General features: G+C 67.5%; 53 protein-coding genes (2 of these 53 only partly in view). 14 read left to right on the top strand and 39 right to left on the bottom strand.

From position 1 onward, the window contains the following. Both treY and treZ read left to right on the top strand, forming a co-directional pair. Positions 1-828 carry the 3' end of a malto-oligosyltrehalose synthase gene (gene treY / locus BEMPMBAN_RS03995; protein ID WP_159229089.1) on the top strand. The gene continues 1,467 nt to the left of window position 1, outside the view, so only the last 828 of its 2,295 coding nucleotides appear in the window; the start codon falls outside the window, past its left edge; its stop codon occupies positions 826-828. Next, positions 821-2,554 carry a malto-oligosyltrehalose trehalohydrolase gene (gene treZ / locus BEMPMBAN_RS03990; RefSeq protein ID WP_159229088.1) on the top strand — a complete coding sequence of 578 codons (1,734 nt, stop codon included), beginning with the start codon at positions 821-823 and terminating at the stop codon, positions 2,552-2,554. The genes treY and treZ overlap by 8 nt, the downstream gene beginning before the upstream one ends. Here the strand turns inward: treZ and BEMPMBAN_RS03985 are convergent. Together BEMPMBAN_RS03985 and ilvA are read right to left on the bottom strand one after the other, a co-directional pair. Beyond that, positions 2,551-2,973, bottom strand: coding sequence for a DUF5946 family protein (locus tag BEMPMBAN_RS03985; protein ID WP_159229087.1), 423 nt, complete (start codon positions 2,971-2,973; stop codon positions 2,551-2,553). The two genes, treZ and BEMPMBAN_RS03985, sit on opposite strands and share 4 nt — an antisense overlap. A gap of 7 nt (positions 2,974-2,980) precedes the next feature. After that, the gene (gene ilvA, locus BEMPMBAN_RS03980) at positions 2,981-4,270 is read right to left on the bottom strand and encodes a threonine ammonia-lyase IlvA (RefSeq protein WP_159229086.1); all 1,290 of its coding nucleotides are present in this window, start codon (positions 4,268-4,270) and stop codon (positions 2,981-2,983) included. A gap of 145 nt (positions 4,271-4,415) precedes the next feature. Between ilvA and BEMPMBAN_RS03975 the strand changes: the two genes are divergently transcribed. After that, the gene (locus BEMPMBAN_RS03975) at positions 4,416-4,643 is read left to right on the top strand and encodes a hypothetical protein (protein WP_159229085.1); all 228 of its coding nucleotides are present in this window, start codon (positions 4,416-4,418) and stop codon (positions 4,641-4,643) included. An 82-nt stretch (positions 4,644-4,725) separates the two neighbouring features. Here the strand turns inward: BEMPMBAN_RS03975 and dnaE are convergent, their stop codons facing one another. The 5 genes from dnaE to lspA form a co-directional block, all read right to left on the bottom strand. Further along, entirely contained in the window at positions 4,726-8,280 is a 3,555-nt protein-coding gene (gene dnaE, locus BEMPMBAN_RS03970; RefSeq protein WP_159229084.1) for a DNA polymerase III subunit alpha, read from the bottom strand. A gap of 71 nt (positions 8,281-8,351) precedes the next feature. Next, complete coding sequence (locus BEMPMBAN_RS03965) at positions 8,352-9,014, bottom strand: TetR/AcrR family transcriptional regulator (RefSeq protein WP_159229083.1); 663 nt, start codon at positions 9,012-9,014, stop codon at positions 8,352-8,354. A 53-nt stretch (positions 9,015-9,067) separates the two neighbouring features. Beyond that, entirely contained in the window at positions 9,068-9,958 is an 891-nt protein-coding gene (gene rarD, locus BEMPMBAN_RS03960; protein ID WP_159229082.1) for an EamA family transporter RarD, read from the bottom strand. Next, positions 9,955-10,884 carry an RluA family pseudouridine synthase gene (locus BEMPMBAN_RS03955; protein WP_159229081.1) on the bottom strand — a complete coding sequence of 310 codons (930 nt, stop codon included), beginning with the start codon at positions 10,882-10,884 and terminating at the stop codon, positions 9,955-9,957. Before BEMPMBAN_RS03955 ends, rarD begins: the two co-directional genes overlap by 4 nt. After that, positions 10,884-11,525 (bottom strand): signal peptidase II, encoded by a 642-nt coding sequence (lspA, locus tag BEMPMBAN_RS03950; protein ID WP_159229080.1) that lies wholly within the window; start codon positions 11,523-11,525, stop codon positions 10,884-10,886. The genes BEMPMBAN_RS03955 and lspA overlap by 1 nt, the downstream gene beginning before the upstream one ends. A gap of 43 nt (positions 11,526-11,568) precedes the next feature. Here lspA and BEMPMBAN_RS03945 point away from each other — a divergent pair, with 43 nt between their 5' ends. Continuing rightward, complete coding sequence (locus BEMPMBAN_RS03945; protein WP_159229079.1) at positions 11,569-12,471, top strand: asparaginase; 903 nt, start codon at positions 11,569-11,571, stop codon at positions 12,469-12,471. Between the two features lie 15 nt (positions 12,472-12,486). Here the strand turns inward: BEMPMBAN_RS03945 and BEMPMBAN_RS03940 are convergent, their stop codons facing one another. Next, on the bottom strand, positions 12,487-13,824 hold the full coding sequence (locus tag BEMPMBAN_RS03940; RefSeq protein ID WP_425294926.1) for a DNA polymerase IV: 1,338 nt from the start codon (positions 13,822-13,824) through the stop codon (positions 12,487-12,489). 69 nt (positions 13,825-13,893) lie between these two features. On the opposite strand from BEMPMBAN_RS03940, the gene BEMPMBAN_RS03935 reads away from it, so the two are divergent. Further along, positions 13,894-14,127, top strand: a complete 234-nt coding sequence (locus tag BEMPMBAN_RS03935) for an RNA-binding S4 domain-containing protein (protein WP_159229077.1) — start codon at positions 13,894-13,896, stop codon at positions 14,125-14,127. Between the two features lie 82 nt (positions 14,128-14,209). On the opposite strand, the gene ileS is transcribed toward BEMPMBAN_RS03935, so the two are convergent. Continuing rightward, positions 14,210-17,371, bottom strand: coding sequence for an isoleucine--tRNA ligase (gene ileS / locus BEMPMBAN_RS03930; RefSeq protein WP_159229076.1), 3,162 nt, complete (start codon positions 17,369-17,371; stop codon positions 14,210-14,212). A 238-nt stretch (positions 17,372-17,609) separates the two neighbouring features. Next, complete coding sequence (locus BEMPMBAN_RS03925) at positions 17,610-18,212, bottom strand: hypothetical protein (protein ID WP_159229075.1); 603 nt, start codon at positions 18,210-18,212, stop codon at positions 17,610-17,612. Positions 18,213-18,348: 136 nt separating this feature from the next. Between BEMPMBAN_RS03925 and BEMPMBAN_RS03920 the strand changes: the two genes are divergently transcribed. Together BEMPMBAN_RS03920 and BEMPMBAN_RS03915 are read left to right on the top strand one after the other, a co-directional pair. Beyond that, positions 18,349-18,723: an XRE family transcriptional regulator gene (locus BEMPMBAN_RS03920; protein ID WP_159229074.1), complete on the top strand. Its 375-nt coding sequence runs from the start codon at positions 18,349-18,351 to the stop codon at positions 18,721-18,723. Positions 18,724-18,734: 11 nt separating this feature from the next. Next, a complete protein-coding gene (locus BEMPMBAN_RS03915; protein WP_159229073.1) occupies positions 18,735-19,469 on the top strand; it encodes a hypothetical protein in 735 nt (244 codons plus the stop codon). Position 19,470: 1 nt separating this feature from the next. On the opposite strand, the gene lipL is transcribed toward BEMPMBAN_RS03915, so the two are convergent. From lipL to mutA, 4 genes are read right to left on the bottom strand one after another with little or no spacing between them, the layout of a single operon-like run. Beyond that, entirely contained in the window at positions 19,471-20,766 is a 1,296-nt protein-coding gene (gene lipL, locus BEMPMBAN_RS03910; protein WP_159229072.1) for an esterase/beta-lactamase LipL, read from the bottom strand. 52 nt (positions 20,767-20,818) lie between these two features. Continuing rightward, positions 20,819-21,814, bottom strand: a complete 996-nt coding sequence (gene meaB / locus BEMPMBAN_RS03905) for a methylmalonyl Co-A mutase-associated GTPase MeaB (protein WP_159229071.1) — start codon at positions 21,812-21,814, stop codon at positions 20,819-20,821. Next, positions 21,815-24,067, bottom strand: coding sequence for a methylmalonyl-CoA mutase (gene scpA, locus BEMPMBAN_RS03900; RefSeq protein ID WP_159229070.1), 2,253 nt, complete (start codon positions 24,065-24,067; stop codon positions 21,815-21,817). 1 nt (position 24,068) lies between these two features. Continuing rightward, positions 24,069-25,949 carry a methylmalonyl-CoA mutase small subunit gene (gene mutA / locus BEMPMBAN_RS03895; RefSeq protein WP_159229069.1) on the bottom strand — a complete coding sequence of 627 codons (1,881 nt, stop codon included), beginning with the start codon at positions 25,947-25,949 and terminating at the stop codon, positions 24,069-24,071. Between the two features lie 110 nt (positions 25,950-26,059). On the opposite strand from mutA, the gene BEMPMBAN_RS03890 reads away from it, so the two are divergent. Next, a complete protein-coding gene (locus BEMPMBAN_RS03890) occupies positions 26,060-26,803 on the top strand; it encodes a TVP38/TMEM64 family protein (RefSeq protein WP_200845864.1) in 744 nt (247 codons plus the stop codon). Here the strand turns inward: BEMPMBAN_RS03890 and BEMPMBAN_RS03885 are convergent. From BEMPMBAN_RS03885 to BEMPMBAN_RS03875, 3 genes are read right to left on the bottom strand one after another with little or no spacing between them, the layout of a single operon-like run. Next, positions 26,790-27,152 (bottom strand): DoxX family protein, encoded by a 363-nt coding sequence (locus BEMPMBAN_RS03885; RefSeq protein ID WP_159229067.1) that lies wholly within the window; start codon positions 27,150-27,152, stop codon positions 26,790-26,792. The genes BEMPMBAN_RS03890 and BEMPMBAN_RS03885 overlap by 14 nt on opposite strands. Next, positions 27,149-28,369, bottom strand: coding sequence for an SPFH domain-containing protein (locus BEMPMBAN_RS03880; RefSeq protein ID WP_159229066.1), 1,221 nt, complete (start codon positions 28,367-28,369; stop codon positions 27,149-27,151). Before BEMPMBAN_RS03880 ends, BEMPMBAN_RS03885 begins: the two co-directional genes overlap by 4 nt. Positions 28,370-28,383: 14 nt before the next feature. Then, entirely contained in the window at positions 28,384-28,818 is a 435-nt protein-coding gene (locus BEMPMBAN_RS03875; protein WP_159229065.1) for an NfeD family protein, read from the bottom strand. Positions 28,819-28,891: 73 nt separating this feature from the next. On the opposite strand from BEMPMBAN_RS03875, the gene BEMPMBAN_RS03870 reads away from it, so the two are divergent. After that, a complete protein-coding gene (locus BEMPMBAN_RS03870; protein ID WP_159229064.1) occupies positions 28,892-29,746 on the top strand; it encodes an Rv1486c family protein in 855 nt (284 codons plus the stop codon). Here the strand turns inward: BEMPMBAN_RS03870 and BEMPMBAN_RS03865 are convergent. The 9 genes from BEMPMBAN_RS03865 to BEMPMBAN_RS03825 form a co-directional block, all read right to left on the bottom strand. Then, positions 29,743-30,768 carry a ferrochelatase gene (locus tag BEMPMBAN_RS03865; RefSeq protein WP_159229063.1) on the bottom strand — a complete coding sequence of 342 codons (1,026 nt, stop codon included), beginning with the start codon at positions 30,766-30,768 and terminating at the stop codon, positions 29,743-29,745. The two genes, BEMPMBAN_RS03870 and BEMPMBAN_RS03865, sit on opposite strands and share 4 nt — an antisense overlap. Next, a complete protein-coding gene (gene inhA, locus BEMPMBAN_RS03860; RefSeq protein ID WP_159229062.1) occupies positions 30,768-31,574 on the bottom strand; it encodes an NADH-dependent enoyl-ACP reductase InhA in 807 nt (268 codons plus the stop codon). The genes BEMPMBAN_RS03865 and inhA overlap by 1 nt, the downstream gene beginning before the upstream one ends. Positions 31,575-31,599: 25 nt before the next feature. Further along, positions 31,600-32,376, bottom strand: coding sequence for a 3-oxoacyl-ACP reductase FabG1 (fabG1, locus tag BEMPMBAN_RS03855; protein WP_159229061.1), 777 nt, complete (start codon positions 32,374-32,376; stop codon positions 31,600-31,602). 79 nt (positions 32,377-32,455) lie between these two features. Next, complete coding sequence (locus BEMPMBAN_RS03850; RefSeq protein ID WP_159229060.1) at positions 32,456-33,463, bottom strand: VWA domain-containing protein; 1,008 nt, start codon at positions 33,461-33,463, stop codon at positions 32,456-32,458. A 52-nt stretch (positions 33,464-33,515) separates the two neighbouring features. Then, complete coding sequence (locus BEMPMBAN_RS03845) at positions 33,516-34,424, bottom strand: DUF58 domain-containing protein (protein WP_159229149.1); 909 nt, start codon at positions 34,422-34,424, stop codon at positions 33,516-33,518. 83 nt (positions 34,425-34,507) lie between these two features. Continuing rightward, complete coding sequence (gene moxR1 / locus BEMPMBAN_RS03840) at positions 34,508-35,647, bottom strand: chaperone MoxR1 (protein WP_159229059.1); 1,140 nt, start codon at positions 35,645-35,647, stop codon at positions 34,508-34,510. Positions 35,648-35,825: 178 nt separating this feature from the next. Then, positions 35,826-36,515, bottom strand: coding sequence for an NlpC/P60 family peptidoglycan endopeptidase RipB (ripB, locus tag BEMPMBAN_RS03835; RefSeq protein ID WP_425294925.1), 690 nt, complete (start codon positions 36,513-36,515; stop codon positions 35,826-35,828). Next, on the bottom strand, positions 36,515-37,927 hold the full coding sequence (gene ripA, locus BEMPMBAN_RS03830) for an NlpC/P60 family peptidoglycan endopeptidase RipA (RefSeq protein ID WP_159229058.1): 1,413 nt from the start codon (positions 37,925-37,927) through the stop codon (positions 36,515-36,517). The genes ripB and ripA overlap by 1 nt, the downstream gene beginning before the upstream one ends. Before the next feature lie 218 nt (positions 37,928-38,145). After that, entirely contained in the window at positions 38,146-38,697 is a 552-nt protein-coding gene (locus tag BEMPMBAN_RS03825) for an Rv1476 family membrane protein (protein ID WP_200845863.1), read from the bottom strand. Between the two features lie 215 nt (positions 38,698-38,912). On the opposite strand from BEMPMBAN_RS03825, the gene acnA reads away from it, so the two are divergent. Both acnA and BEMPMBAN_RS03815 read left to right on the top strand, forming a co-directional pair. Then, positions 38,913-41,726 (top strand): aconitate hydratase AcnA, encoded by a 2,814-nt coding sequence (gene acnA / locus BEMPMBAN_RS03820; RefSeq protein WP_159229057.1) that lies wholly within the window; start codon positions 38,913-38,915, stop codon positions 41,724-41,726. A gap of 3 nt (positions 41,727-41,729) precedes the next feature. Continuing rightward, entirely contained in the window at positions 41,730-42,293 is a 564-nt protein-coding gene (locus BEMPMBAN_RS03815) for a TetR/AcrR family transcriptional regulator (RefSeq protein WP_159229056.1), read from the top strand. 4 nt (positions 42,294-42,297) lie between these two features. On the opposite strand, the gene BEMPMBAN_RS03810 is transcribed toward BEMPMBAN_RS03815, so the two are convergent. The 12 genes from BEMPMBAN_RS03810 to BEMPMBAN_RS03755 form a co-directional block, all read right to left on the bottom strand. Next, complete coding sequence (locus tag BEMPMBAN_RS03810) at positions 42,298-42,486, bottom strand: helix-turn-helix domain-containing protein (RefSeq protein ID WP_159229055.1); 189 nt, start codon at positions 42,484-42,486, stop codon at positions 42,298-42,300. A gap of 63 nt (positions 42,487-42,549) precedes the next feature. Beyond that, the gene (locus tag BEMPMBAN_RS03805) at positions 42,550-44,178 is read right to left on the bottom strand and encodes an ABC-F family ATP-binding cassette domain-containing protein (protein ID WP_159229054.1); all 1,629 of its coding nucleotides are present in this window, start codon (positions 44,176-44,178) and stop codon (positions 42,550-42,552) included. A gap of 14 nt (positions 44,179-44,192) precedes the next feature. Next, the gene (locus BEMPMBAN_RS03800) at positions 44,193-45,020 is read right to left on the bottom strand and encodes an enoyl-CoA hydratase (protein WP_159229053.1); all 828 of its coding nucleotides are present in this window, start codon (positions 45,018-45,020) and stop codon (positions 44,193-44,195) included. A gap of 31 nt (positions 45,021-45,051) precedes the next feature. Continuing rightward, a complete protein-coding gene (gene trxA, locus BEMPMBAN_RS03795) occupies positions 45,052-45,426 on the bottom strand; it encodes a thioredoxin (protein WP_159229052.1) in 375 nt (124 codons plus the stop codon). A gap of 56 nt (positions 45,427-45,482) precedes the next feature. After that, a complete protein-coding gene (locus BEMPMBAN_RS32455) occupies positions 45,483-47,069 on the bottom strand; it encodes a glycoside hydrolase family 16 protein (RefSeq protein ID WP_234897280.1) in 1,587 nt (528 codons plus the stop codon). 551 nt (positions 47,070-47,620) lie between these two features. Further along, a complete protein-coding gene (locus tag BEMPMBAN_RS03785) occupies positions 47,621-47,968 on the bottom strand; it encodes a metal-sulfur cluster assembly factor (protein ID WP_159229051.1) in 348 nt (115 codons plus the stop codon). Beyond that, positions 47,968-48,519, bottom strand: coding sequence for a Fe-S cluster assembly sulfur transfer protein SufU (gene sufU / locus BEMPMBAN_RS03780; RefSeq protein ID WP_234897279.1), 552 nt, complete (start codon positions 48,517-48,519; stop codon positions 47,968-47,970). Before sufU ends, BEMPMBAN_RS03785 begins: the two co-directional genes overlap by 1 nt. Positions 48,520-48,521: 2 nt before the next feature. Then, on the bottom strand, positions 48,522-49,796 hold the full coding sequence (locus BEMPMBAN_RS03775; protein WP_159229050.1) for a cysteine desulfurase: 1,275 nt from the start codon (positions 49,794-49,796) through the stop codon (positions 48,522-48,524). Between the two features lie 12 nt (positions 49,797-49,808). Next, a complete protein-coding gene (sufC, locus tag BEMPMBAN_RS03770) occupies positions 49,809-50,576 on the bottom strand; it encodes a Fe-S cluster assembly ATPase SufC (RefSeq protein ID WP_159229049.1) in 768 nt (255 codons plus the stop codon). Between the two features lie 2 nt (positions 50,577-50,578). Further along, positions 50,579-51,781 (bottom strand): Fe-S cluster assembly protein SufD, encoded by a 1,203-nt coding sequence (gene sufD / locus BEMPMBAN_RS03765; protein WP_159229048.1) that lies wholly within the window; start codon positions 51,779-51,781, stop codon positions 50,579-50,581. Further along, complete coding sequence (sufB, locus tag BEMPMBAN_RS03760) at positions 51,778-53,229, bottom strand: Fe-S cluster assembly protein SufB (RefSeq protein WP_159229047.1); 1,452 nt, start codon at positions 53,227-53,229, stop codon at positions 51,778-51,780. Before sufB ends, sufD begins: the two co-directional genes overlap by 4 nt. Positions 53,230-53,311: 82 nt before the next feature. Next, positions 53,312-54,094: a helix-turn-helix transcriptional regulator gene (locus tag BEMPMBAN_RS03755; RefSeq protein ID WP_200845868.1), complete on the bottom strand. Its 783-nt coding sequence runs from the start codon at positions 54,092-54,094 to the stop codon at positions 53,312-53,314. A 68-nt stretch (positions 54,095-54,162) separates the two neighbouring features. Between BEMPMBAN_RS03755 and mptB the strand changes: the two genes are divergently transcribed. From mptB to BEMPMBAN_RS03740, 3 genes are read left to right on the top strand one after another with little or no spacing between them, the layout of a single operon-like run. Beyond that, entirely contained in the window at positions 54,163-55,836 is a 1,674-nt protein-coding gene (gene mptB / locus BEMPMBAN_RS03750) for a polyprenol phosphomannose-dependent alpha 1,6 mannosyltransferase MptB (protein WP_200845862.1), read from the top strand. Further along, on the top strand, positions 55,833-56,768 hold the full coding sequence (locus BEMPMBAN_RS03745; protein ID WP_159229046.1) for an ABC transporter ATP-binding protein: 936 nt from the start codon (positions 55,833-55,835) through the stop codon (positions 56,766-56,768). Before mptB ends, BEMPMBAN_RS03745 begins: the two co-directional genes overlap by 4 nt. Next, positions 56,765-57,547: an ABC transporter permease gene (locus BEMPMBAN_RS03740; RefSeq protein WP_159229045.1), complete on the top strand. Its 783-nt coding sequence runs from the start codon at positions 56,765-56,767 to the stop codon at positions 57,545-57,547. The genes BEMPMBAN_RS03745 and BEMPMBAN_RS03740 overlap by 4 nt, the downstream gene beginning before the upstream one ends. Here the strand turns inward: BEMPMBAN_RS03740 and BEMPMBAN_RS03735 are convergent. Further along, positions 57,461-57,671: the final stretch of a hypothetical protein gene (locus BEMPMBAN_RS03735; RefSeq protein WP_159229044.1), read on the bottom strand. Its footprint extends 476 nt past the window's final position; the window shows 211 of its 687 coding nt (coding positions 477-687); its start codon lies off the right edge, out of view; its stop codon occupies positions 57,461-57,463. The two genes, BEMPMBAN_RS03740 and BEMPMBAN_RS03735, sit on opposite strands and share 87 nt — an antisense overlap.

The following is a 57,671-nucleotide window of genomic DNA, read 5'->3' as shown; positions in this document are numbered from 1 at the left end:
GTACGCGCCCGCATCGGGGTGTTGTCACAGGTTTCCTCGCTGTGGAGCGAGCTGGTCCGGGGCTGGGAGAGCACCACCCCGTCCCCCGACCCGCTCACCGGACTGTTCCTGTGGCAGAACATCTTCGGCGTATGGCCCGCCGACGGCGTGGTGAGCACCGAACTGCGGCAACGCCTGCACGGATACACGGAGAAGGCCATCCGCGAGGCCGCGCTGCACACCACGTGGAACGACCCTGACGCGGAGTTCGAGGCCGCGGTGCACGACTGGCTGGACGCGGTGCTGGACGGGCCGGTCGCCATGGAGTTGACCGCGACTCTGGCCAGACTGGACGAGCACGCCCGCGCGGACGCTCTGGGCCAGAAGCTGGTCGCGCTCACCGCCCCCGGGGTCCCGGACGTCTACCAGGGCACCGAGCTCTGGGAGGACAGCCTGGTCGATCCGGACAACCGACGTCCGGTCGACTACGCGCTGCGCCGCGAGGAACTGGCCGCCGACTCGCATCCCAAGATGCGGGTGGTACGCGCGGCGCTGCGGTTGCGACAGCAACGGCCCCACACTTTCCTGTCCGGTGGATACCACCCGGCGCCGGCCGAAGGCGAATCCGCCGAGCACATCGTGGCGTTCCTGCGTGGTGACGACGTGCTGGTCGCCGTCAGCCGGTGGCGGGTCCGGTTGGCCGACAGCGGTTGGGGTGACACCACTCTGCCGCTTCCCGACGGACACTGGAACGACGTGCTGAGCGGCTCGACACACATTGGCGAGGTTCCGGCGGGCGAGCTGTTCGGGGCGCTGCCGGTGGCATTGTTGGTGCGCAGCGATGGCTGAGCACAAGTTCTCCGTCTGGGCGCCGCGCCCCGACCGGGTCCGCCTCGATGTGGGCGGTGCGCTGTACCCGATGACCCGCACCGATGACGGGTGGTGGCACGCGGTTGTCGACGCCGCCCCGGACGCCCGCTACGGGTTCGTCGTCGACGACGATCCCAAGGTGTTGCCCGATCCCCGCTCTCCGCGCCAGCCCGACGGCGTGCACGAACGCTCCCAGCTGTGGCGGCCCACGCCTGAGGCCTGGAGCGACGGCGGCTGGAAGGGCCGCTCCATCGAGGGCGCGGTGATCTACGAGCTGCACGTCGGGACGTTCACCACCGACGGCACCTTCGATTCGGCGATCGAGAAGCTCGAGCATCTGGTTGATCTCGGCGTCGACTTCGTCGAGCTGATGCCCGTCAACGCGTTCGGCGGTACACACGGCTGGGGTTACGACGGCGTGCTCTGGTACGCGGTGCACGAGCCCTACGGCGGCCCCGACGCGCTGATCCGGTTGATCGACGCCTGCCATGCCCGCGGACTCGGTCTGCTGATTGACGCGGTGTTCAACCATCTCGGCCCTTCGGGCAACTACCTGCCCAAGTTCGGGCCCTATCTGTCGACGGGCAGCAACCCCTGGGGTGAGTCGATAAACATCGCCGACGCCGACGCCGACCCGGTGCGCCGCTACATCCTCGACTGTGCCCTGCGATGGATGCGTGACTTCCACGCCGACGGCCTCCGGCTGGACGCCGTGCACGCCTTGGTGGACACCACTGCCATCCACATCCTCGAGGAGCTGTCGGCCGAAACCGACGCCCTGGCAGCCGAAGTCGGGCGGCCGTTGTCGTTGATCGCCGAGAGCGACATGAACGACCCGAGGCTGATCACGCCGCGCGGTCAGGGCGGTCTCGGCATGACAGCACAGTGGGACGACGACATCCACCACGCGATCCACGCCGCGGTCTCCGGTGAACGGCAGGGCTACTACGGCGATTTCGGCACACTCGAGGCCCTGGCGCAGACGCTGCGGCACGGCTACTTCCACGCCGGCACGTACTCGTCGTTCCGGCATCGTCGGCACGGGCGGCCCCTGGACACCTCGGTGATCCCGGCGACTCGCCTGCTGGCCTACACGCTGACCCACGACCAGGTCGGCAATCGGGCGATCGGCGACCGTCCCTCGGCCAACCTCACCCCCGGCCAGCTCGCGATCAAAGCCGCGCTGGCGCTCGGATCTCCCTACACGGCAATGCTTTTCATGGGGGAAGAGTGGGCGTCTTCGTCGCCGTTTCAGTTCTTCAGCTCGCACCCCGAGCCTGAACTGGCGCGGGCGACCGCCGAAGGCCGGAAGCGGGAGTTCGCCGAGCACGGCTGGGACGCCGACGAGATCCCGGATCCGCAGGACCCCGCGACTTTCCTGCGTTCGAAGCTCGATTGGGATGAGGTCGGCACCGGCGACCACGCGCGGCTACTCGCTTTCTACCGCAACCTGATCGCGCTGCGCCGCGACGAATCCGACCTCGCTGATCCGTGGCTCGATCACCTGGGGGTGGACTACGACGAGGATCGTCGCTGGTTCGTGATGCACCGCGGCGCACTGTCGATCGTGTGCAACCTCGGTGAACAGCCGGTGGACGTCCCGGTCGGCGGGGACGTGGTGCTGGCCTGGGGCGAACCGGCCATCGCCGCGGACTCCACCGGCCTGCCAGGACACTCGGTCGCGGTGGTCCGTAGGCGCGGTTAGAAGGACCTCGGTGAATTGCGTCGCGCGGTCCGGGCAACCGCCTCGGCCCACCTCCGGACGCAGGTGCGATAGCGATCGGCCGTCGTCAGGTCGATGTCACCGATCGACAAAGGCCACAAAACATCTGCGGTGTCGCGCGCGGATTCCCCGGCACGCCGGATGACACGATATGGGCCGTCCGCCCACCGGCGAATCTCGCGCTTGGTGGCCTCGCTTGGGGGTTCATCGAGGTGGCGCAGCAGGAAATCGGCCGTGCCCTGGACGTTTTCATCCGTGTAGCGACCATGTTGCATCATGTACGCACCGACCATCAGATGGTGCACCACGCCGTACTCCGGATCGGAGAAGTCCCTGTCGAGGCAGGCGTCGAACTTCGCCTCGCAGTCGTCGACACCGCAGTGCGGGCAGCAGGCACCCATTTCAGAGTCAGGTCAGGTAGCGGTAGGTCGGCGAACCGGGCTCGAGCAGTTCGACGTGGCACTCCGAGGTCTGCATCCGCGCGATCAGCCCCTCCAGATCCGACGCCGAACCCATCTCGATACCCACGAGCGCCTCACCGGTCTCACGGTTGTTGCGCTTGACGTACTCGAACAACGTGATGTCGTCGTTCGGGCCGAGCACCTCGTCGAGGAACCGGCGCAGCGCACCGGGCTCCTGCGGGAAATCGACCAGGAAGTAGTGCTTGAGTCCCAGGTGCACCAACGAGCGCTCGAGCACCTCGCCGTAGCGCGAGACGTCGTTGTTGCCGCCGGAGATCAGGCAGACCACGGTCGACCCCGGCTGGATGTCGGCGTCGAGCAGCGCGGCCACCGACAGCGCGCCCGCAGGCTCGGCAATGATGCCTTCGTTCTGGTAGAGGTCGAGCATCGCGGTGCACACTGCACCCTCGTCGACGGTGGTGATGGACACCATGTCCCCGGCCGCCGACAGTGCGGCGAACGGCAGCGTCCCCACCCGGGCGACCGCGGCCCCGTCGACGAACTGGTCGACGTGCTCGAGTGTCACCGGCGCCCCATTGGCCAGCGCGGCCACCAGCGCCGCCGCTCCGGCGGGCTCCACGCCGAGCACCGACGTCGTGGTGGTCCGCTCTGCCAGGTAGGTGGTGATCCCGCTGATGCATCCACCTCCGCCGACCGGCACGATCATCAGATCCGGTTCGCCGCCGAGCTGATCGAGCACCTCCACCGCGATGGTGCCCTGTCCGGCCATCGTGCGGAGGTCGTCGTACGGCGGCACCAGGGTGGCGCCGGTACGTGCGACGTCATCGTGGGCGGCCTCGGCCGCCATGTCGTAGGTCTTGCCGCCGACGATCAGCTCGATGTAGTCGCCGCCGTGATAGCGGATCCGGTTGCGCTTCTGCTTCGGCGTCTTGGCCGGAACGTAGACCCGTCCGTGGACGCCCATCGACCGGCAGGCCAGGGCGAAGCCCTGTGCGTGGTTGCCGGCGGACGAACACACCACACCGGCAGCCTTCTCGTCCGGACTCAGCTGCATCAACAAGTTGTAGGCACCCCGCAACTTGTACGAGCGCACTTCCTGCAGGTCCTCACGCTTCAGATAGACCTGCGCACCGGTCAGCGCCGACAGCCGATCGCTCAACTGCAACGGGGTGCGGGACACCACGCCGGAAATTCGCCGAGCGGCCTCGTCGACATCCGAGGCACGCAACGGCGCCTCGGGATCGATGCGAAGGCTTTGGCTCAGCTCAGCGGACACCGCACAATGGTGCCACCGCAGGCCACCGCGGCAAAAACGGGTTGACGGCTGGCACGTGCGGAAGGTAGCCGGACTAGGGAAATCGCCACGCCATAATCGGCATTTCGGGTGGCCGAAACCTTTCCTACGAGCTATCGTCACTTGTATGACCACCGCCGAACAGTTCCGCGAAGCCGTGAGGCATCCGGCCTCGACGGTATCGGTCGCCGGTGTGCCCTGGCCGGCCTACAAGGTGGTGGCACTGCTGGTCGGTCTGCTGGTGTTCGTGGTGGTCTCTGTCGCCACCACCACCGCCGCCACAGCGGTTCTCAGCGGCGCGGCTGTCGGTGCGCTGGTCTGGCTCGGTCTGGGGCTGGCCAGCTCCTCGAGCTGAGCATCAGGTCTCAATCGACCGGGGGTGGGTGGACCCCGCACGTGCAGGAATCGATCGAGGGACTCGCCGATGATCTCCTCGGTCAGCCGCCGAGACAGCCGGGCCCCAACAGCGCCTTGAGGTCACCCATCAATGCCGAGGACGGGGTGACCCGAAGCGACTGATCCAGCTCCAGCGTCGTGGTCCTCTCCCCACTGATCAATCGCAGATGCACCTGAGCGGTGCCGGGATGACGTGCCAGCACCTGTTTGAGAGCGCTGACCTTGTCGACCGTGCATTGCCGGGTGGGCAGGCTCACCGCGACCGGACGGTTCGCCTGGGCGGTCGAAAAGTCCGGAACGACAAGCTCGTTGGCGATCAGTGAGATGCGGTCGTCACGGATCGCCACCTTGGCGCCGACCAGCACCACGACGTCGTCGGCGATCTCGGCACCGAACATCGAGTAGGTCTGCGGGAAGAACAGCACCTCGATACCGCCGGTGAGGTCCTCGAGTTGAGCCGAGGCCCACGGCAATCCGTTCTTGTTGACCCGGCGATTCACCGAGGCGAGGATTCCACCGATCCGGACCTGGGTGTCGTTGGCGACGTCCCCGTCCAGGATGGCCGGGATGGCGGTGTCGACCTGAGCGGCCAGCAGATGAGCGATCCCGTTGAGCGGGTGACCGGACACGTACAGGCCCAGCATCTCTCGTTCGAGCGCCAGCTTGTGCTTGTCCTCCCACTCCTCGTCGGGCACCTTGATGGTGAACACCGAGTCCCCGGCGCCGGAGTCGGCCCCGCCGAACAGGTCGAACTGCCCCATCGCCTCGGCCTTCTTGGTGCCGAGCACCGAGTCGACGGCGTCGGTGTGCACCAGGAACAAACCCTTGCGTGGGTGGCCGAGCGAATCGAACGCCCCGGCCTTGACCAGCGACTCGGTGACTTTCTTGTTGCACGGCCCGATGTCGATCTTGTTGAGGTAGTCGGAGAAGTCGGTGAACTTGCCCTTCTCGTTGCGCGTGTTGATCAGCGACGCCACCACGTTCGCGCCGACGTTGCGGACCGCACCCAGTCCGAAACGGATGTCGGTACCCACCGAGGCGAAGTTCTGCGCCGACTCGTTGACGTCAGGCGGTAGCACGGTGATGCCCAGCCGCCGACAGTCGGCCAGGTAGACCGCGGCCTTGTCCTTGTCGTCACCGACCGACGTGAGCAGCCCCGCCATGTACTCGGCGGGGTAGTTGGCCTTGAGGTAGGCCGTCCAGTACGACACCAGCCCGTAGCCGGCGGCGTGCGACTTGTTGAAGGCGTAGTCGGCGAACGGAAGCACCGTGTCCCACAGGGCCTTGACCGCCGCGGTGGAGAAGCCGTTGGCCTTCATCCCGTCGGAGAAGCCCTCGAACTCCTTCTCCAGGACATCGCGCTTCTTCTTGCCCATCGCCTTGCGCAGAATGTCGGCTCGGGCCAGAGAGAAACCGGCCACCTTCTGCGCGATGCGCATGATCTGCTCTTGGTAGACGATCAGGCCGTAGGTCTCGGACAGGATCTCGCGCAGCGGCTCTTCGAGCTCCGGGTGGATCGGTTTGATCGCCTGCCGCCCGTTCTTGCGGTCGGCGTAGTCGTTGTGCGCGTTCATGCCCATCGGCCCCGGGCGGTACAACGCGATGACGGCGACGACATCCTCGAAACCGGTGGGCTGCATACGACGCAGCAGGTCGCGCATCGGCCCGCCGTCGAGCTGGAACACCCCCAGGGTGTCACCGCGCCCGAGCAATTCGTAGGCCGCCGGATCGTCCAGCGGGACCGTGTCCAGGTCCAGATCGATGCCGCGGTTTGCTGTGATGTTCTCGATCGCGTCGCCGATGATCGTCAGGTTCCGCAGGCCGAGGAAGTCCATCTTGAGCAGGCCGATGGCCTCACACGACGGGTAGTCCCAGCCGGTGATCACCGCGCCGTCCTGCGGGCGGCGCCACAGCGGGATCGCGTCGATCAGCGGTTCGGAGCTCATGATCACCGCACAGGCGTGCACGCCCGCATTGCGAACCAGCCCCTCGAGACCTCGAGCGGTCTCGTAGATGGTCCGCACATCCGGATCGGTGTCGATCAGCGCCCGGACCTCGGCGGCCTCTTTGTACCGCTCGTGGGCCGGGTCGGTGATCCCCGACAGCGGGATGTCCTTGGCCATGATGGGCGGCGGCAGCGCCTTGGTGATCCGGTCGGCGATGGCGAAGCCGGGTTGGCCGTAGTGCACCCTCGCCGAATCCTTCAGCGCCGCCTTGGTTTTGATGGTTCCGAACGTGATGACCTGGGCCACCCGGTCGCTGCCCCATCTGTTGGCGGCATACCTCAGCATCTCGCCGCGGCGGCGGTCGTCGAAGTCGATGTCGATGTCGGGCATCGACACCCGCTCGGGATTGAGGAACCGCTCGAACAGCAACCCGTACGGGATCGGATCGATGTTCGTGATGCCCATCGCGTACGCGACCAGCGAGCCCGCCGCCGACCCGCGGCCCGGGCCCACCCGGATGTCCACCGAGCGGGCATAGCCGATCAGGTCGGCGACGATCAGGAAGTAGGACGGGTAGCCCTTCTCGCAGATGACCTTGATCTCGTAGTCGGCGCGGTCGGTGTACTCCTGCGGCACCCCCGCCGGGAACCGCCGCTCCAGCCCGGCAGCGACCTCGTGGCGTAGCCAGGTCTCCTGGGTGTGCCCCTCGGGCACCGGGAACACCGGCATCCGGTCGAGCGGCTGCCACACCTCTGTATAGGGCTGCACCCGCTCGGCGATCAGCAGGGTCGAGTCGCAGGCACCGGGCACCTGGTCATCCCACAGCGCGCGCATCTCGGCGGCGGACTTGAGGAAGTATCCGTCACCGTCGAACTTGAAGCGGGCCGGATCCGACAGCGTCTTGCCGGTCTGGATGCACAGCAGCGCCTCGTGGTTGTGCGACGCGTCGCGGGTCACGTAATGGCAGTCGTTGGTGGCCAGCGGCGGGATGGACAACTTCTTTCCGAGGTCGATGAGCCCTTCGCGGACCCGCCGCTCGATGTCCAGACCGTGGTCCATCAGCTCCAGGAAGAAGTTCTCCGGGCCGAAGATGTCCCGCCACTTCGCCGCGGCCTCCAGTGCTTCGCGTTCGTGACCGAGACGCAGGCGGGTCTGCACCTCACCGGAAGGGCACCCGGTGGTGGCGATGATCCCCTCGGCGTGCTCGGCGATCACCTCGGCGTCCATCCGCGACCACTTGCCGAGCTGGCCCTCGAACGACGCCAGCGACGACAGCCTGAACAGGTTGCGCAACCCGGTGGCGTTCTCCGCGACCATCGTCATGTGGGTGTAGGCACCGCTGCCCGAGACATCGTCACCCTTCTGGCTCGGGTCGCCCCACAGAACGCGCTTGGTGTCGAACCGTGACGCGGGCGCGATGTAGGCCTCCACGCCGATGATCGGCTTGATGCCGGCCTCGGTCGCCTTGTTGTAGAACTCGCTGGCGCCGAACATGTTTCCGTGGTCGGTCATCCCCACCGCAGGCATCTGGAGCCGCTGTGCCTCGGCCAGCATCGGGCTGATCTTCGCCGCGCCGTCCAGCATCGAGTACTCGGTGTGGTTGTGCAGGTGAACAAAAGACCCTGAGGACCGCCAGTCTGAACCGCTCATAGGGTGGCCAGTCTATGACCGGCCACCGACAGCGCGCGGCGTGTCGGGCTGCGTGTCTCGTGTTGTTCGGATCAGGCTTCCACCCGCGCACCGACGCGTTGATCCAGCAACCCGTTTTCGAGCACCCGCAGCAATTGCCTGGCAATCTCGGTGGCCACGGTGACGTCGATGAAACCGGCGTAAAAGCCCATCCCCCAGAACACCGCCGCGAGCATGTCCGCCACCGCGCGCGGGTCGCAATCGGCGGCCAGCTCCCCGTGGGCGATCGCCTGCATCACTATCGAGTGGTAGAACCCGTGCACCGATGCGACGACGGCGTCTGCCGCGTCGGTGCGCGGCCGGCCGCGGTGGTGTTCGAGCCTGGCGGTCACCAGGAACCGCATCGCCACGGCATCGGGCAGGCTCAACTGCTGCATCTGCTCGACGAACACCCGCAACTGATCCCGCAGCCCGCTCTCCCGCTGAGCGGCCACGGCACATTCGGCGACCCGGGCGTACGCATCCCGCAGCAGGATCTCGTACACCTGTTCGCGAGTGGCGAAGTAGTAGTGCAGCGTCGGTCTGCTCACGCCCGCGCGCAGGGCGATCTGCTGGAACGTCGTCGCGTGATAACCACGCTCGGCGATGACCTCACGGGCGGCACCGAGAATCCGCACCCGCGTGGCTTCAGAGTCCGAGCCCACCGGGCGACCACGGCCCCGCTGCCGGGACGGGGGCAGGGGTTCGGACTCCACGAGCAAACGCTATTGCATAGCTGATAACGGGTCAATCGGCACTTTCGCAAATGTCACACCGAGGACGGCTCGGCAGCCCGCCGCATGACACGCGCGCGGCGCACCGCATCGACGGTGAACACCGCCAGCGCCACCCAGATCAACGCGAACCCGAACCAGCGCGCGGGCGGCATCGGTTCGTGGCCGACCAGCACTCCCCATGTCAGCTGCATGGCGGGGGTCATGTAGAACAGCAGACCAAGCGAAACCATCGCGAGCCGTTGGGCTGCTGCGGCGAACAGCAACAACGGCAGCGCCGTGAGCACGCCCGATAGCACCATCAACCCGGCGTGCCCGGCACCGTGGCCGGTGAACGTTCCCTGACCCGTGACCTGCAGGACCACCACGTACCCCACCGCGATCGGCGCGGCTATGGCGGCTTCCACGCCGACGCTGACCCTGGGGTCGGTGGGCACCAGCTTCTTCACTGCACCGTAGAGGCCGAAGGACAGCGCAAGACCGAGACCGATCACCGGCGGCGCGCCCACGTTCACCGTGAGCACCACCACGGCGACGACCGCGATCGCCAGCGCGCTGAACTGCCACCGGTTCAGCCTCTCCCGGAAGATCAGCAGTCCGAGCGCGATCGAGACCAGCGGGTTGATGAAGTATCCGAGCGCGGCGTCGACGACGTGGCCGTTGTTCACCGCGTAGACGTAGATCACCCAGTTGACCGAGATGAGGGCCGAGGCGGCCGCCAACAACAGCCAGGTCCGTCTGTTGATCGCCCTGAGGTCACGCAGCCGGCGCACGGCGGCGACCACCACGAGCATCAGGACGAAGCTCCAGATGATCCGGTGGGCCAGCACTTCGACCGCGCCCGCAGGTTTCAGCAGCGGGAAAAAAGCCGGGAACAGCCCCCACATGCCGTAGGCCCCGACACCGAACAGCAGCCCGGATCTCACAGGTCGTGATTGCGCAGGATGTCCAGCGCATGCTGCAGGTCAGCCGGGTACGGGCTGGTGATCTCGACTCGGCGCCCGTCGGCAGGGTGCACAAACGCCAGAGATCTGGCGTGCAGCCACTGCCGCTCCAGCGCCAGCTTCCTGGCCAGGTTCGGGTCGGCACCGTAGGTGAGATCACCACAGCACGGGTGGTGCAGTGCGGCGAAGTGCACCCGGATCTGGTGGGTGCGCCCGGTCTCGAGGTGGATGTCGAGCAGGCTCGCAGCCTGATGCGCCTCCAGCGTGTCGTAGTGGGTGACGCTGTGCCGGCCGCCGTCGACGACCGCGAACTTCCAGTCGTGGCCGCGGTGGCGGCCGATCGGCGCATCGATGGTGCCACTGGAAGGGTCCGGATGCCCCTGCACCAGGGCGTGATACCGCTTCTCCACGGTGCGCTGTTTGAATGCCCGCTTGAGCGCGGTGTACGCCCGCTCGGACAGGGCCACCACCATCACCCCGGACGTGCCGACGTCCAGTCGGTGCACGATGCCCTGACGCTCGTGGATGCCCGAGGTGCTGATGCGGAAGCCGGCCGCCGCCAGACCGCCCAGCACGGTCGGACCGCGCCAGCCGACGGTGGCGTGCGCAGCCACCCCCGGAGGCTTGTCGACCGCCACGATGTCGTCGTCGGCATACAGCACCGACATCCCGTCGATGTCGACCGGGGTGTTCTCCACCGGGGCCGGCGGCGCAGGCAGTCGCACCTCCAACCACGCGCCCGCGGTCAGCTTGTCCGACTTGCCCGCCGGGGCGCCGTCGAGTTCGACATCGCCCTCTTCGGCCAGCGCCGCCGCCGCGGTGCGCGACAGCCCGAGCAGCCGGGCCAGGCCGGCGTCCACCCGCATCCCCGCCAGTCCTTCCGGAACCGGCATCGACCGTGTGGTCATCAGGTTTCGGGCTCGGTTTCGGGCTGGCGCCTCCCGACGGTGCCCTCGCCGCCGTCCGGCTGGCGCCTCCCGACGGTGCCCTCGCCGCCGTCCGGCTGGCGCCTCCCGACGGTGTCGAAGTCGAATCCGAACAGCGACAACACCACCAGCAGGATCGCCCCGCCCACCACCGAGGGGTCGGCGACATTGAACACCGGCCACCAGCCGATGGACAGGAAGTCGACGACGTGGCCGCGCAGCGGTCCAGGTGAGCGGAAGAACCGGTCCACCAGATTTCCCATCGCGCCGCCGAGGATCAGCCCCAGACCGATCGCCCACCACGGAGACACCAGCCTGCGTCCCATCCAGATGATCCCGAAGACCACGCCGGTCGCGACCAGGGTGAGCACCCACGTGTAACCGGTGGCCATCGAGAACGCCGCACCCGAGTTGCGCACCAACGTCCACGTGACGGTGTCACCGATGATCGACACCGGCTGGCCCGGCGTCAGCAGCCGCACCGCCAGCACCTTGGTGACGATGTCCAGCACGAGCACCACCGCCGCCACGGAGAGCAGCAGGCGCAGCCGGCGTGGCGGAGACGGCTGGGCCGGCTCGTCCCCGGCCGCGGATTCGGCGGGGCTCGATGATTCATCAGTCACGCCCACCATCATCGCAAAGAGCCGGTGGGTAACAATTCCACCCATGCCTCGCCTCGTCGTCATAGCCACCGGTGGGACGATCTCGACCAGTGCGGACGCCGACGCCGTACTCCGCCCCACCCTCACCGGAGCCGACCTCACCGAAGGACTCGACGTCGAGGTCGTCGACGCCATGTCGCTGGACAGCTCACAGCTGACCCCGGCGGACTGGGACCGGATCGCCGCGGCGATCCGGTCTGCTGCGGTCACCGACGGTGCCGACGGGATCGTGGTGACACACGGCACCGACACGATGGAGGAGACCGCGCTGTGGCTGGACCTCACCTACCGCGGTGAGGCGCCGGTGGTGCTGACGGGCGCCCAGCGCAGCGCCGACGCGGTCGACGCCGACGGCCCGGCCAACCTGCGCGACGCGCTCGCGGTCGCCGCCGGTCCGCAGGCCCGCGGCCGGGGTGTCGTGGTGAGTTTCGCGGGCACCGTGTTCGAGCCGCTGGGCCTGCGCAAGGTCGCCACCGGCGAGCTGCAGGCGTTCGCCGGCCGGGCGCTCGGACCGGTCAAGAACCGCCCGTTCCTCGGTGACCTGGCGGCCGCGGACGCACCGCGGGTGGACATCGTCGTGGCCTACCCCGGTGCTGACACCGCCGCCCTCGACGCGTGCGTCGCGGCCGGCGCCCGCGGCATCGTGCTGCAGGCTCTCGGTTCCGGTAATGCCGGCGCGGCGCTGATCGACGGGGTGCGGCGACACTGCCGCAACGGCGTGGCGGTCGCGGTGTCGACCCGCGTTCCCGGTGGCCGCGTCAGCCCCGGTTACGGCCCGGGACGGGCGCTGGCCGACGCCGGAGCGTTCCCGGCGCCGCGGCTCGGTCCCCCGCAGGCACGGGTGCTGCTGATGGCCGCGCTCGCCGCCGGCTCGCCGGTGCCTGCGACGTTCGAGCGTTGGGGCTGACCGGCCCCGCTCAGGTCAACCCGCGTGCTGGGAGCGATTGAGCTCGGCGACGAAGTCCGGCCAGTCCAGGCTGTCCACCGGATTGGCCCGGGCCAGGGCGGGATCGTCGCCGGCGAAGGTCCGCGCCTGCCCGGGGCCGGAGCTGCGCGTCTCGAAGCGCACGGTCACGACGCCGTGGCCGGCGCCCTGGACCCAGCCGTGCCCGAACTCGGTGTGCGCCACATCGTCGCCGACCCGCCACGCCGGCGCGGTGGGTCCGGCCTCGACTAGCGGCTCCGGCAGACCGATGCGCGCCACCGCCTCGGTCGCCATCAACTCCAGATCGGGGAACAGCGACTCCTGTTGAACCTCGGACAGACCGGAAAAGCCGACTCCGACAAGGCGGATCGGGCCGATCTCGACCGGATCGAGGAGCAGTCTGCGCGCGGTGGCGTTCAGCGTCGCGGCGTCGGTGGTCGCGTAGGGCAGGGTCGCCGACCTGGTCAGCGTGCTCATGTCGGACTTCTTCAGCTTGACGGTCACGGTGCGGGCGCCCCGGCCGTCCTTCAGCAGGCGGCGGTGGGCGTGCTCGCCGATCGGTGCGGCCGCGTCGCGGAGCTGATCAAGAGTGGTCAGATCTTCGGGAAACGTCGACTCGGCGCTGATCTGTTTCGCCGGTGCGTTCTCGGCCACCGGCCGATCGTCGATGCCGCGCGCCAGCCGGTGCAGCGCCGGGCCCACCGTCGGGCCGAGAATATTGGCGACCTCGGCGTCCGACAGCGCCGAGAAACCGCCGATCGTCTCGATGCCGAGCCGGTGCAGCTTCTCCTCGGCCACCGGCCCGATGCCCCAGAGCTTGCGCACGGGCAGCCCGTCGAGCAGCGCGTGTTCCTCGTCGCGGGCCACCACCGTGATGCCGTCGGGTTTTGCCAGACCCGAGGCGATCTTGGCGATCTGCTTACCCGAGCCCGCACCGACCGAGGCGACCAGACCGGTCACGGCGGTCACCTCCGCCCGTAGCGCCTCGCAGAACGACGCCACCTCGGCGCTCGGAGCACCGGCCAGCTCGGTGGGCTCGCCGAACGCCTCGTCGTACGACAGCTGCTCGAGCACCGGCACCATCGTGCGCACCGTCTCGAAGACGCGGCGGCTGGCGAGGCCGTACACCACACCGCGCGGCGGCAACACCACTGCCCCGGCGCCGACGAGCCTGCGCGCCTGATGCATCGGCATCGCCGACCGGGCACCGTAGACCCTCGATTCGTAGCTGGCGCCGGCCACCACACCGCGACCGCCGAGACCGCCCACCAGGACCGGACGACCCCGAAGAGTGGGCCGGGTCAGCTGTTCCACCGACGCGAAAAACGCATCCATGTCCAGGTGCAGCACCCATCGCGCGCCCACACCTGTCGATGCTATGCGGTGCGGGATAGCCTTACCTGCATGGCACACCCGGACGGTGCGGCTTCCGACGTCCCGATCCGGGATGCCTCGATCCGCCTCGGCCAGTTCCTCAAGCTGGCCGGCCTCATCGACTCCGGAGCCGATGCCAAGTCGGTGATCTCCGACGGTCTGGTCAGGGTCAACGGCGACGTCGAAACCCGCCGCGGCAGGCAACTGCGGGGCGGTGACGTCGTCGTCTTCGACGGCCGTGGTGCCCGGGTCACGGCAGGCTGAGGCCCAGGGTTGCCCGCGAGCGTGCACTCACGGTCGCGATCGAGGCGTAATCACGACCGTGGCTGCACGTTGGGCGTTCAGGTCACGCCTTGGCGATCGCCACCCGGACACCATCGCCGATCTCCTCGAAACCGTCGGGCTCACCGAACTCGAAGCTGGTCGCCAGGATCTCGCGCGCGATCAGGTCGCGGTGTGCGCGCGCCCAATCCTCTTGCTCACCAGGCACCGACAGCACCACCGAGATCCGGTCGGACACGTCGAGGCCGCTGGACTTGCGCAACTCCTGCAGCTCGCGGATGCGGTCCTTGGCCCAGCCCTCGGCCTCCAACTCCGGGGTGACGGTCCCGTCCAGCACCACCAGACCGGCTCCGTCGGGCAGGGCCGCCGTCCAATCGGGGTCGGCGGCCACCAACTTGGAGCTGAATTCCTCGGGGAGAAGGACCGCGGGCCCGGCCTCCAGGGTGCCGTCGCTTCTGAGCACACCCTCCCCCGCCTTGACCGCCTTGATCGCCGCCTGCACGTCCTTGCCGATGCGCGGACCGGCGACGCGGGCGTTCACCGCGAGCTCGAACCGGCCGTGGGCGGCGATGTCGTCGGTGAGCTCGACGGCTTTGACGTTGAGTTCGTCGGCGATGAGGTCCCGGTAGGGGGCAAGCGCGGACGGGTCAACCGCTTTGTCCAGTGCCACAGTCAGTTTCGGCAGCGGCAGCCGGACCCGGAGCTTCTTGGCCTTGCGCAGCGAAGATCCCGTCGAGGCCACCTCACGGACCAGGTCCATATCGGCGACCAGTCGCGGATCGGCGGGCAGCACGCCGGCCTCGGGCCAGTCCGTCAGGTGCACCGAACGCTCACCGGTGAGCCCTCGCCAGATCACCTCGCAGATCAGCGGCAGTAGCGGAGCGGCCAGCCGGCTGGTCACCTCGAGCACGGTGTGCAACGTGTCGATCGCGTCGCGATCCTCCTCCCAGAACCGGGTACGCGAACGCCGGACGTACCAGTTGGTGAGGGCCTCGGTGAACTGCCGGAGCTGGTCGCACGCCACCGAGATGTCGCAGACGTCCAGCGACGCGGTCAGTTCGTCGCGCAGGGCGGCCAGCTTGGCCAGGATGTAGCGGTCCAGCACATGCGTGGAATCGGTGCGCCAGGTGCCCTTCTCGGGCGCATAGAGCGCCAGGAAGGTGTAGGCGTTCCACAGCGGCAGCAGCACTTGGCGCACACCTTCGCGGATGCCCTGCTCGGTCACGATGAGGTTGCCGCCCCGCAGGATCGGCGATGCCATCAGGAACCAGCGCATCGCGTCCGAGCCGTCGCGGTCGAACACCTCGGTCACGTCCGGGTAGTTGCGCAGTGACTTGCTCATCTTCTGCCCGTCATTGCCCAGCACGATCCCGTGCGAGACACAGGTCTTGAACGCCGGGCGGTCGAACAGCGCGGTGGCCAGGACGTGCAGCGTGTAGAACCAGCCACGGGTCTGGCCGATGTACTCGACGATGAAATCGCCGGGGAAGTGCCCGACGACCTGCTTGTCAGGGTCGGCGGAATCGATTCCGTCGAACCAGCTCCGGTTCTCGAACGGGTAGTGCACCTGGGCGTACGGCATCGACCCGGAGTCGAACCAGACGTCGAGGACGTCCTCGATTCGCCGCATCGTCGAACGCCCGGTCGGATCGTCGGGGTTGGGCCGGGTCAGTTCGTCGATGTAGGGCCGGTGCAGATTGGTCGGGCGCACCCCGAAATCACGTTCGAGTTCATCGAGGCTGCCGTAGACGTCGACCCTAGGGCAGGCCGGGTCGTCGGACATCCACACCGGGATCGGGGTGCCCCAGTAGCGGTTTCGCGAGATGGACCAGTCGCGTGCGCCCTGCAGCCACTTTCCGAACTGCCCCTCCTTGACGTGTTCGGGGTACCAGGTGATCTCTGCGTTGAGCTCGACCATCCGGTCCCGGATCTGGGAGACCTTGATGAACCATGACGAAACCGCCCGGTAGATCAGCGGGTTCCGGCATCGCCAGCAGTGTGGGTAGGAGTGCTCGTAGGTGTCGTGGCGCAGCAGCACGGAGCCGTTGTGCGCCGCTGCCCCGGACCCGTTCTTCAGATCCCGGATGATCTGCGGGTTCGCGTCGAACACGTGCTGACCCGCGTAGTCGGGCACAGTGCTGTCGAAACGTCCCTTGGCGTCGACGGGGGTGACCGCCTCGATGTCGGCCGTCAGCGCGGTGGCCATGTCGTCCTCGCCGTAGGCCGGCGCCATGTGGACCAGCCCGGTGCCGTCCTCGGTGCTGACGAAGTCGGCGGGCAGTACGCAAAACGCGTTGTCCGAGTCCATGAAATACGGAAACGGCGGGACGTAGCGCACGCCGAGCAGGTCCCGTCCCGAGTAGCCGGCCACGATCTGCGGCTCCTCGCCGAGTTCCCGGGCGTACGCTCCCAGGCGGGCGGCGGCCAGCACGTAGCGCCGACCGTCGGGCGCTTCGACGACGACGTAGTCGACGTCGGGGTTGACCGCGACGGCCTGGTTGGACGGCAGCGTCCACGGTGTCGTCGTCCAGATCAACAGGTGGGCGCCGATCAAGTCGGCCGGGCCCCCTGCGATGCGGAAACCCACCGTGAGCGCCGGATCCTGCCGGCTCTGATAGACGTCGTCGTCCATCCGCAGCTCGTGGCTCGACAGCGGCGTCTCGTCGTTCCAGCAGTAGGGCAGCACCCGGTTGCCCTGATAGGCAAGGCCCTTGTCCCACAGCTGTTTGAAGGCCCAGATCACCGACTCCATGAAGCCGAGATCCAGTGTCTTGTAGTCGTTGTCGAAGTCGACCCAGCGCGCCTGGCGGGTGACGTAGGACCGCCACTCACCGGTGTACTTGAGCACCGACGCCCGGCAGGCGTCGTTGAACTTCTCGATGCCCATCTGCTCGATCTGGGCCTTGTCGGTGATGCCGAGTTGGCGCTGCACCTCGAGCTCTGCGGGCAGACCGTGGGTGTCCCAGCCGAAGCGGCGTTCGACCTTGTAGCCGCGCATGGTGCGGTACCGCGGCACGATGTCCTTGACGTAGCCGGTGAGCAGGTGCCCGTAGTGCGGAAGTCCGTTGGCGAACGGCGGCCCGTCGTAGAACACGTACTCCGGTGCGTCGTCGCGGCGGTCGATGCTCGCGCGGAAGGTGTTGTCGCTCGCCCAGTACTCGAGCACCTCGGCTTCCAGCGCCGGGAATTTGGGCGCTCCGGCGCCCGGCTTCGGGTAGGCGGTCACGTGCGTACGTCTCCTGTGCCAAGTCGTTCAGGCACGGGGACGACGTCGCGCCGTTGCGCGAGCGCCGCGGTACCACCCCGCTTGCGCACCCAGGGTGCGCCGCTCAATGGAGGCGATGACGGGCCCACCCGTTCGGTTCTACTGAGCGCGGCACGCTGTTCTTCCGAAAGCTCCCCGGTGATGGCCGGATCGACGCTGCTGGCCCACAGTCTAGCGGGCCTGCGGAATCACCCGCGATTCACAGGGGCGTCGCGGCGTCCGAGGTGATCTCGATCAACGCGAGCGGGAACTGTTCGGCCATCTCTTCGACGCTGTAGGCGTCGAATCTCGTGGCGTCGTAATGCCAGTCGAGGTGCAGCGCTCCTGCGGCGCGGTATACGTGCAGTTCGAGGCCGTGGTCACCGCCGGAGCCGTGCTTACCGGAGGCGACATCGAGCAGGACCTCGCACGGGATGGCCGCCCTACCCGCTGCCGCAGCCAGTGCGGTGTGGGCACCCTGCAACATTTCCGTGGGACCCATCGGCAGGGCGTCCGAACAGATCAGCCATACCGCGCGGGGCGCCGGAAGCGAATCAGCGGCGACCTCGACGGCTACTTCACCTTCGCCGCGGGTTCGGCCCAGTGCCCGGGCCAGCGCGGCGAGCAGAATCTCCGCCACCGGTACGCCGAGCCATTCCGCGGCTCCATCGACCTCGTCGGCGAATTCGCTCGTCGGTGCGGTTTTCAGAATTTCGAATCGCGGGGCATTTCCCGCGACTTCTGGGCGATCGAACACCTCGAGAGGTGCCGCAACAGTGGTGACCAAGGGCCTGACCTCGTCGGCCATGTAGGGAGCGACCATGTGGCTCACCGTAGCGCGAATGTCCCAGAATTGGGAGACCACTCCCAAAATCGTGACGGCTGTGTCAATTAAGGCCCTGCCATCTGTTTGCCGGGAGGGGCTGCCCCTGCCCGGGAATTCGGTTTATTGTGTTCAGGTGCCACGCACCGACGAGAACGGCAGACAGCTCAAGGCCCTGCTCGATTACCTCCTCGACGGAGAGATCGACGCCAAGGACCTCTTCGACGCGCTCGGTGTCTCCAGCAGCACCTATTACCGGCGAATCAAGGAGAGCGACTACCCGAACGCGGAGGAGCTCCGGCGAGTGGCCGACCGGTTCGCCCTCAGCTATCCCGACCTGCAGATCCAGTTCGGCTTGATGAGTCGCCAGGAAGTCTGGAATTACGTCAGAGCCGCCGAGTCCGCCCACTCGGCGGCCGCGACCCTGCAGGACACCACGACAAAATCAGCCGTCAGGCAGCGGTCGAAGCTCTCCGAGCTGACGCCCCGCCTCGACGCGCCTCCCCTGTAAGCAGGTCCGAAATGGGTTTGGCGACACTCATCGCGATCACGCTCCTGTGCATTCTGTGGAGCCTGTGGATCCGTCGTGTCACCTGGTCCTGCCGCTGGGAGGTGGCCGCCACCCTCAACATCGCGCTGCAGGGTATCGCGGTGCTGCTGATGACACCGCTGGCCTCCGAAACCCTCGGGGTCTGGCTCCACTCGTTGACCGGGAAATGGAACCTCGAGGATTACCTCGGCCACGACGCCTACATCGTCGCGGCGTCGGCCGTGGTCTACAACGCGTTGGGCAGGCTCGAACAGGACCATGCCATGAACCGGCGGTTCAAGCAGTTCGTCGAACGGCCGGCGACGCTGTGCATACCGCTGCTGCTGGCGGCGTTCTGGCTGGGCAACGGTGCGGCGATCTACCGGCCCGACTTCTTCGACGTACCCACCGACATCTGGCTGAACGTCTACTGGCTGCTGCTCTGCGGCATGCTGATCTACCTGCTCTGTTACGGCTCGCGCGCGCTGTTGATCCTGCGTGTCGATCCGCGCTCGCGGCCGATCGCCAACGTCTACCTCTTCGCGTGCGGGATGGGCATCGCGGCCTGCGTGGTGCGCATCATCACCGCATTCGTCACGCCGCTGCAGACCGTCCAGGGCAGCACCCTGGTGTGGATTTTCGCCTGCGCGTGCGGCGCCGGCTTCGCGCTGACGTCGGCGTATTCGTGGCGGATCAAAACCAAGTGGTTCACCCGCGCCACCAGTTGAGTCAGACCGCGGTCCGGGTCAGGTCGGCGAACGGCGCCCCGAACTCGTGCACCGGCCGGTAGCCGTTCTTGCGGGCCTGCGCCGCGCCCCGGCGCAGCAGTGCCGCTGTCGCCACGAAACCGGCCTGATCCGCGACGACCAAAGGGGTGAGCAGTCGGTTGTGCACAAAACCGAACGCCAGTCCGGACTGCGGGTCGGCCCATCCCAGCGAGCCACCGAGGCCGACATGGCCGAAGCCGGGAAGCACACCCGGGAACGGCAGGCTGTGGTAGCCGAGGTGGAACGCCAACGGCAGCACCATGGTGTGGTCGGGCCGCAGGCTCGGCCGGCCGACGAGTGCGGCGGCGGTCTGACTGGACAGGAACTGCACTCCGTCGATGCGTCCGCCGTTGGCGATGGCCCCGTACATGCGGGCCAGCGCACGGGCGGTGGCCACCCCGTTCGCCGCGGGGATCTCGCTGTCGAGCATCGGGATGTCGCCCTGCACGAACGCCTTGACTCCCGGAAAGTACATCGCACCGAATCCACCGGAGAAGGGCAGCGCAGCCAACCGGGGGGCGACCAGGTTGAAGATCGGGTTCTGCAGCGCGCTCTGCGGACCGATGATCTGCGCGGCGTGCGTCGGCGCGTGCGCCGGTGGCCGACCGAGGTGCAGCCCGTCGGTGTTCAGAGGGGCGGCGACCTCGGTGCGCATCAGCTCGCGCATCCCCTTGCCGGTGATCGCACGCGCCAGCCCGGATAACAACCAGCCGAACGTCAGCGCGTGGTAGGCGGGCCTGCCGTGCAGCCAACTGACCGGAGCCGCGGCCAGCCGCTCCTCCATTCGCAGATGATCGACGAGATCACCCTTGACCGCTCCGTTGAGCTGCGACAGACCTGCCCGGTGCCGCAACGCGTCGCGGACCGTGATCGTCGATTTGCCGTTCGCGCCGAACTCGGGCCAGTATTCGGCGACGGGCGCGTCGTAGTCGATGAGGCCGCGGTCGGCCAGTCGGTGGATGACCGTGGCGGCCACCCCTTTGGTCGCCGAGAACACCATGGTCCCGGTGTCGGCATTCCAGTGCCGGGCACCCCGGCGGTCGGACCAGCCGGTCCACACGTCGACGACCGGCTCCCCGTCGAGGTAGACGGCCAACGCTCCGCCGCCGAAGCGCCGCCACGGGAACAACTGTGAGAACGCGCGCACCGCACAGCCGAAATTCGGGTCCGCCGCGCCCTGGACACCATGCGGCAGGGCAGCGCCGTCGGACCCTTCGGGGAACGCCGCGCTGCGCTCCCGGCTGTTGACGCCCGTCACAATATTGAATTTACTCCGCTGCGCGGCAAAGAACCCAGGAGTTATCGATTCGTTAAATCCGGGGGGCCGGTGGCTGCTCGGCAGCGTCGATGATCTGCTGCGCAGCAAGCGCTGGAGTCAGCTCGCCGTCGCGGACCTGGCGCTCCACATCGGCGCGGATCCGCCGCACCCCGGGGCTCGAGAGCACCCGGTCCAGCACCGAGTCGCGCACCATCGACCAGGTCCAATCCACCTGCTGTTGACGCCGCCGGGCGTCGAATTCCCCTGCCTCGGTGAGCACCTCGCGGTGCTTGAGCACGGTGTCCCAGAGCTCGGTCAGGCCGGTGCCGTGCAACGCGCTCAGTGTCAGAACCGGTGGGCGCCATAGGGTTTCCCGGGGATAGATCAGGCGAATGGCGCCGGCCAGTTCCCGGGCGGCGGCCTTGGCCTCCACCGCGTGTTCACCATCGGCCTTGTTGACCACCACGATGTCGGCGAGTTCGAGCACGCCTTTCTTGATCCCCTGCAGTTGGTCGCCCGTGCGGGCCAGCGTGAGGAACACGAAAGTGTCCACCATGTTGGCAACCGTCACCTCGGACTGGCCCACGCCGACCGTCTCGACCAGGATGACGTCGTAGCCCGCAGCCTCCAGCAACACGATCGTCTCGCGGGTCGCCTTGGCGACACCACCGAGTGTCCCCGATGTCGGCGAAGGCCGGATGTAGGCGTCGTCGTGTACCGCCAGGCGCGCCATCCGGGTCTTGTCCCCCAGGATCGAGCCGCCGGTGCGGGTGGACGACGGGTCCACGGCCAGGACCGCGACCCGGTGCCCCTGCTCGATCAGGTACATCCCGAGCGCCTCGATACAGGTCGACTTGCCGACCCCGGGGACCCCGGTGATGCCGACATGCACGGCGCTGCCCGCTTGCGGCATCAGCTCCAGCAGCAGCTCCTGAGCCTGCTGGCGGTGATCGGCGCGGGTGGACTCGACCAGGGTGATCGCCCGGGCCAACGCCGAGCGGTCACCGTCGCGGACCGCCGCGGCCAGCTCACCGGCAGATGGGCTCATCTAGTTCAGCGGGTAGCCGAGGCGTTCGGCCAACTTGCCCAGCAAGCCGATCGCCGCGTCGGCGATGACGGTGCCGGGGGGGAAGATGGCCGTCGCGCCCGCGGCGTAGAGCTCGTCGAAGTCACCCGGCGGGATCACCCCGCCGACCACGATCATGATGTCGGGTCTGCCGACCTCGGCCAGCGCGTCCCGCAGCGCGGGGACCAGAGTCAGGTGGCCCGCTGCGAGCGACGACACCCCGACCACGTGCACGTCGTTGTCGGCGGCCTGGCGCGCCACTTCCTCGGGAGTGGAGAACAACGAGCCGACGTCGACGTCGAACCCGATGTCGGCGAACGCCGTGGCGATCACCTTCTGCCCGCGGTCGTGACCATCCTGACCCATCTTGGCGACCAGGATCCGGGGTCTGCGGCCGTCGGCCTCGGCGAACTTCTCCACCAGCTCGGTGGCGCTACTGACATTGCTGGCCATGCCCACCTCGTCTCGATACACCCCGGCGATGGTCCGGATCTCGGCCTGGTGCCTGCCGTAGACCTTCTCCAGCGCGGCGGAGATCTCCCCGACCGTCGCCTTCGCCCGCGCCGCGTCGATCGCCAGCGCCAACAGGTTGTTGCCCAGCCCGTCTGCGCCGGACGTCCCGGAAGCCGCTGCCGCCCGGGTCAGTTCGGCCAGCGCGGCCTGTGTCGCGGTGTCGTCACGGTCAGCGCGCAGCCGCTCGAGTTTGGCGATCTGCTCGGCCCGGACCCGGCTGTTCTCGACCTTCAGGACCTCGATCTCGTGATCCTCGTCAACCTGGTAGCGGTTCACGCCGATCACGGTCTGCTGACCGGAGTCGATGCGCGCCTGAGTGCGCGCGGCAGCTTCCTCGATGCGCAGCTTGGGAATTCCGGCGTCGATGGCCTGGGCCATACCACCGTGCGCGGCGACCTCCTGGATGTGTGCGCGGGCCCGGGTCGCCAGCTGGTGGGTCAGCCACTCGACGTAGTAGGAACCACCCCACGGGTCGATGGGCCGGGTGGTTCCGGACTCCTGTTGCAGCAGCAACTGGGTGTTGCGCGCGATGCGGGCCGAGAAGTCGGTCGGCAACGCCAGTGCCTCGTCGAGCGCGTTGGTGTGCAGCGACTGGGTGTGGCCCTGGGTGGCGGCCATCGCTTCGACACAGGTGCGTGCGACGTTGTTGAACGCGTCCTGTGCGGTCAACGACCAGCCCGAGGTCTGCGAATGGGTGCGCAGCGACCGCGATTTCGGGTTCTTGGGGTCGAACTGCGCGACGAGCTCACTCCACAGCAGCCGGCCGGCACGCAGCTTGGCGACCTCCATGAAGAAGTTCATGCCGATCCCCCAGAAGAACGACAGCCGCGGTGCGAACTTGTCGATGTCCAGTCCGGCGTCCAGCCCGGCCTTGAGGTACTCGACACCGTCGGCCAGCGTGTACCCCAGCTCCAGGTCCGCAGTCGCACCGGCCTCCTGGATGTGGTAGCCGGAGATGGAGATCGAGTTGTACTTCGGCATCTTCACGCTGGTGTATCCGAAGATGTCGGAGATGATCCGCATCGACGGCTTCGGCGGATAGATGTAGGTGTTGCGGACCATGAACTCTTTGAGGATGTCGTTCTGGATGGTCCCGGCCAGCTTCTCCGGCGGCACTCCCTGCTCCTCGGCGGCTGCGACGTACAGCGCGAGAATCGGCAGCACCGCGCCGTTCATCGTCATCGACACACTCACCGCCGACAGATCGATCCCGTCGAACAACTGGCGCATGTCGAGGATCGAATCGATCGCCACGCCCGCCATCCCGACGTCCCCGGCCACCCGTGGGTGATCCGAGTCGTAGCCCCGGTGGGTGGCCAGGTCGAAGGCCACCGACAGGCCCTTCTGCCCCGCAGCCAGGTTGCGCCGGTAGAACGCGTTGGATTCCGCGGCGGTGGAGAACCCGGCGTACTGCCGGATCGTCCAAGGCTGGTTGACGTACATCGTCGGGTAGGGGCCGCGCACGAACGGCGGCTCCCCCGGCAGGCTGCCCAGCGGATAGCCCTGTCCGACGATCTCGTCGCGGTCGGCGGCGATGTACACCGGTTTGACGTCGATGCCCTCGGGGGTGGTCCAGTCGAGCTGTTCGGCGGTGTAACCGTGCGCCGCGGCGGCGGCCGAAACCTGTTCGGTGACATCGGCGGACGTCGGTGCGACCGGCGTGCGCTCCCCGCGCAGCGGGACGTCGGCGAAGCTGCCGATGCTTGGTTTGGTCGCGGTCATGTCACGCCCCCAATCGGGTCAGCAGGTCCGACAACACCTCGACCGCATCGATCTTCGCGGTCAGGTAACCGTCGGGTTTCGAGTCGGCTTCCGCGACCGCCTTCTCCGGCCCAGCCAGCAGGATGTGGCGCACACCGGCCTGCCGCGCGGCGTCGACCACGGCCGAAGCCTCGTTCGCGTAACGGGAATCGGTGCCGCAGACGACAGCGATCTCGGCGCCGTCGAGTTCGGCGACGGCCTCGCCGACACCGGCGGCCTCCAACGGTCCGGGGTTGACCGCCTCGATTCCCCCGGAGGCCAGCAGGTTCGAGATGAACGTGGTGCGGATGTTGTGCTCGGCGAGCGGGCCGAGCGGCAGCAGCAGCACCGCCGGGCGGGAGCCGGCCTTCTCCAGGTGGACGTCCGAGCGGTTGCGCAACGCTTCGAACCGTGCGGCGTACCGGCGCACCGAGGGCAGCGGATCACCTTGCGGCAGCGGAACTTCCGCGAGGTTCGGATACTCGTTGACGCCGGTCAGCGCGGTGCGCCGACGCGCGATGTCCTCGGCCCGACGCTCGGCGACCTCGGCGATCCGCCCGGCGAGGTATTCTCCGGCCGACGCGAAACCGCCGCGGGCCTCGATCTCCTGGAAGTGCGCCCAGGCCTGCTCGGCGAGTCGGCCGGTGAGCTCCTCGACGAACCACGACCCGCCCGCCGGGTCGAGAACCCGGCCGATGTGGGACTCCTCGAGCAGTAACAGCTGGGTGTTGCGGGCGATGCGCCGCGCGAAGCTGCGCGCGGTGCCCGGAAACCCGCCGGGGATCGCCACGTCGAACGGGTGCACCAGAACCGTGTCGGCCCCGCCGACACCCGCCGAGAACGCCGCGACCGTGGTGCGCAGCATGTTCACCCAGGGGTCTCGCTGCGCCATCATCGCCAGCGATGTGCTGGCGTGCACGGTCGCCGCGCCCGCCTGCGGCTCCCCGACGACATCGGCCACCCGGGCCCAGAGTTGGCGGGCGGCACGCAGTTTCGCGATGGTGGTGAACTGATCGTCGTCGGCGGCGAACCGGAAGCTGATCTGGCCGAGAGCTGCGGCCGTGGGCAGACCCGCCTCGACCAGCAGGCGCAGATAGGCCACCCCGGCGGCGACGGCCGCACCGAGCTCCCAGGACGCATTGGCGCCGAGGTTGTGGAAGACCGGTCCGTCCACCGTGATGGCCCGCACGTGCCCGTCGTAGCCGGCGACCTTCTGCGCGGTCGCGATGACGTCGTCGAACCCGGGTGCGGGACGGCCGGCCAGCGGCGCGGTGAGCGGGTCGGCGCCGAGATCCACCGACAGCCGGGACCGCTGGTCGTCGTCGAGATCGGCCAGCAGGCCCACCAGTGCGTCGGCGGCGACGCGATAGGCCGGACCGTCGCCGGTGACATCCAGCACCACCGGGACCAGATCGAGGAACACCCCGTTCAGCAGCCGTTCCAGATCGGTGGGCCGCACCGCGCCGTCGGTGTCGGTGACGCTCAGCACCAGCGCGCTGACCCCCTCGGTCAGGCCGAGCAGCAGCGAGCCGTTGGCGTTGTCCACGGTGGATCCCTCGGCGGCGAAGACCTCCGCGACCTTCCATCCGGACTTCACATCGCGCAGCGCGTCACCGCCGCGGACAAACGGCCACCGGCCCGGCAGCTCCGGCTCGGCGAGTTCGTCGACGCTGGTGTAGAGCGGCCGGATCGGGAAGCCGTCGTACGTCGGTGAGTCCAGCAGCCGCTCCGGTTCGGCAGGCAGATCGGCAGGATCACGTCGAGTCGACTTGGCCAACACACCCGCCACGGCGGACCGCCATCGGTCGAGATCGGAATCCACTACACCCCCGGCAGTGCCGGCGCTGGGTTTCTGCACAGCCATCAGGCTAAATGATGGGCGTCACGCCGGCGTGCGCCGGTCCGGCCGGCGTGCGCGGCCGCCGGGCCTGTCCGAGCGCCGGTTTCCGGTCTAGCCCCGTACCCTTGGAAGACGTGAACTCCGTCGTCAGCACGCTGCGCACCGTTCGTGCGGCGGTGCTCACCACGCTGAGGATGTTTCCTCCTCGTCGGTTCGCCGCCCTCCTCACCGCGATTGTGATCCTCGTCGCAATCGCGGCACTCGTACCGCTGCCCACCGCGGTGCAACTGCGGGACTGGGCGACCTCGGTGGGCCCGTGGTTCCCGCTGGCTTTCCTGGCCGCGCACATCATCGTCACGGTGTTCCCGTTCCCGCGCACCGTCTTCACGCTGGCAGCGGGTCTGCTCTTCGGTCCGTATCTGGGGGTGCCGTTGGCGGTGCTGGCCAGCACCGTCAGCGCAGTCATCGCGCTGCTGCTGGTGCGGGCGGTGGGCTGGCAGCTGGACCGGCTGGTGACCCACCCGCGCCTGGAGGCGGTGAACAGCAGGCTCGCCGACCGAGGCTGGCCGACGGTGTTGTCGATCCGGATGATCCCGATCGTCCCGTTCTCGGTGCTGAACTATGCGGCGGGCTCGTCGGCGGTGCGGGCGGTGCCCTACACACTGGCGACCTCGGCGGGCCTGCTCCCCGGAACCGCGGCGGTCGTCATCCTTGGTGACGCCCTCACGGGCAACGTCAGTCCCCTGCTGTTCGTGGTCTCGTTGTGCACGGCGAGCCTCGGCGTCGCCGGGCTGATCTACGAAGTCCGGACCGACCGCCGGGGCCGCCGGCCCGACGAGCCGGTCGAGCCCCCCGCCCCGGTGATCAGCGCCGGCTGACCTTCGGGCCCTTGGCCGTCATCGTGGCGTAGAGCGCGAGGAACGACGACGCCGCCACGATCCCCGGGCTCCAGTCCCTGGCCCTGATGTGGGCACCGACGGCCAGCACGAAATACACGGTCAGCATGAACGTCGTCAGGCGGGCCAACCCCGGAAACCGGTACACCGATGCCAGCCCGATGGCAGCGGCGGCCTTGACGAACGGGATGAGCGGCCGCAGCTCCGGCGCCAGACCGACGTCGTCGAACGCTTTCTCGATCGGTGCGATCGGCACGGCGCACGCCACGGCGTCGCCGGCCTGAACGGCGGCCAGCACCGCATAGGTCCGCGTCGACGTCAGCGCAGTCACTGTTCCGAACCGCCGTGACGGGGCGCCGGCGCCTGTTGTCTGGTGTAGTCGGTCGCTTCCGGCTGCATCTGTTGCGTGAGGGGCGGATACTGCCGCGGTCCGTCGAGGCCGGCGACCGGTGTGCGTGCCTCGGCCACCGCTTCGGCGACGGCCTGGGCGATCTCCGGGTCGGTCTGGGTGTTGAACCAGTCGGCCACCTCTGCCGAGTCGTCCTCCGGCTTGGGCAGGTTCTCCTCCACCGGCGACGGTGTGTAGCGGAACACCCCGTCCTCACCCGGGGCCCCGAGCAGCTTGGTGAAGCCCTCCAGCGCGGAGCCGAAATCACTGGGCACCAGCCACACCTTGTTCGCCTCGCCCTTGGCCATCTCCGGCAACGTCTGCAGGTACTGGTAGGCCAGCATCTCCGGGGTCGGCCGTCCGGCCTTGATGGCGGCGAAGGTCTTCTCGATCGCCTTGGCCTGTCCCTGGGCCTGCAGGTAGGAGGCGGCGCGCTCACCCTGGGCCCGCAACATGCGCGACTGCCGGTCGGCCTCGGCGCTGAGGATGGCCGCCTGCTTCGCGCCTTCCGCCGCCAGGATCTGGGACTGCTTCTGTCCCTCCGCCTGCTTGATGGACGCCTCCCGGTGGCCCTCGGCGGTCAGGATCATCGCGCGCTTCTCCCGGTCGGCGCGCATCTGCTTCTCCATCGAGTCCTGGATCGACGGCGGCGGATCGATGCTGCGCAGTTCGACTCGGGCCACCCGCAGACCCCATCGGTTGGTGGCCTCGTCGAGCACCCCCCGCAACTGGCCGTTGATCGAGTCACGAGAGGTCAGCGTCTGTTCGAGCGTCATGCCGCCCACCACGTTGCGCAGGGTGGTGGTGGTCAGTTGCTCCACGCCGACGATGTAGTTGCTGATCTGATAGACCGCCGCCTGCGGGTTGGTGACCTGGAAGTAGACGACGGTGTCGATGTTCACGGTCAGGTTGTCCTCGGTGATCACCGGCTGCGGGGGGAACGACACCACCCGCTCGCGCAGGTCGACCCGCGCTCGGATCTTGTCGATGAAGGGCAACAGCAGCGTCAGCTGCCCCGACACCGTCTTGCTGTAGCGCCCCAGACGCTCGATCACCGCGGCCTCGGCCTGCGGTACCAGCGCCACCGACTTCGCCACGACGATCACGGCGAACACCACCAACACGGCCAGCAGGACCAATCCTGCGACAGCACCGTCCACAACGGACTCCTTCTCTAGACGATCTTGGCGACGACCGCGGTGGCCCCGTCGATGTGCACAACGGTCACCTGGTCACCGGCTTCGTAGACATCGGTCTCGACGTGCGGCCGCGCCGTCCAGATCTCCCCGTCGAGCTTGACCTGACCTTCGTGGCGCGCCACCCGGTCGAGCACCAACGCGCTCTTGCCCTCCAGCGCCTTGGCCGGGTCCAGCAGGCCCTTGCCGGACTGCATCCGCCGCTTGATCGCCGGGCGCACCCCGACCAGCAGCAGGACCGACACCAGCAGGAACACCAACCCGTCCACCCAGACCGGCAATGCGAGCAGCCAGCTGGAAGCGGCTGCGGCCAGCGCCCCGCCGCTGAGCATAAGCAGGAACAGGTCACCGGTGAGCACCTCGGCTCCGGCCAGAGCCAGTGCTGCGATCAGCCAGATCAGCGGTACGGGCATGACACCGAGCCTAGCGCGGCGCCGACGGTGTCAGCAGGTAACAACCAGACCCAACAACTACACTGCCTGCATCATGTGGTGTCCCAGTGTTTCGCTGTCGGTGTGGGCCAATGCCTGGCTCGCCGGTGCCGCCGCGCCCGACGATGTTCTTGATGCGTTATCCCAGTGGACACCAAGGCATTCGGTGACAGCCTATGACTCGGTCGCCGCCGACCGCACCGGTCTGTCGTGGCCCGATCTCGATGACGCCGGGGCGGTGTCCCTGCTGCAGACGATGCGCACCGCAGCACGACCGGCGGGGACTCCACCCTCGATCGTGCTCGCGTTGCCGGTCCCCGGCGACGTCCGCGGGCTGCCCCCGGGGACGCAGTTCGGCCGCGACGCCATCATCGCCGGGGAGGCGATCATGGTCGGCTCGCCGGAGTCGGCGATCGGGCTGGTCCCGGATCTGGAGTACCCGGACGCCCCCGACGACGAGGAGTTCGAGTTCGAACCCGAGCTGTCCGCGTTGTCGTGGACGGTGTATTCGCTGCCGACGCTGCCGACGCCTGAGGATCTCGACCTCGGCGCGGCGGAGTACGCGCTGCGGGACGCGGTGCGCGCGGCTGCCGATGCGCTCGGCGCATTGCGTGCCGAAGCCCCCAGCGGGGAGGTCGCAGATCCGCGCAGGATCGTCGAGCAGGTGCTGGAATCCACGCAGGCGCATCGGATCCCCGACCACGCGCCCACCCGGGCGGTGCGGGTTCTGGAGAACGCGGCGCACGTCGACGCGATCATCACGGTCAGCGCCGGACTCATCCCGAGTGGGCTGCAGAGTTCCTCGGAGGTCCAACTCGCCAGCGATGCGTTACGCCCGCTGTCCTTGGTGGTCCGGTCCGCACGACTGGCCGCGGTCGGTTCGATCCTGCGATCCGCCTGGCGCGATTAGCGGTCGACCGAGCAGGCCGGGGTGCACAGAGCCCCGTTGACACTGCAGCCGTAGCCGGGAACCTCGCTTTCCGCGAGCCGGGCCGCCGGACGCCCGAAGCGCATCTCATCGATCAGGTCGACCACCAGCTGCGCGAACCGGGGCTGCGCGTTGGGCGTCGACGCCCGCGCGAAGGCGATCCCCGCATCGGCGGCCTGAGAGGCCAGTTCGCTGTCGAGATCCCAGACCACCTCGATGTGGTCGGCGACAAAACCGACCGGGCAGACGATCACCGCCTCGGTGCCGGCGCGCGCCAGCGAGTCGAGGTGATCGCCGACGTCGGGCTCCAGCCACGGCATCTGTGGCGGTCCTGACCGAGACTGCCAAACCTGGTCGTAGTCGCGGTATCCCGCCGCCGCGGCCACCAGCGCGCTGGTGTGGCCGACCTGGCGCTCGTAGAGATCGGGACCGCAACGCGCGGCTGCCCGCAACGGGATCGAATGCGCGGTGAAGACGAGCCGGGCGGCTGCGCGCACCGCCTCGGGCAGCGTGGCAGCCGCGTCGCGGATGGCATCGGCGAACATCTCGACCAGCAGCGGGTGATCGAAGTACTGGCGCAGTTTGGTCAACTCCGGCGCGTCGGAACCCGCCGACATACGTGCGCGCGCGATGTCTTCCTGGTATTGCGTACAGCCGGAATAGCCTCCCCAGGCCGACGTCGAGAACACGGCGGCACGTCGAATCCCGTTGTCCCGCATCTGCGCGACCGCGTCCTCGACGTAGGGCTCCCAGTTGCGATTGCCGAAGTAGACCGGCAGCTCCAGGCCGCGGCGCGCCAGCTCCGCTTCGATCGCGACGATCAGCTCCCGGTTGATTCCGTTGATCGGCGACACCCCGCCGAAGTGCAGGTAGTGCTCGGCGACAGCTGCCAGCCGCTCGCGGGGGATCCCCCGGCCCCGGGTGACGTTCTCGAGGAACGGCATCACCTGCTCGGGGCCCTCCGGACCACCGAACGACAGCAACAGCAGGGCGTCAAAGTCCATTACAGCAACTGGGTGCTCGCGCCGCCGTCGGCGAAGATGATGGTGCCGGTGGTCGCCGGCAGCCAGTCGGACAGCAACGCACACACCGTTTTGGCCACCGGCGTCGGATCTTTCATGTTCCAGCCCAACGGCGCGCGCTGATCCCACCCCTCTTCGAGGAGCTGCATCTGTGCGCCGGCCTCGTCCCCCAGGGCGCCGCCGACGATCGCGCTCATGGCCAGGGTCCTGATCGGGCCCGCCGCAACAAGATTCGATCGCACTCCGACCTTGCCGGCCTCGCGCGCGACGAACCGGTTGACCGATTCCAGCGCGCTCTTGGCGACCGTCATCCAGTTGTAGGCAGGCATCGCCCGGGTGGGGTCGAAGTCCATGCCGACAATGCCGCCACCGGAGTTCATGATCGGCAGCACGGCCTTGGCCAGCGACGCGTAGGAGTAGGCCGAGATGTGGATGCCCTTGGCGACATCCTCGTAAGGCGCGTCGAAGAACGGGTTGATGCCCATGCCGGTCTGCGGCATGAACCCGATCGAGTGCACCACGCCGTCGAGCCTGTTGCCCTCGCCGATCACCTCGGTCACCCGGTCCGCCAGAGTGTCGAGGTGTTTGTCGTTCTGCACGTCGAGTTCCAGCAGCGGTGCCGGGTTGGGCAACCGGTCTGCGATGCGCTGGATCAGCTTCATCCGGTCGAACCCGGTGAGCACCAACTCGGCGCCGGCTTCCTGGGCGACCTTGGCGATGTGGAATGCGATCGACGAGTCGGTGATGATCCCCGTGACGAGGATCCGCTTGCCTTCGAGAAGCTTCACAGTGAAAGTCCTTATCTCTTCTGTTCTAGTGACCCATACCCATGCCGCCGTCGACCGGTATCACCGCGCCGGCGATGTACGCGGCGTCCTCGGACGCCAGGAAACTGACGGCGCCGGCGACTTCCTCGGCGGTCCCGACCCGCTTGGCCGGGATGAACTCCAGTGCGCCTTCCTGGATCCGCTCGTCGAGAGCGCGGGTCATCTCGGTGTCGATGTATCCGGGGGCTACGACGTTGGCGGTGACGCCGGCCTTGGACAGCTCCCGGGAGATCGAGCGGGCCATCCCGATCAGCCCGGCCTTCGCGGCCGCGTAGTTGGCCTGGTTGCCGATGCCCCACATCCCGGACACCGAGCCGATGAAGATGATCCGGCCGAAACGCTTGCGCTGCATGCTGCGCGAGGCGCGCTGGGCCACCCGGAACGCCCCGGTCAGGTTGGCGTTGATGACGTTGGTGAAGCGCTCCTCGGTCATCCGGATCAGGAACGCGTCCTGGGAGATGCCGGCGTTGGACACCAGCACCTCGACCGGCCCCTGGTGCTCCTCGACCTCTTTGAAGGCGCGGTCGACGGCCTCGCTGTCGGTGACGTCGCACTGCACGCCGAACAGGCCGTCCGGCGCCCCCGATCCGCGGTGGGTGACGGCCACCTTGTGGCCGTCGGCGGCGAGCCGCTGCGCGATCGCCAGGCCGATGCCCCGGTTTCCGCCGGTGACCAGCACCGAACGGGCGACGAATGCGGGGCGGGCGCCAGTGGTTTCAGCAGAGGTTTCGGCGGGATTTCCGGTGGCAGCGTCCGCAGTCATGCCCGCCAACCTAATGCCTCGCGCTCATTCGTAAGAAATCGCCATACAGCCGGCGGGAGCGTAGCGACACGGGGATGTTTCAGTTGGGCAGGCGCCGGTTGATCAGCAACGCGCCCAGGGCCGACGCGGCGAGCACCAGCGCACCGAGCCGCAGCCAACCCACGCTGGCGTCGCCCTTGATGGTCTCGTAGCCGATCTGTTCCTGGAGGTTGGTGAACACGTCCTTGAGCTGCTCGAGGCTCGATGCCGTGAACGCCTCGCCTCCGGAGAGGTCGGCGATCCTCTTGAGCATCTCGTCGTCCACGGGGACCGGCTGCCGCTGATCGTTGATCTCGACATAGCCGTACGGCGTTCCGAACGACACCGTCGAGATCGGCACGCCCTGATCCTGGGCGGTCCGGGCCGCGGTGTAAGCGCCCTTGGGGTTGTCCGGATTGGACGGCACCGTCTCCTTGCCATCAGACATCAGCACGATGCGTGCCGGTGGGGGCTCATCACCACCGCCGATGACCGCCCCGACCGTGGCGACGGCCTGCAGCGCGGTGAAGATGCCCTCACCGGTCGCGGTGCGGTCGGCGAGCTGCAGCTTGTCGATCGCGTTCTTGGTCGCCTCCCGGTTGGTGGTCGGCGAGACGAGCACGGTCGCGGTGCCTGCGTAGGAGATCAGACCCAGGTTGATGCCCGGGGTGAGCTGATCGGCGAACTGCTTGGCCGCCTCCTGCGCGGCAGCCAGCCTGTTGGGCGCGACATCGGTCGCACGCATCGACTGCGACACGTCGATGACCAGCATCACCACCGCGCGGTTACGCGGGATGCGGACGTCGTGCGTCGGGCCCGCCATGGCGACGGTGAACGACACCAGCGCCAGGATCAGCAGGGTCGCCGGGAGGTGCCGCCAGCGGCTCGGCCGCTTCGGGGCGACGCTTTCCAGCAGCTCCATGTTCGCGAACCGCAGCACCCGCCTGTGGCGCGACAGCTGCACGACGACGTAGAGCGCGATGAGCCCGATGATCACCAGGAAAAACAGGAAGAACCACGGGTGCTCGAAGCCTGACAGCGACATCGGTCCGAAGAACGGTAAAGTCATGTGCTACTTGTCATTTCGTTGTTTCTTTGGCTCACGCCGGTCGGTGCATCGCTCATCGGCCGGCCAGTGCGCCGCGACGCCTGCCGGCGACGAACCTGACCACGTCGGAAATCCAGTCCCGGTCGGTGCGCAGGGACAGCAACGGCGCACCGCAGCGCCGCAGCGTGCGCGCCACCTCGGCGCGGTGTGCGGCGGCGGCCTTCTCGAAGTCGGTTCGCAGCTGCTCGTCGATGGTGAACTCGCGGGTGCGGCCGGTTTCGGTGTCCTGAAGGACGACATCGCCGACGGCGGGCAACTCGACGTCGCGAGGGTCGAGCACCTCGATGCCGAGTACCTCGTGGCGTCCGGCGATGGCCCGCAGCGGGCGCATCCAGTCGACAGGGCCGAGGAAGTCGCTGATGATCACCACCATGCCGCGGCGCCGCTCCGGCCGCCGCAGCGCGTCGATCGCCGCGGCCAGATCTCCGCGGACCCCGACCGGCGCACGCGGCGTGGTGGCGATCGCGCGCAGCAGTTCCTGCTCGTGCACCCGCCCCGACAGCGCGGGCACCCGGCGGGTGGTCTCGCCGTTGGAGATGATCGCGCCGAGCCGGTTGCCGCCGCCGCTGTTGAGGAATGCGATCGACGCCGCGGCCGCGACGGCGAGGTCACGCTTCTCGCAACCGGCGGTGCCGAAGTCCAGGCTGGCCGACACGTCGACGACCAACCAGGTCTCCAACTCACGGTCGGCGATCATCTGGCGCACGTGCGGCGCCTGGGTCCGCGCCGTCACCGACCAGTCCATCCGGCGGACGTCGTCACCGGGCTGGTAGATCCGCGACTCCCCCGGTTCGGAACCCGGGCCGGGGAGAAGCCCCAGGTGGTCACCGTGCAGCACCCCGTCGAGTTTGCGCCGGACGGTCAGCTCGAGCTTGCGCAGCGCTGCCGTCAAGGCCGGGTCGCGAATCTCACCGCGCTGCAGCGAGGGCAGATCGACGGTGCGACCGGAGGGTTTGGCGCCTGAAGTACCTGAAGGAGACGTCACGTAATAGGCCGCTTACCGGGTCAGCGGCCGCCGGCTGCGGCCGCCGCAGCCGGGACCACGGGCGGGACCGAATGACCCTGCTGCGGTATGGCGTTCACCTGGGGCAGGGCGACGGTCTGGAGGATGCGGTTAACGACCGTGTCGGAGGAGACTTCGTCGGCGAGGGCGTCGTAGGTCAGCACCAGGCGGTGCCGAAGCACGTCGGGGATGACCTCGACGACGTCCTGGGGGATCACGTAGTCGCGTCCACGGATCAGCGCCAGCGCCCGGGACGCGGCGATGATGCCCAGCGAGGCACGCGGGGACGCGCCGTAGGCGATCCACGCCTTGGCGTCGGGCATGCCGAACTTCTCCGGCTCGCGGGTGGCGGTGACGATCCGCACGACGTAGTCGACCAGCGCGTGGTGCACGAACGTGTTCGCGGCGACGTCCTGCAGGCGCTGCAGGTCCTGGGTGGACAGGATCGCCTTGGCCTCGGGCGGCTTGACGCCCATCCGGTAGATGATCTCGCGCTCTTCCTCGGGTGACGGGTAGCCGACGTTGAGCTTGAACAGGAAGCGGTCGCGCTGCGCCTCGGGCAGCTGATAGACACCCTCCTGCTCGATCGGGTTCTGGGTCGCCATCACCAGGAAGGGACTGGGCAGCGGGAAGGTCTTGCCGCCGATGGAGATCTTGCGCTCGGCCATCACCTCCAGCAGGGCGGACTGCACCTTGGCCGGGGCGCGGTTGATCTCGTCGGCGAGCAGAAAGTTGACGACCACGGGGCCTAGTTCGATGTCGAACTCCTCCTTGCCCGCCCGGTAGATCCGGGTGCCGACGATGTCGGTGGGCACCAGGTCAGGGGTGAACTGGATACGGGCGAAGGTGCCGCCGACCACCTTGGCGAACGTCTCGACCGCGAGAGTCTTGGCCACCCCGGGGACGCCTTCGAGCAGCACATGGCCCTTGGCCAGCAGCCCGACCAGCATCCGCTCGACGAGCAGGTCCTGACCGACGATGATCCGCTTCACCTCGAAGATCGCCCGCTCGAGGGTGTGCACCTCGTGCTGCAACCCACCGTTGGAGTTCGGAGCGGCGTGCGCACCCGCGGAGTAGCCCTGTGCCGGCGCCTGCCCGGGATATCCTCCAGCGCCCTGAGGCGGCCCACTCGGTGAGGTCATCAACGTTCCTTCCACATGCGCAGTACAAACATGGTGGTCTATGCGGCGCCGGCCGGTTGTGGCCGCGCGCTCGTCGACAACTATTCCAGTTGCTTGTGAATCCGTCGACGCTGCCCGGGGTGTGGGGCGCCGCGCGCCGGTATTCACCAGTGGTGCTCAGGTTTAACTCAGGCCACACTCAGGATTCGATGACGCGGACGGCATAGGGCTGCAGTCCGGCGGTGCGCAGCGGGTTCACGCTCACACTGCCCACGCTGCTCGCCGATTCGAGCATCTTGCCGCCGCCGAGGTAAATGGCGACGTGCTGGGTGCCGCCGGGGCCCCAGAACAACAGATCGCCGCGCTTGGCCTGGTTCACCGGGACCTTGCGGCCGGCGTTGTACTGGTCCCCGGAGTACTTGGGGATCAGCACCCCAACCCCGGCGAAGGAGAACTGCGTGAAACCGGAGCAGTCGTAGCCGACGGTGTTGGCCCCGGAGTCCACTCCGGTGCTCGGCCCGCTCGGCTTGCCACCGCCCCAGGAGTACGGGGTGCCGATCTGGGAGCCGCCGCGGCGGATGACGTATTCGATGGCTGCCGGACCGCGAACCATCCCAGGCGCGACGCCCGCCGGCGCATCCGCGGGGGCCAGGCCGATGCTCTGCAGGAACTTGCGGCCCAGGTTCATCGTGACCTGGGTGGCCTGGGCGGTCGCGGCCAGCGAGGCGTTGGCGATGGACAGCGGATCCCCCGGCGCTCCTGCGCTGAGGATCTTGGGCAGTGTCGGATCCCACTGGCCGGCCGCGGGCTGCGCGGACGCCGGGGCCGCCGGCGCCATCACCACGGCGCCGGCGGTGAGCAGGACAAGAACCAGGCGGCGCAGTGTGATCACCACTCGATCATTCGGGTGACGAACGGGGTCATGCCGCTGGTGCGCACCGGCGAGACCTTGACCACCGATCCCGTGTAGGGCGCCTCGAGCATCTGACCGTTGCCGAGGTACATCGCCACATGCTGGCTGGCGTTGGGGCCGTAGAAGATCATGTCGCCGCGGCGCATCTGGGACGACGGGATCTTGCGACCCGCGTTGTACTGCGACCCCGAGTAGTGGTCGAGCTTGATGCCGACGCCGGCGAACATGTAGAGCATCAGGCCCGAGCAGTCGAACCCGACGGTGCCTGCGCCCCGGTCGATGCCGCGGCTGGGGCCTGCGGCGTTGCCGCCGCCCCACGAGTAGGGCACCCCCATCTGTGACATGCCGCGTCTGATCACCAACTCGGTGGCCTGCGGGCCGGCCACGGCCGGGATGGCGCCGTTGGTGATACCGGTGTCGGTCGGCAGCAACCCGATGCTCTGCAGGAACTTGCGGCCGAGGCTCTGCGTGATCTCCAACGACGTGGTGATGATCTTGATCACCGCGTTGATGATCTGGATCGGGTCGCCGCTGACGAAGGCGCTCGGGATCTGGGGCAGGGTCATGTCCCAGGCGGTTTCGCGGTTGCCGGTGCTGGGGTCGACGTCCCAGTTCGCCGCGGCGCGCCCCGGGTCCGGCTTGCTGCTGGGCGCCGCGGCGGGCGCCTGGGATCCTGCGGTGGCGCGGCCCGTGGGGGCGGCCACCGCCCGCGCCTCCTGCAGCTTGGCCTGGGCCGTGGCCCGTTCGGCGGCGAGCCGGTCGAGCTCGACCTGCTGGGCCTTGAAGTTGTCCTGGGCGTCGGTGAGCGCGGTCACCGCGGTCTGCTGGCTGGACTCTGCGGCCTTGACCGCCTCGTCGGCCTGCTGCTTGGCCTGCCTGGCAGCAGACTCCTTGTTGACCTGCTCGGTACGCGCCCGCTGCAGGTTCGCCATCACCTGCTTGGCGCTGATCGACAGTGTCTGACCCGCGGCTGCGGTGTTGAGGATGTCGACCGGGTCCGAGGCGTTCAGATATGAACTCGACGGGCCACTGACGTACATGGCGGCGGCGAACTTGTCGAACCGTTGCTGAGCGGCCTCGATCGCGGTGTTGGCGTCCGCGACGCGCTGAGCGCTGGCCTCGACCTCCTGCTGGGCGGCCGCGGCGTCGTCACGCGCCGTCTTCACATCCAGGATCGCCTTGTTGACGCTCTCCTGCTGCGTCTGGATCGCGGCACCGAGGTCCTGCAGTTGCTGGTTGACGTTGGCGACGGTAGTCACCAACGTCGAGAGGCTGTCCGGGTTGGCAGGCTGCGCCTGCGCCAGGCCGGGGGTCGTCAGGACCATGCCGGAGGCCAGGGCTACCGCGCACAGCCGCGAAGCGGAGGCGCCGCCAGGGATGCGTCTCATTCGACTCAGATCTCCTAAGGCTCCACGCGAGCGTGTCGGCACATTCTCGGGCGCCTCAGACACAGAAGTCACAACAAGCACATCCGCAACATCAGCCACCGATTGCACCGTACATCACATCTGACGCTAAAGAAACTTTAGTAACAAACTACAACAATGTAATTGCAATTGGCGTTATCAAACAGTGATGTTTGAATTTGCGGCTCTGCCGTCAACTCTTAATCAGAGCTGGTTGATGCTGCGTCCGATTGGGCCTGCCGTTTGCCACGGATCTGCAGTATTCGGGTGGCTACAACGGCCAGTACAACTGCCAAAACAAGGACAATCGTGAATGGCGTCCAGGGAAAGTGGGAGTTGGTCAACTCGCCCACAAAGTTCTTCGAGGATTGCACCACATCACCGGCCTTCGCCACGTCCTGGCCGGCTTCCAGCGTCACCCGGTCGAACTCCGGACTGTAGGTTCCGGCGAAGGACGGGCTGAGCGTCAGCACCGTCGAACCCGGGTTCGCCGTACCGACCTCGGTCGCGATATCGCGAAGCGGAGTGTCGATCGGCGGGTTGACGTCGATCACGACGATCTTCAGGTCGATGCCCTCGTTGCGGGCGTCCGCGACGACCTGCCGCAGCGCGGGCACGTCGGGCTCGCCGCCGGGGGGCACGCTGACCCCGTCGTCGGCCACATCGGCCTGCACCCGCTCCATGTCGACCTCCGGCGGGATGTACGCCGGCAGATAGGGGACCCAGAGCGGAATCGAGTGCGGTCCGGTCACAGCAGCACCGTACGCGACCGCCCGGCGGTCGCGATGACGACACGACTTTGCGGGTATATGGATATGGCATCCGGGTGGCACCACACGCGCGTGAGGACAAGACTGAAACCCGACGACCGGAATACCCGTCTTGCCTTGTAGGACAAGCGTACTGTTACGATTACAAGCGCCGCTGACACAGCCCGTCGCGGCGATGATCCAAAGCGGGAGTTGATGTGAGCAGCAAGAATTCATCCCTGAACTCGTTCGGCGCGCACGACACGCTCGAGGTCGGAGACAAGAAGTACGACATCTACCGCCTCGACGCGGTCCCAGGCACCGAGAAGCTCCCCTACAGCCTCAAGGTGCTCGCCGAGAACCTGTTGCGGACCGAGGACGGCGCCAACATCACCGAAGAGCACATCGAGGCGATCGCCAACTGGGACCCGTCAGCCGACCCCAGCGTCGAGATCCAGTTCACCCCGGCGCGGGTCATCATGCAGGACTTCACCGGGGTCCCCTGCATCGTCGACCTGGCGACGATGCGCGAGGCGGTCGGTGATCTCGGCGGGGACCCGCAGAAGGTCAATCCGCTGGCGCCGGCCGACTTGGTCATCGACCATTCGGTGATCGCCGACCTGTTCGGAACCGCCAACGCGTTCGAGCGCAACGTCGAGATCGAGTACGAGCGCAACGGCGAGCGCTACCAGTTCCTGCGGTGGGGCCAAGGCGCCTTCGATGACTTCAAGGTGGTGCCGCCCGGCACCGGCATCGTGCACCAGGTCAACATCGAGTACCTGGCCAGCGTCGTCATGGAGCGCGACGGTGTCGCCTATCCCGACACCTGCGTGGGTACCGACTCCCACACCACCATGGAGAACGGTCTCGGCGTTCTCGGCTGGGGCGTCGGCGGTATCGAGGCCGAGGCCGCGATGCTGGGTCAGCCCGTGTCGATGTTGATCCCGCGCGTCGTGGGCTTCAAGCTCTCCGGCGAACGCCGGGCCGGCGTCACCGCCACCGATGTGGTGCTCACCGTGACCGAAATGCTGCGCAAGCACGGCGTGGTCGGCAAGTTCGTCGAGTTCTACGGCGAAGGCGTGTCCGAGGTGCCGCTGGCCAACCGCGCCACCCTGGGCAACATGAGTCCCGAATTCGGTTCCACCGCAGCGATCTTCCCGATCGATGAGGTCACCATCGACTACCTGCGGATGACCGGCCGCAGCGAGGAGCAACTGGCGCTGGTGGAGGCCTATGCCAAGGCGCAGGGAATGTGGCACGACCCGAGCCGGGAGCCGAAGTTCTCGGAGTACCTCGAACTCGACCTCTCGGACGTCGTTCCGTCCATCGCCGGACCCAAGCGCCCGCAGGACCGGATCGCTCTCGACGACGCGAAGTCGGCGTTCCGCAAGGATATTCACAACTACGTCGGCGACGAGTCGGGTCAGACGCAGTATTCCAACCTCGACGAGGCCGTCGACGAAACGTTCCCTGGCAGTGACCCGGTGTCGCTGTCGTTCGCCGAGGAGGACGCGGTACCCCTTCACTCCGCCGCCAACGGCGCCGAGGGCCGGCCCACCAAGCCGGTGACAGTGCACTCCGACGACCGTGGCGATTTCGTGATCGACCACGGCGCGGTGGCGATCGCCGCGATCACGTCCTGCACCAACACCTCCAACCCGGAGGTGATGATCGGCGCGGCGCTGCTGGCCAAGAAGGCCGTCGAGAAGGGGTTGGTCTCGAAACCCTGGGTCAAGACCACGATGGCCCCCGGCTCCCAGGTGGTCACCGACTACTACAACAAGGCCGGCCTGTGGCCCTACCTGGAGAAGCTCGGCTTCTTTCTGGTCGGTTACGGCTGCACCACCTGCATCGGCAACAGCGGGCCGCTGTCCGACGAGATCAGCCAGGCGATCAACGACAACGACCTGTCGGTGACCGCGGTGCTGTCCGGTAACCGTAATTTCGAGGGCCGCATCAATCCGGACGTGAAGATGAACTACCTGGCATCACCGCCGCTGGTGATCGCCTACGCGTTGGCGGGCAGCATGGACTTCGACTTCGAGTCCGAACCGCTGGGCAAAGACGAGACCGGCAACGACGTCTACCTCAAGGACATCTGGCCGACCCAGAAGGAGATCTCCGAGACCATCGCCTCGGCGATCAACCAGGAGATGTTCACCAAGAACTACGCCGACGTGTTCAAGGGCGACGACCGGTGGCGCAACCTACCGACCCCGTCGGGCGACACCTTCGAGTGGGCCGAGGACTCGACCTACGTGCGCAAGCCACCGTACTTCGACGGTATGCCTGCCGAACCGGCTCCGGTCACCGACATCAGTGGTGCCAGAGTGCTTGCCCTGCTGGGCGATTCGGTGACCACCGACCACATCTCCCCTGCCGGCAGCATCAAGCCGGGCACACCGGCCGCCCAGTATCTCGATGAGCACGGGGTGGCTCGCAAGGACTACAACTCCTATGGCTCGCGGCGCGGCAACCACGAGGTGATGATTCGCGGCACGTTCGCCAACATCCGACTCAAGAACGAACTGCTCGACGACGTCTCCGGTGGCTACACGCGCGACTTCACCAAAGATGGCGAGCAGGCGTTCATCTACGACGCTGCGCAGAACTACGCCGCCGAGAACATCCCGCTGGTGGTACTGGGCGGCAAGGAGTACGGGTCAGGCTCGTCGCGCGACTGGGCGGCCAAGGGGACCAGCCTCCTCGGCGTCCGCGCAGTGATCACCGAGTCGTTCGAGCGCATCCACCGGTCGAACCTGATCGGTATGGGCGTCATCCCGCTGCAGTTCCCCGAAGGAGAGTCGGCGGCCTCGCTGAAGCTCGACGGCACCGAGACCTTCGACATCACCGGGATCGAGGACCTCAACAACGGCGAGACCCCCAGAACGGTTCATGTGAAGGCCAGCAAGCAGGACGGCAGTGCTGTCGAGTTCGACGCGGTGGTCCGCATCGACACCCCGGGCGAGGCGGACTACTACCGCAACGGCGGCATCCTGCAGTACGTGCTGCGCAACATGCTGAAGTCGTAGCAGGTGCCCCGGGTCACCGACGATCATCTGGCGGCGCGTCGTCGTCAGATTCTCGACGGTGCCCGGCGGTGCTTCGCCGAGCACGGGTACGACCGGGCAACCGTCCGACGGCTCGAGCAGACGATCGGGTTGTCGCGCGGCGCGATCTTTCATCACTTCCGGGACAAGGACACACTGTTCTTCGAACTCGCCCGTGAGGATGCGGAGCGGATGGCCGAGGTGGCGACCCGGGAGGGCCTGATCCAGGTGATGCGGGAGATGCTCGCGGCGCCGGAACAGTTCGACTGGCTGGCGACCCGGCTGGAGATCGCGCGCAAGCTGCGCAACGACCCTGCCTTCAGCCGGGGCTGGGCGGAACGCTCCGCGGAACTGTCAGCGGCCACCACCGAGCGATTACGACGTCAGAAGCAGGCGGGCCGGCTCCGCGACGACGTACCCGGAGAGGTGCTGCGCACCTACCTCGAGCTGGTGCTCGACGGCTTGGTGGCGCGGCTGGCGTCCGGCGACGATCCCGAAAGGCTCGGCGCCGTACTGGATCTTGTCGAGGACTCGGTCCGGCAGCGGTGAGGTGTCACCGGCGGCCGCGATGGTTGGGCCCACCCCGGCTCCGCATCGCGGTGCCGGACTCGCGCAGCATGCTGTGAATCGAGCCGTACGAGCGGCCGGTTGAGGCCACCAGTGACCGGATACTCGCCCCGCGCTCGTACTCGTTGCGGAGCTCGCTGACCAACTGCTCCCTGGTCTTGCTGTCCTTCTTCATCGGCGCCTCCCCGCGGTTGATGCCTAGGCATACCCGTCGCAGGAACTGTTGACACGCAGAAGATCAGGCGAGCTCGATCAGGTCGCGGTAGGCATCGGACCAGAAGTCCTCGGTGCCGTCGGGAAGCAACACGACCCGCTGCGGATCCAGCGCCTCGGCGGCCCCGGGGTCGTGGGTGACCAGCACCACGGCCCCCTGGTAGCTGCGCAGTGCGTCGAGCACCTGTTCGCGCGACGCCGGATCCAGGTTGTTGGTCGGCTCGTCGAGCAGCAACACGTTCGCCTTCGAGGCGACCAGCCCGGCCAGCGCCAACCGTGTCTTCTCACCCCCGGAGAGGGTGCCGGCGGGCTGGTCGAGCTGCGCCCCACTGAACATGAACGCACCCAGCAGGCCGCGCAGGTCCTGCTCACCGGTGTCCGGGGCGGCGTGGCGGATGTTCTCCCAGACCGAGGCCGACCCGTCGATCGTGTCGTGTTCCTGGGCGAAGTATCCGAGCTTGAGGCCGTGCCCGGGCTCGAGCATCCCCGAATCGGGCAGCTCGGTGCCCGCAAGAATGCGCAGCAGCGTGGTCTTCCCCGCGCCGTTGAGACCGAGGATGACCACCCGAGATCCCTTGTCGATCGCCAGGTCGACGCCGGTGAAGACCTCCAGTGAGCCGAACACCTTGGTCAGACCCTTGCCGACCAGCGGGGTGCGACCGCACACATCAGGCGTGGGAAACCTGATTCTGGCGACCTTGTCGGCCACCCGCTCGTCGTCGAGCTCCGACATCATCCGCTCGGCGCGTTTCAACATATTCTGCGCGGCAACGGCTTTGGTGGCCTTGGCGCCCATCTTGGCCGCCTGGGTGCGCAACGCGGACGCCTTCTTCTCGGCGTTGGCACGTTCTCGACGCCGGCGTTGCTCATCGGTGGCCCGGGCGTCCAGGTACTTCTGCCAGCCCATGTTGTAGACGTCGGCCTCACTGCGCACCGCATCGAGGAACCACACCCGGTTCACGACGGCGGCGAGCAGATCCACGTCGTGGCTGATCACCACGAGACCGCCCGGGTGGTTCTGCAGGAATGTCCGCAACCATCCAATGGAGTCGGCGTCGAGGTGGTTGGTGGGCTCGTCGAGGAGCAGGGTGGTGTCCGATCCAGAGCCGGTGTCAGACGCGGCGAACAGGATGCGGCTGAGCTCGACCCGTCGACGTTGGCCGCCCGACAGCGTGCGCAGCGGCTGGGTCAGAATGCGCTCGGGAAGGCCGAGGCTGGCGCAGATCCGGCCGGCTTCACTCTCGGCGGCGTATCCGCCCAGGGCGGCAAACCGCTCCTCCAGCTGGCCGTAGCGCTGGATCGCCTTGTCGCGGGCGGCGTCGTCAGCCACCTCGGCCATCAGCACCTGCTGCTTTTCCAGGTCGGTGAGCAGGGTGTCCAGCCCGCGCGCCGAGAGCACCCGGTCGCGGGCCAGCATGTCGAGATCACCCTCTCGGGGGTCCTGCGGAAGGTAACCGACTTCACCGGTACGGGTGATAGTCCCTGCGTATGGCTCACCTTCACCCGCCAGAATGCGCATCGTGGTGGTCTTGCCGGCCCCGTTGCGGCCCACCAGCCCGATCCGGTCGCCGGGTTGCACGCGCAGTGCGGCGCCGTCTACCGACAGCAGTGTGCGCGCCCCGGCGCGGACCTCGAGGTCCGTTGCGGTGATCACGCTGATGTCCCTACTTACTTGTCGTCGGTGAATGCGGGGGCGCGCTGCTGGGCGCGCGCTGCGACGGCTTCCTCGAAGTTGCTGGTGAGCAAGCGGAGGTAAAGCTGTCCCAGACCTTCGGCCTGCATGTGCCCTTCCAGGCTAGTGGCGTCCAGTCCACTCCACAGTGTGCGTTTGGTCAACTCGATACCCGGCCGGGAGAACGACGCGATCCGCGCTGCCATGTCAAAGCAAACCTCGAGCAGGTCGGACTCGGGAACCGCGCGCGACACCAGGCCGATCCGCTCGGCTTCTTCGGCGGTCACGTCGCGTCCGGTCAGCATCAACTCGAAGGCCCGCGAGGTGCCGATGGCGCGCGGCAACAGGAACGACAGCCCCAGTTCGCTGGCGGTCAGCCCGTTGTTGATGCCTGCCGCGCGGAAGTAGGCGCCGACGGACGCGACCCGGATGTCGCACGCCAGTGCCAGGCACAGGCCCCCGCCGATGGCCGCGCCGTTCACCGCCGCGATAACCGGCTGGTGCATCCTGCGCAACGCCAGGATGACCTCGTCGAGGACCTCCATCGACCGCAACGCAAAAGTCGGTCTGGTCAGACCCTCGACGTTGGGTACCGAGCCGGCCGACTTGTGGTCGGCTCCTGACGAGAACCCGCGACCCGCCCCGGTGAGCACGATTGCGCGCACCGTGTTGTCGGAGTTCAGCTCGTCGAGGACCTTCTTGAGCGGGACCATCACATCGAAGGCCATCGAGTTCATCCGCTCGGGCCGGTTGAGCGTCACCAGCGCCACATGCGGGCGCGGACGGTCGACCAGGACGAACTGCGCAGGAGAGTCTTCGGTCACGCCTGCACGGTAGCGGGCGCCGGGTCAGGTGTTATTGCTGACCGGGCGCTTCACCGTCGTCCTGGGCCGCCATCGCCGCGTCGACGTCGAACTCCTTGACCTTCTGCACCAGATCCTCCAGCGCCGCCGGCGGCAGGGCGCCGGCCTGGTTGAACACCAGCTTGCCCTTCTTGAACGCCATCAGCGTCGGGATGGAGCGGATGTCGGCGGCGGCGGCCAGCTGCTGCTCGGCCTCGGTGTCCACCTTGGCGTACACGACATCGGGATGTTTGTCCGACGACGCCGAAAAGGTCGGCGCGAACTGCTTACACGGCCCGCACCACGACGCCCAGAAATCGACCAGCACGATTTCGTTGCCATTGATGGTCTCGTTGAACTGCTCGGCAGTCAGGTCTTGGGTAGCCACGTCATTCCTAACGTCGGGTTCTTGGGCTCTGTTCCCAGCATGTACCCGAAGGGCGCTCACGACAACGCGTAGGTCTTCACCCAGTCGACCTTCATCTGCGCCTGAAACGGCGCCGACGGGTCAGGATCGCCGGTCCAGGGATTGCCGACGGCGACGTTGAGGATCAGATAGTGGTCCCACGCCCCCGAGAACGGTGTCCAGTCGCCACCGAGTGCCTCGTACTGGGCCTGGGTGACCCGTCCCACTTCGACGCCGTCAACGTGCCAGACGATGCGGTCGGAGTACCAGTCCATGCCGTACTCGTGGAAATCCTGCGACAGGTCCACCCCGAGGTCGGCGCCGAGGTGGTGCAACTTGACGTCGACGGTGTTGTTGGCATCCGCCGGGCCGTGGATGTTGCCGGTCCACCATCTGCGTGATGCCGGAGTTCCCAGTCCCGGGATCTCGACGATGTCGATCTCCCCCTGGCGCGGCCAGTCGTATTCGTGGCCGGGTTCGAGGCCGACGGACCAGAACGCCGGTAGCACGCCCTGCGTGACGGGCATCTGGATGCGGGCCACCACACGGGTTCCCACGCCGATGGACTGCTTGCCGAAGGTCACCACGCGCGCCGAGGTGTAGTTGTTCGGAGCGCCGAGTCCGTCCGGCGCAGCTTCCCTGCGGGCTTCGATGACCAGGTTGCCGTCCGCGTCGACGTAGACGTTGTCGCCGTCGGTGTAGTACTGATTCTCCCCGGCGGGCTGTCCCCACCGCCCGGTCTGCAGGCCCCAGTACCGCAATGCCTCGGCCATGTCGGTGAAGTTGGTCTCCCACAACGTGGGCTTTGTGGGCTCTGATGGCTCTGTCGGCTCTGTCGGCTCTGTGGGCGCCGGAATCACCACGTCGCGGTAGATTCGCGCGCGTACCCCGCGCCACCAGTTCGCGATGAACGTGGGCACCTGGGTACCACCGTCGTCGATGCCGAGCTTCGAGTGACGGATGCCGATGGAGTACAGCCAGTCGCGCATCATCGACCGGAAGGTCACCTTGGTGCTCGTCGCCGCAGCGATCAATGCCGGGTCGGTCTCAACAGCAGTGGCGGTGAGCGCTTCCGGCGCCGTCGACGCGGAGGTCGCCGCGACGATCTTGCTCATCGGTTCGTCGCCGGCCACCGCGTCTCGGTCTTCCGCGTCGTCGTCGGCGTGGTCGTCGGTGTCGGCGCCCTTTCGCACCAACGCGGGTTCGGCCACATCGTCTGCGTCGGTGGTGACGCCTGCGTCGTCGGACGCCGCTTCGTCGGTGTCGACGACCTCGATTTCGACGACCTCGGTGTCGGGTTCATCTGTGGCGTCCTCGGTCTCACCATCCGCGACCACCTCAGCCTCAGCCTCAGCCTCGGAATCGTCGTCGGACGTCGCATCCCGTACGGCCGCCCGCTTGTCCTCCCGGTCGCGCCTCGAATCAGCCTTTGCCCCATCACTTGCCGTCGATGAATCGGTCACGCGTGCGGTGCGCGAATCTCCTGCGTCGCTGTCTGACGTGCTGGGCGACCCTGTCGTCCCCGGATCTGCGGGACTGGCTGCTGCCGTCGCGGCACCGGCGACGACGGCCGCTCCCAAACCGGCCGCCATCAGACCGCCGGCCAACCAGGATTTGCCGACCACGACACGTGATCGATTGCACCGACCGTTTCCCATAACCACATCCATTTCTTCGGCAGGTAATCAAAAGGGGAATCGAGCATGAATTCGCCATCGCCTCAGCGTCACAGAAGAGCGAATACAAATGTTGGACGGCCAATGAGGACAACCGCCGGTCTATCGTTCACTATCAGTGCCTTCGGGAGTTTTCCGTCTCCTCTCCACTGGTAACGAGGCGTGTTCAGCAAACGCTATCCAATCAACATCAAACGTGCTTGCTTTCTTAGAAATGAGAAAAGGGACTTCGCTGAAAGGCTATCCGTACGGGTGCCAAAATCCGTACTTAACAGCGTATTTCAGCGCAACGGCATGAGTTAGCTGGATAGGTAGCGCCAGAGGCCGGCCAACGTTAAGGGCGGCGTGGGCGAACAGCTTTCGCACCCACAGCGGCGCACTCGTACGACAATAGACAATTGCCGGAATCGGGAAGAGCAAAAGGCGGCGCGCAAAAGCGCGCCGCCTGTGCGGTGCCGGCGATCAGGCCAACGGAACGGACACCGCGGCCCAAGGTGTGGTCAGACGGTGAAGCCCAGCGCCCGAAGCTGCTCGCGCCCGTCGTCGGTGATCTTGTCCGGCCCCCACGGCGGATTCCACACCCAGTTGATCTTGATCTCATCGACGAGACCCGCACCGACGAGCGCGCTGCGTGACTGATCCTCGATGACGTCCGTCAGGGGGCACGCGGCCGACGTGAGGGTCATGTCGATCAAGGCCACCGGACCGGTCTCACCGTCCTCGACTCCCACCCCGTACACCAGACCGAGGTCGACGACGTTGATCCCGAGTTCGGGGTCGACGACATCGCGCATGGCCTCTTCGATATCGGCCAGAAGCTCGTCATTTGGTACTGCCGTATCACTCATCAAATCTCCTCACGACTGTCTGACGTGCCGGCCTCCGCCAGCGCTGTGTCCGATTCGCTGGCCTCCGCCAGCGCTGTGTCCGATTCGCTGGCCTCCGCCAGCGCTGTGTCCGATTCGCTGGCCTCCGCCAGCGCGGCCTTGAACGCTGTCCATCCCAGTAACGCACACTTCACCCGCGCCGGGTACTTCGCGACACCGGCGAACGCCACGCCATCACCCAGCACGTCTTCGTCACCTTCGATCCGGCCACGCGATGAGACCATCTCCGAGAACGCAGTCACCGTCTTGAGTGCGTCCCCGACGCTCTGCCCGATCACCTGTTCGGTCAGCACAGACGTCGACGCCTGGCTGATCGAACAGCCCTGACCGTCGTAGGAGATGTCGCGGACCGTCTGCCCGTCCTCCGACAACGCGACCCGGAGCGTGACCTCGTCGCCGCAGGTCGGATTGACGTGATGCACCTCGGCGCCGTACGGATCCCGCAGGCCGCGATGCTGCGGATGTTTGTAGTGGTCCAGGATCACTTCCTGGTAGATCTGTTCCAGTCGCATCGTCAGTCCCCGAAGAACTCGACGGCCCGACGCACACCCGCCACCAGCCGGTCCACTTCGTCAAGGGTGTTGTACACCGCAAAGGACGCCCGCGCCGTCGCGGCGATCCCGAATCGGCGATGCAGCGGCCACGCGCAGTGGTGGCCGACGCGCACCGCCACGCCGTCGTCGTCGAGAACCTGACCCACATCGTGGGCGTGCACGCCGTCGACGACGAACGACACCGGCGACCCCCGGTCCTCCATGGAGGTGGGCCCGATGGTGCGCACACCGTCGATGTCCGACAGCCCGGCCAACGCGGCGGCGACCAGTTCGGCCTCATGATGCTCGACCGCGGTCATCCCGATGTCCTGCAGATAGCGTGCGGCCGCCCCGAGCCCCACCACCTGGGACGTCATCGGGGTGCCCGCCTCGAACCGCTGAGGAGCCGGCGCATAGGTGGTGGCCTCCATCGTCACCGTCTCGATCATCGAACCGCCGGTGAGAAACGGCGGCAGCGCATTGAGCAGCTCACCGCGTCCGTACAGCACGCCGATACCGGTGGGACCCAACATCTTGTGGCCGGAGAACGCGGCGAAGTCGACATCGAGAGCGTGGAGATCCACCGGCTGGTGCGGTACCGACTGGCACGCGTCGAGCAGGGTCAGCGCACCGACAGCTTTCGCGCGCTTCACCAGCTCGACCACCGGCAGCACCGCTCCGGTGACATTCGAATGGTGGCTGAACGCAACGAGTTTCACCCGCTCGTCGAGCACCAGCGAGTCCAGGTCGATGCGACCGGCATCGGGTCCGTCGGGAATCACGCTGTACCAGCGCAGCTCGGCACCCGTGCGTCGGCAGAGCTCCTGCCACGGGATCAGGTTCGCGTGGTGCTCCAGCTCGGTCGTGACGATGACATCGCCTGGGCCGACCGCGGAGGCGAAGCGGTCGTCCCCGATGGTGTAGGAGACGAGGTTGATGGCCTCGGTCGCGTTCTTGGTGAACACCAACTCATCGGACTCGGCGCCCACGAACGCCGCCACATCGTCGCGACCCTGCTCGTAGGCGTCGGTGGCCTCCTCCATCAGCTGATGCGCCCCGCGGTGCACGGCCCCATTCGAATGGAGCAGAAAGTCGCGCTCGGCGTCGAGAACCTGCACGGGGCGCTGCGAGGTGGCCCCGGAATCCAGATACGCCAGCTGAGATCCGCCGCGCATCACCCGTTGAAGGATCGGAAAGTCCGCCCGTATCCGGGCGATCCGCTCCACGTCCAGCGAGCGGTCGAACGATGTCGTCACTTCTGACACCTCCTAGGAGGTCGATGCAGCCTGCGTGAAGCGTTCGTAGCCGTTCTCCTCCAGCTCGTCGGCCAGCTCCGGACCGCCGGACTGCACGATCCGGCCGCCGATGAACACGTGCACGAACTGGGGCTGGATGTAGCGCAGGATCCGGGTGTAGTGGGTGATCAGCAGCACGCCGCCGTTCTCGGATTCCGCATAACGGTTGACGCCCTCGCTGACCACCCGCAGCGCGTCGACGTCCAGACCGGAATCGGTCTCGTCGAGGATGGCGATCTTCGGCTTGAGCAGCCCCAGCTGGAGGATTTCGTGGCGCTTCTTCTCACCACCGGAGAAACCCTCGTTGACGCTGCGCTCGCTGAAGGAGGGGTCGATGCCGAGGTCGCCCATCGCGCTCTTGACTTCCTTGACCCAGTGCCGCAGCTTCGGAGCCTCGCCGCGCACCGCGGTCGCCGCGGTGCGCAGGAAGTTCGACATCGAGACGCCGGGCACCTCGATGGGGTACTGCATCGCCAAGAACAGTCCGGCGCGGGCACGTTCGTCGATGCTCATCTCCAGCACGTCCTGGCCGTCCAGGGTGATCGACCCGGAGGTGACGGTGTATTTCGGATGGCCCGCGATGGCATAGGAGAGCGTTGACTTGCCAGATCCGTTGGGACCCATCACCGCATGGGTCTCCCCTGACTTCACCGTGAGGTCGACACCCTTGAGGATCGGGATGTCGCCGTCGTCGGTCGAGCTGACGGAGACGTGGAGGTCCTTGATTTCCAATGTGGTCATGTCTACGAACTTCTCGATTCAGTGATTGCTAGTTCTTTTTCGATTGCTTCGGTGAGCCGCTCCCGCACTGCAGGCACGGCGATCTTGGCGATGATCTCGTTGAAGAACCCGCGCACCACCAGCCGGCGGGCCTGTGCCTCCGGGATACCCCGGGCACGCAGATAGAACAACTGCTCGTCGTCGAAGCGGCCGGTGGCGCTCGCGTGCCCGGCGCCGACGATCTCGCCGGTCTCGATCTCCAGGTTGGGGACCGAATCTGCCCGCGCCCCGTCGGTGAGCACCAGGTTGCGGTTGACCTCGAAGGTGTCGGTGTTGGTGGCCTCGGCGCGGATCAGGACGTCGCCGATCCACACGGTGTGCGCGTCGGGCTTCTTCGAGTCCGGATCACCCTGCAGCGCACCCTTGTACAGCACGTCGGACTTGCAGTTCGGCTGCGCGTGGTCGACCAGAAGACGCGATTCGAAGAACTGGCCGTCGTCGGCGAAGTACGTGCCGAGCATCTGGGCGTCGCCACCGGGAGCGGTGAAACGCACCGTCGCCGAGGTACGGACCACTTCCCCGCCGAGCGTCACATTGACGTGCCCGAGCACGGCGTCCTTGCCAAGGCGGGCGTGGTGGGCGCTGACGTGCACCATGTCGTCGGCCCAGTCCGCGATCCAGATGACACCCAGGCCGGCCGAGTCGCCGACGATGATCTCGACATTGTCGGCGTAGGTTCCGCTGCCTCGCAGATCGACGACGACGATTGCCCGGGCCAGTTCTTCGACCCGGATCTGCAGATGCCCGTACGCCACTTCACCTTCGCCGGGGCCGGTGACGGTGATCTCGATGGGTTCGGCCACCTCGGTCTCACGCGCGACGGTCACCACGGTCGCCGACGTGAACGACGAGAACGCTTGCGCGGCAACGCGGTCAGCGGGCGTACCACCCTGGCCGAGCCGTTCGTCACCACGGCGCACGGATTCCACCGTGACGCCGGGACGCTCGGCGACGTCGATCTGCGCCTCGCCGGTGCCGGGTGCGGAGCCGTCGTGCAGGCCTCGCAGCCGCTTGAGCGGGGTGAACCGCCACAACTCGTCGCGACCGCCCGGCACCTCGAACGCAGCCACGTCGAACGAGGCGAACAATTCGCCCTTGTTCGCCCCGGCCAGCGTCGAGCCCTTCCTGTTGCCGCCTTCGACGGTGTCGGTGAGATTCTGGGTCACCCGACGGCGCCTTCCATCTGAAGCTCGATCAGCCGGTTGAGCTCCAGCGCGTATTCCATCGGCAGTTCCTTGGCGATCGGCTCGACGAATCCGCGGACCACCATCGCCATCGCCTCGTCCTCGGTCATGCCGCGACTCATCAGGTAGAACAGCTGATCCTCGCTGACCTTCGACACCGTCGCCTCGTGGCCCATCGTCACGTCGTCCTCGCGGATGTCGACGTAAGGGTAGGTGTCCGATCGACTGATGGTGTCGACAAGCAGCGCATCACATTTCACGCTGGACCGGGAGCCGTGCGCACCCTTGTTGACCTGAACCAGGCCGCGGTAGGAGGCGCGGCCGCCGCCGCGGGCCACCGACTTGGACACGATGTTGCTCGAGGTGTGAGGCGCCAGGTGCAACATCTTGGCCCCGGTGTCCTGGTGCTGGCCTTCGCCGGCGAACGCCACCGACAGAACCTCACCCTTGGCGTACTCGCCGGTCATCCACACCGCGGGGTACTTCATCGTGACCTTGGAGCCGATGTTGCCGTCGACCCATTCCATGGTGGCGCCGGCTTCGGCGCGCGCCCGCTTGGTGACCAGGTTGTAGACATTGTTCGACCAGTTCTGGATGGTCGTGTAGCGGCACCGGCCACCGGGCTTGACGATGATCTCCACGACTGCCGAGTGCAGCGAGTCGCTCTTGTAGATCGGCGCGGTGCAGCCCTCGACGTAGTGCACGTAGGCGTCTTCGTCGACGATGATCAGCGTCCGCTCGAACTGGCCCATGTTCTCGGTGTTGATCCGGAAGTAAGCCTGCAACGGGATGTCGACGTGCACACCCTTCGGCACGTAGATGAACGAACCGCCCGACCACACCGCGGTGTTCAGCGCGGAGAACTTGTTGTCACCGGCCGGGATCACTGTGCCGAAGTACTCCTTGAAGATCTCCGGGTGTTCCTTGAGCGCGGTGTCGGTGTCCAGGAAGAGCACGCCCTGGGCCTCCAGATCCTCGCGGATCGAGTGGTAGACGACCTCGGACTCGTACTGCGCAGCGACGCCGGACACCAGGCGCTGCTTCTCCGCCTCGGGGATGCCGAGCTTGTCGTAGGTGTTCTTGATGTCGGCGGGCAGGTCGTCCCACGTGGCCGCCTGCTTCTCGCTCGAACGGACGAAGTACTTGATGTTGTCGAAGTCGATGCCCTCGAGGTCCGAACCCCAGTTCGGCATGGGCTTCTTGCCGAAGGTGCGCAGTGCTTTGAGACGGATGTCGAGCATCCACTCGGGCTCGCTCTTCTTCGCCGAGATGTCACGCACCACTGCCTCGGACAGCCCTCGCTGCGCGGCGGCTCCGGCGACGTCGGAGTCAGCCCAGCCGTAGCCGTACTTGCCCAGGGAGGCGATGGTCTCCTCCTGGGTCAGTGGTGGAGTCTCCGGTGTGGTCCTGGCCTCCGGTGTGAGTGTCACTACGACACACTCCTTCTGCTCTCGTTGTGGCTCCGGCTCGGGCTGTGCGCCGGAGATTCTTCGGTGGTGCGCTTCGGGCCCGTCACGCCTTGACCGGGCCGAGGGGCACGTGGGTGGTGCACGCGCAGTCGCCGTTGACGATGGTCGCCAGCCGCTGCACGTGGGTGCCCAGGACTTCGGCCATCGCCTGTTGTTCTGCCTCGCAGAGCTCGGGAAACTCCTCGGCCACGTGCGACACGGGACAGTGGTGCTGACAGATCTGCACGCCCTGAGCCGGTCCACCCACCCGGGTGGTGGTGGTGGCGTACCCGGCGACGGTCAGCGCGTCGGCGATTCGGTCCGCGGCACCCTCGACGCCGTCGCCGGAATCCGTGCTGCGCACCGGCTCGACATCGGCGAGGATGGCGTCGATGCGCCGACGGGCGAAGGTCCGGACGGCCTCGTCACCGCCGAGTTCGCGCAACTGCCGCATGGCGGCCGAGGCGAGGTCGTCGTAGGTGTGCTCGAGCTTCGCCCGGCCCGCGGCGGTGAGCTGGTAGCGCTTGGCCGGACGACCCCGCCCCTCCTGCTGCCACGCCGCTGCGGCATGGGCCTGGGCTTCACCTGCGTCGATGAGGGCGTCGAGGTGTCTGCGCACACCCGCCGCGGACAGCCCCAGGTGCTCCCCGATGCTGCTCGCCGTCGTCGGACCGGACTCCAGCAGCAGCCGGATGATGGCGCCTCTGGTGTCCCCGTGAGTGTCTCCGTCAGCGGCGTGCGACGACGCCGACTGCGAGGCAGCCGTGCGTGTCACCTGCGGACGGATTTTCACAACACCAGTGTGACGCAATTCGGGAATCGGGTCTAGCAAGGGCACCCTTATCAGGGGCTGTTGCGATACTCACATCGACTTGCTCCCGGTTGCCGGGAATATTCGACCGCTACGCTGCCTTGGTGGCTGCCCGCCTACGCTCCCTCAGCACCTCGATCGCCGGCTGGCACGGTGACGAGCGAACCGACGGCAGCCCCCTGATCGATCCCGAGCTTATCGCCCTGCGCCGGACCCGGCTGTTCGGGGCGACCGGCACGGTGCTGATGGCGATCGGCGCGCTCGGTGCGGGCGCACGCCCTGTGGTTCAGGATCCGACGTTCGGCGTCCGCCTGCTCAACCTGCCCTCCCGGATCCAGACCGTCTCGCTGACGATGACGACCACCGGAGCGGTGATGATGACCCTGGCCTGGCTGATGTTGGGCCGGTTCGCGCTGGGCAAGCGGAAGATGACCCGCAGCGACCTGGACCGCACGCTGCTTTTGTGGGCGTTGCCGCTGCTGATCGCACCGCCGATGTACAGCAAGGACGTCTACTCCTATCTCGCACAGAGCCAGATCTCGCTGCAGGGCGACGACCCGTACCGCGTCGGCCCTGCCACGGGGTTGGGCCTGGACCACTTCTTCACGCTGTCGGTGCCCAGCCTGTGGCGGGAGACGCCTGCGCCGTACGGACCGCTGTTCCTGTGGCTAGGTCGTGGCATCTCGGCTCTGACCGGTGAGAACATCGTCGAGGCGGTGTTGTTCCACCGGATCGTCGTGCTGCTCGGCGTGGGGATGATCGTCTGGGCCACACCCCGGCTGGCCCGCCGCTGCGGCGTCGCCGAGGTGAGCGCCCTGTGGCTCGGGCCGGCCAACCCGCTGCTGTTCATGCACCTGGTCGCCGGCATCCACAACGAGGCATTGATGCTGGGGTTGATGCTGGCGGGAACCGAGTTCGCGCTGCGAGGCATCGACGCGGCGGGGCCGCTGCTCCCCCGGCCGTGGGTCTGGCCGCGCGACACCCGGCAGTGGGCGCGCTGGTACCCGATGGCCATGCTGGTCGCCGGCACCGTGCTGATCACCATGTCGTCACAGGTCAAGTTGCCGTCGCTGTTGGCCCTGGGTTTCGTGGCGATGGCGCTGGCGCATCGGTGGGGCGGCACCGTGAAAGCGTTCTTCATCGCCGGCGGGGCGCTGACCGCGCTGTCCCTGGCGGTGATGGCGGTGATCGGTTGGGCCAGCGGGCTCGGGTTCGGGTGGCTGTTCACCCTCGGCACTGCGAACGTCGTCCGCAGCTGGATGTCGCCTCCGACGCTGCTGGCGCTGGGCACCGGCCAGGTCGGCATCCTGCTCGGCCTCGGCGACCACACCACCGCGGTGCTCGCCCTGACCCGTCTGATCGGTGTGACCCTGATCGCGGTGATCGTCACCTGGTTGCTGTTCGCGGTGCTGCGTGGGCGGCTGCACCCCGTCGGGGGCCTCGGTGTCGCACTGGGCGTCACTGTTCTGCTCTTCCCCGTCGTGCAGCCGTGGTACCTGCTCTGGGCGATCATCCCGCTCGCGGCCTGGGCGACCCGTCCCGGCTTCCGCGCCACGGCGATCGCCGCCACCCTGTTGGTCGGCATCTTCGGCCCCACTGCCAACGGCGATCGGTTCGCGCTGTTCCAGATCGTGATGGCGACGTTGGCGAGCACCGTGATCGTGGTCGTGCTGATCGCTCTGACCTACCGGCGGTTGCCCTGGCGGCCGATTCCGGAGCCGCCGCCGCCACCGGAGCCGCCGACCGCCAAGTCCGACGCCTACGCTGAGTCTTCGTGACCTCCCGCTCCGGTGTTGTCCCCGTGCTGCTGAGCGGTGTCAGCAAGCGGTACGGATCGACAACCGCCGTCTCCGAGCTCGATCTCGACGTGCAGCCCGCCGAAGTTCTCGCCCTGCTCGGCCCCAATGGCGCCGGCAAGACCACGACGGTGGAGATGTGCGAGGGCTTCCTCAAGCCCGACGAAGGCCGGATCGAGATCCTCGGTCTCGATCCCGTCGCGGACAACGCCGCGCTGCGGCCCCGGATCGGCGTGATGCTGCAGGGCGGGGGCGCGTATCCCGCAGCGCGGGCCGGTGAGATGCTGAACCTGGTGGCGTCCTACGCCGCGGATCCACTCGACCCGCAATGGCTTCTCGACACCCTGGGGCTGGCCGAATCCGCCCGCACCACCTACCGCAGGCTTTCCGGCGGCCAGCAGCAGCGACTCTCGCTGGCCTGCGCCGTCGTCGGCCGCCCCGAGCTGGTGTTCCTCGACGAGCCGACCGCGGGCATGGATGCCCACGCACGAATCGTGGTGTGGGAGTTGATCGATGCGCTCCGCCGTGACGGGGTGACGGTGGTGCTGACCACCCATCAGCTGCCCGAGGCCGAGGAGCTGGCCGACCGGATACTGATCATCGACCGCGGGGTCGCCGTCGCCACCGGGACCCCGGCCGAACTCATGCGCAACGGCGCGGAGAACCAGCTGCGCTTCCGGGCACCGCGGATGCTCGACCTGAGCCTGCTCGTCTCGGCGCTGCCCGAGACCTATCGGGCCGTCGAAACCTCACCGGGTGAGTACCTGGTCGAGGGTCACATCGATCCTCAGGTGCTGGCCACCGTGACCGCGTGGTGCGCCCGACTGGACGTCCTGGCCACCCACATGCGCGTCGAGCAGCGCAGCCTCGAGGACGTGTTCTTGGAACTCACGGGGCGGGAGCTGAGGAAATGACGATCGAAACCAACCGGTTCACGCCGGGAACCTTCACCCCCGACCCCCGGCCGGCGGCGGTGCCGCAGATGCTCAACGCACAGTTCGGGCTGGAACTGCGCCTGCTGCTACGCAACGGCGAACAACTGCTGTTGACGATGTTCATCCCGATCACGTTGCTGGTGGGACTCACTCTGTTGCCGCTGGGCTCGTTCGGGGACAACCGCGCAGCGACCTTCGTACCCGCGGTCATGGCGCTGGCGGTGATCTCCACCGCGTTCACCGGGCAGGCGATCGCGGTGGCCTTCGACCGCCGTTACGGAGCGCTCAAGAGGCTCGGCGCCACCGCGTTGCCGGTGTGGGGGATCATCGCGGGCAAATCACTGGCCGTCGTCGCCGTGGTGTTCCTGCAGTCGATCCTGTTCGGCGCCATCGGTGTGGCGCTGGGCTGGCGGCCGCCGATCGCCGGGCTGGCGCTGGGCGCCGCGATCATCGCGTTGGGCACCGCGGTATTCGCCGCGCTCGGCCTGCTCCTGGGCGGCACCTTGCGCGCCGAGATCGTGTTGGCGATCGCCAACCTGCTCTGGTTCGTCTTCGCCGGACTCGGTGCGCTCACCCTTGAGGGCGGCATGGTGCCCACCGCGGTGCAGTGGGTGGCCCGACTGACTCCCTCGGGCGCCCTCACCGAGGCGCTGTCGCGCGCGATGCTGCTGTCAATGGACTGGTTCGGCCTCGCGGTGCTCGCGGTGTGGGGTGCCGTCGCCGGGTTGTGCGCGCTGCGGTGGTTCCGCTTCACCTGACGAATTCAGTTGCGGCAGAAGGTGCTCCAGCTGGCCGACTTCTTCGATATTGTGTTTCACCCAGGCGTGGGCCTTGTCGTCGTGAAATCGACTGCGGATCAGGCGGTTCACTGGACCCAACATC

This window comes from Mycolicibacterium austroafricanum (assembly GCF_902705885.1).
Classification (GTDB): domain Bacteria; phylum Actinomycetota; class Actinomycetes; order Mycobacteriales; family Mycobacteriaceae; genus Mycobacterium; species Mycobacterium vanbaalenii_A.
Note: the sequence above shows the minus strand (reverse complement) of the source record. Positions and strands in the feature narration are given on the sequence as shown.

Excerpts from the sequence above, each read along its gene's own strand:
- treZ (WP_159229088.1), top strand. The coding sequence starts at position 821 with ATGGCTGAGCACAAGTTCTCCGTCTGGGCGCCGCGCCCCGACCGGGTC.
- BEMPMBAN_RS03985 (WP_159229087.1), bottom strand. The coding sequence starts at position 2,973 with ATGGGTGCCTGCTGCCCGCACTGCGGTGTCGACGACTGCGAGGCGAAG.
- BEMPMBAN_RS03975 (WP_159229085.1), top strand. The coding sequence starts at position 4,416 with ATGACCACCGCCGAACAGTTCCGCGAAGCCGTGAGGCATCCGGCCTCG.
- dnaE (WP_159229084.1), bottom strand. The coding sequence starts at position 8,280 with ATGAGCGGTTCAGACTGGCGGTCCTCAGGGTCTTTTGTTCACCTGCAC.
- BEMPMBAN_RS03955 (WP_159229081.1), bottom strand. The coding sequence starts at position 10,884 with ATGACCACACGGTCGATGCCGGTTCCGGAAGGACTGGCGGGGATGCGG.
- BEMPMBAN_RS03945 (WP_159229079.1), top strand. The coding sequence starts at position 11,569 with ATGCCTCGCCTCGTCGTCATAGCCACCGGTGGGACGATCTCGACCAGT.
- BEMPMBAN_RS03940 (WP_425294926.1), bottom strand. The coding sequence starts at position 13,824 with ATGGATGCGTTTTTCGCGTCGGTGGAACAGCTGACCCGGCCCACTCTT.
- BEMPMBAN_RS03935 (WP_159229077.1), top strand. The coding sequence starts at position 13,894 with ATGGCACACCCGGACGGTGCGGCTTCCGACGTCCCGATCCGGGATGCC.
- BEMPMBAN_RS03925 (WP_159229075.1), bottom strand. The coding sequence starts at position 18,212 with ATGGTCGCTCCCTACATGGCCGACGAGGTCAGGCCCTTGGTCACCACT.
- BEMPMBAN_RS03915 (WP_159229073.1), top strand. The coding sequence starts at position 18,735 with ATGGGTTTGGCGACACTCATCGCGATCACGCTCCTGTGCATTCTGTGG.
- meaB (WP_159229071.1), bottom strand. The coding sequence starts at position 21,814 with ATGAGCCCATCTGCCGGTGAGCTGGCCGCGGCGGTCCGCGACGGTGAC.
- scpA (WP_159229070.1), bottom strand. The coding sequence starts at position 24,067 with ATGACCGCGACCAAACCAAGCATCGGCAGCTTCGCCGACGTCCCGCTG.
- mutA (WP_159229069.1), bottom strand. The coding sequence starts at position 25,949 with ATGGCTGTGCAGAAACCCAGCGCCGGCACTGCCGGGGGTGTAGTGGAT.
- BEMPMBAN_RS03875 (WP_159229065.1), bottom strand. The coding sequence starts at position 28,818 with ATGCCCGTACCGCTGATCTGGCTGATCGCAGCACTGGCTCTGGCCGGA.
- BEMPMBAN_RS03870 (WP_159229064.1), top strand. The coding sequence starts at position 28,892 with ATGTGGTGTCCCAGTGTTTCGCTGTCGGTGTGGGCCAATGCCTGGCTC.
- BEMPMBAN_RS03865 (WP_159229063.1), bottom strand. The coding sequence starts at position 30,768 with ATGGACTTTGACGCCCTGCTGTTGCTGTCGTTCGGTGGTCCGGAGGGC.
- fabG1 (WP_159229061.1), bottom strand. The coding sequence starts at position 32,376 with ATGACTGCGGACGCTGCCACCGGAAATCCCGCCGAAACCTCTGCTGAA.
- BEMPMBAN_RS03850 (WP_159229060.1), bottom strand. The coding sequence starts at position 33,463 with ATGACTTTACCGTTCTTCGGACCGATGTCGCTGTCAGGCTTCGAGCAC.
- moxR1 (WP_159229059.1), bottom strand. The coding sequence starts at position 35,647 with ATGACCTCACCGAGTGGGCCGCCTCAGGGCGCTGGAGGATATCCCGGG.
- ripA (WP_159229058.1), bottom strand. The coding sequence starts at position 37,927 with ATGAGACGCATCCCTGGCGGCGCCTCCGCTTCGCGGCTGTGCGCGGTA.
- BEMPMBAN_RS03810 (WP_159229055.1), bottom strand. The coding sequence starts at position 42,486 with ATGAAGAAGGACAGCAAGACCAGGGAGCAGTTGGTCAGCGAGCTCCGC.
- BEMPMBAN_RS03785 (WP_159229051.1), bottom strand. The coding sequence starts at position 47,968 with ATGAGTGATACGGCAGTACCAAATGACGAGCTTCTGGCCGATATCGAA.
- sufU (WP_234897279.1), bottom strand. The coding sequence starts at position 48,519 with ATGCGACTGGAACAGATCTACCAGGAAGTGATCCTGGACCACTACAAA.
- sufC (WP_159229049.1), bottom strand. The coding sequence starts at position 50,576 with ATGACCACATTGGAAATCAAGGACCTCCACGTCTCCGTCAGCTCGACC.
- BEMPMBAN_RS03740 (WP_159229045.1), top strand. The coding sequence starts at position 56,765 with ATGACGATCGAAACCAACCGGTTCACGCCGGGAACCTTCACCCCCGAC.